Source organism: Metaclostridioides mangenotii (assembly GCF_018917235.1).
Taxonomy (GTDB): domain Bacteria; phylum Bacillota; class Clostridia; order Peptostreptococcales; family Peptostreptococcaceae; genus Metaclostridioides.
In genome coordinates this window covers 1-42,011 of record NZ_JAHLOF010000012.1, presented here as the reverse complement: position 1 = coordinate 42,011, position 42,011 = coordinate 1, and the positions used below count along the sequence as shown (strand labels likewise).

At 31.9% G+C, this 42,011-nt stretch carries 37 protein-coding genes, 1 rRNA gene and 1 other annotated feature; of the genes, 23 read left to right on the top strand and 15 right to left on the bottom strand.

Going from position 1 to position 42,011, the window contains the following annotated elements:
- The 13 genes from KQI18_RS13095 to dnaA all read right to left on the bottom strand — a co-directional run.
- Positions 1 to 124, bottom strand: a 16S ribosomal RNA gene (locus tag KQI18_RS13095); the annotation flags it as partial.
- A gap of 211 nt (positions 125 to 335) precedes the next feature.
- The gene (locus KQI18_RS13090) at positions 336 to 1,112 is read right to left on the bottom strand and encodes a SigB/SigF/SigG family RNA polymerase sigma factor (protein WP_216468383.1); all 777 of its coding nucleotides are present in this window, start codon (positions 1,110 to 1,112) and stop codon (positions 336 to 338) included.
- Positions 1,112 to 1,519 (bottom strand): ATP-binding protein, encoded by a 408-nt coding sequence (locus KQI18_RS13085; RefSeq protein WP_236887774.1) that lies wholly within the window; start codon positions 1,517 to 1,519, stop codon positions 1,112 to 1,114. The genes KQI18_RS13090 and KQI18_RS13085 overlap by 1 nt, the downstream gene beginning before the upstream one ends.
- Positions 1,520 to 1,522: 3 nt before the next feature.
- Positions 1,523 to 1,840: an STAS domain-containing protein gene (locus tag KQI18_RS13080; RefSeq protein WP_216468382.1), complete on the bottom strand. Its 318-nt coding sequence runs from the start codon at positions 1,838 to 1,840 to the stop codon at positions 1,523 to 1,525.
- A gap of 10 nt (positions 1,841 to 1,850) precedes the next feature.
- A complete protein-coding gene (locus KQI18_RS13075; protein WP_216468381.1) occupies positions 1,851 to 2,120 on the bottom strand; it encodes a DUF948 domain-containing protein in 270 nt (89 codons plus the stop codon).
- Positions 2,120 to 2,410, bottom strand: a complete 291-nt coding sequence (locus tag KQI18_RS13070) for a YtxH domain-containing protein (RefSeq protein WP_216468380.1) — start codon at positions 2,408 to 2,410, stop codon at positions 2,120 to 2,122. The genes KQI18_RS13075 and KQI18_RS13070 overlap by 1 nt, the downstream gene beginning before the upstream one ends.
- Positions 2,411 to 2,471: 61 nt before the next feature.
- Positions 2,472 to 4,898 carry a DNA gyrase subunit A gene (gene gyrA, locus KQI18_RS13065; RefSeq protein WP_216468379.1) on the bottom strand — a complete coding sequence of 809 codons (2,427 nt, stop codon included), beginning with the start codon at positions 4,896 to 4,898 and terminating at the stop codon, positions 2,472 to 2,474.
- 20 nt (positions 4,899 to 4,918) lie between these two features.
- Entirely contained in the window at positions 4,919 to 6,820 is a 1,902-nt protein-coding gene (gene gyrB / locus KQI18_RS13060) for a DNA topoisomerase (ATP-hydrolyzing) subunit B (protein ID WP_216468378.1), read from the bottom strand.
- Positions 6,821 to 7,936: a DNA replication/repair protein RecF gene (recF, locus tag KQI18_RS13055; protein ID WP_216468377.1), complete on the bottom strand. Its 1,116-nt coding sequence runs from the start codon at positions 7,934 to 7,936 to the stop codon at positions 6,821 to 6,823.
- Positions 7,937 to 7,947: 11 nt separating this feature from the next.
- Positions 7,948 to 8,154 (bottom strand): S4 domain-containing protein YaaA, encoded by a 207-nt coding sequence (gene yaaA / locus KQI18_RS13050; protein ID WP_216468376.1) that lies wholly within the window; start codon positions 8,152 to 8,154, stop codon positions 7,948 to 7,950.
- Positions 8,155 to 8,316: 162 nt separating this feature from the next.
- Positions 8,317 to 9,537, bottom strand: coding sequence for a homoserine dehydrogenase (locus tag KQI18_RS13045; protein WP_216468375.1), 1,221 nt, complete (start codon positions 9,535 to 9,537; stop codon positions 8,317 to 8,319).
- Between the two features lie 225 nt (positions 9,538 to 9,762).
- Positions 9,763 to 9,998: a binding site (T-box leader), on the bottom strand.
- 60 nt (positions 9,999 to 10,058) lie between these two features.
- Positions 10,059 to 11,156: a DNA polymerase III subunit beta gene (gene dnaN, locus KQI18_RS13040; RefSeq protein WP_216468374.1), complete on the bottom strand. Its 1,098-nt coding sequence runs from the start codon at positions 11,154 to 11,156 to the stop codon at positions 10,059 to 10,061.
- 241 nt (positions 11,157 to 11,397) lie between these two features.
- Positions 11,398 to 12,717, bottom strand: coding sequence for a chromosomal replication initiator protein DnaA (gene dnaA / locus KQI18_RS13035; RefSeq protein ID WP_216468373.1), 1,320 nt, complete (start codon positions 12,715 to 12,717; stop codon positions 11,398 to 11,400).
- Positions 12,718 to 13,298: 581 nt separating this feature from the next.
- Between dnaA and rpmH the strand changes: the two genes are divergently transcribed.
- The 12 genes from rpmH to KQI18_RS12975 all read left to right on the top strand — a co-directional run bounded on the left by rpmH (position 13,299) and on the right by KQI18_RS12975 (position 23,585).
- A complete protein-coding gene (rpmH, locus tag KQI18_RS13030) occupies positions 13,299 to 13,433 on the top strand; it encodes a 50S ribosomal protein L34 (RefSeq protein ID WP_029791683.1) in 135 nt (44 codons plus the stop codon).
- 75 nt (positions 13,434 to 13,508) lie between these two features.
- The gene (gene rnpA, locus KQI18_RS13025; protein WP_216468372.1) at positions 13,509 to 13,853 is read left to right on the top strand and encodes a ribonuclease P protein component; all 345 of its coding nucleotides are present in this window, start codon (positions 13,509 to 13,511) and stop codon (positions 13,851 to 13,853) included.
- Between the two features lie 38 nt (positions 13,854 to 13,891).
- Positions 13,892 to 14,143, top strand: a complete 252-nt coding sequence (gene yidD, locus KQI18_RS13020; RefSeq protein ID WP_216468371.1) for a membrane protein insertion efficiency factor YidD — start codon at positions 13,892 to 13,894, stop codon at positions 14,141 to 14,143.
- Between the two features lie 30 nt (positions 14,144 to 14,173).
- Positions 14,174 to 14,881 (top strand): YidC/Oxa1 family membrane protein insertase, encoded by a 708-nt coding sequence (locus KQI18_RS13015; protein WP_216468370.1) that lies wholly within the window; start codon positions 14,174 to 14,176, stop codon positions 14,879 to 14,881.
- On the top strand, positions 14,847 to 15,551 hold the full coding sequence (gene jag / locus KQI18_RS13010; RefSeq protein WP_216468369.1) for an RNA-binding cell elongation regulator Jag/EloR: 705 nt from the start codon (positions 14,847 to 14,849) through the stop codon (positions 15,549 to 15,551). Before KQI18_RS13015 ends, jag begins: the two co-directional genes overlap by 35 nt.
- A gap of 110 nt (positions 15,552 to 15,661) precedes the next feature.
- Positions 15,662 to 17,041 (top strand): tRNA uridine-5-carboxymethylaminomethyl(34) synthesis GTPase MnmE, encoded by a 1,380-nt coding sequence (gene mnmE / locus KQI18_RS13005; protein WP_216468368.1) that lies wholly within the window; start codon positions 15,662 to 15,664, stop codon positions 17,039 to 17,041.
- A 41-nt stretch (positions 17,042 to 17,082) separates the two neighbouring features.
- Positions 17,083 to 18,981, top strand: a complete 1,899-nt coding sequence (gene mnmG, locus KQI18_RS13000; protein ID WP_216468367.1) for a tRNA uridine-5-carboxymethylaminomethyl(34) synthesis enzyme MnmG — start codon at positions 17,083 to 17,085, stop codon at positions 18,979 to 18,981.
- On the top strand, positions 18,971 to 19,690 hold the full coding sequence (rsmG, locus tag KQI18_RS12995) for a 16S rRNA (guanine(527)-N(7))-methyltransferase RsmG (RefSeq protein ID WP_216468366.1): 720 nt from the start codon (positions 18,971 to 18,973) through the stop codon (positions 19,688 to 19,690). The genes mnmG and rsmG overlap by 11 nt, the downstream gene beginning before the upstream one ends.
- Positions 19,691 to 19,837: 147 nt before the next feature.
- Entirely contained in the window at positions 19,838 to 20,626 is a 789-nt protein-coding gene (noc, locus tag KQI18_RS12990; protein WP_216468365.1) for a nucleoid occlusion protein, read from the top strand.
- 138 nt (positions 20,627 to 20,764) lie between these two features.
- Positions 20,765 to 21,538, top strand: a complete 774-nt coding sequence (locus KQI18_RS12985; RefSeq protein WP_216468364.1) for a ParA family protein — start codon at positions 20,765 to 20,767, stop codon at positions 21,536 to 21,538.
- On the top strand, positions 21,539 to 22,408 hold the full coding sequence (locus KQI18_RS12980) for a ParB/RepB/Spo0J family partition protein (protein ID WP_216468363.1): 870 nt from the start codon (positions 21,539 to 21,541) through the stop codon (positions 22,406 to 22,408).
- Positions 22,409 to 22,439: 31 nt separating this feature from the next.
- A complete protein-coding gene (locus KQI18_RS12975; RefSeq protein ID WP_216468362.1) occupies positions 22,440 to 23,585 on the top strand; it encodes an aminotransferase class V-fold PLP-dependent enzyme in 1,146 nt (381 codons plus the stop codon).
- Between the two features lie 191 nt (positions 23,586 to 23,776).
- Here KQI18_RS12975 and KQI18_RS12970 read toward each other — a convergent pair whose 3' ends face one another.
- Positions 23,777 to 24,397 carry a GerMN domain-containing protein gene (locus KQI18_RS12970; RefSeq protein WP_216468361.1) on the bottom strand — a complete coding sequence of 207 codons (621 nt, stop codon included), beginning with the start codon at positions 24,395 to 24,397 and terminating at the stop codon, positions 23,777 to 23,779.
- A 271-nt stretch (positions 24,398 to 24,668) separates the two neighbouring features.
- Between KQI18_RS12970 and KQI18_RS12965 the strand changes: the two genes are divergently transcribed.
- The 5 genes from KQI18_RS12965 (at position 24,669) to KQI18_RS12945 (ending at position 28,648) form a co-directional block, all read left to right on the top strand.
- Positions 24,669 to 25,961, top strand: coding sequence for a helix-turn-helix domain-containing protein (locus tag KQI18_RS12965; RefSeq protein ID WP_216468360.1), 1,293 nt, complete (start codon positions 24,669 to 24,671; stop codon positions 25,959 to 25,961).
- A 116-nt stretch (positions 25,962 to 26,077) separates the two neighbouring features.
- Positions 26,078 to 26,680: a sulfurtransferase-like selenium metabolism protein YedF gene (yedF, locus tag KQI18_RS12960; RefSeq protein WP_216468359.1), complete on the top strand. Its 603-nt coding sequence runs from the start codon at positions 26,078 to 26,080 to the stop codon at positions 26,678 to 26,680.
- A 118-nt stretch (positions 26,681 to 26,798) separates the two neighbouring features.
- On the top strand, positions 26,799 to 27,062 hold the full coding sequence (locus KQI18_RS12955; protein ID WP_216468358.1) for a DUF3343 domain-containing protein: 264 nt from the start codon (positions 26,799 to 26,801) through the stop codon (positions 27,060 to 27,062).
- 73 nt (positions 27,063 to 27,135) lie between these two features.
- The gene (locus KQI18_RS12950; RefSeq protein WP_216468357.1) at positions 27,136 to 27,327 is read left to right on the top strand and encodes a DUF951 domain-containing protein; all 192 of its coding nucleotides are present in this window, start codon (positions 27,136 to 27,138) and stop codon (positions 27,325 to 27,327) included.
- A 115-nt stretch (positions 27,328 to 27,442) separates the two neighbouring features.
- Entirely contained in the window at positions 27,443 to 28,648 is a 1,206-nt protein-coding gene (locus KQI18_RS12945; RefSeq protein ID WP_216468356.1) for a PLP-dependent aminotransferase family protein, read from the top strand.
- A 277-nt stretch (positions 28,649 to 28,925) separates the two neighbouring features.
- On the opposite strand, the gene KQI18_RS12940 is transcribed toward KQI18_RS12945, so the two are convergent.
- Complete coding sequence (locus KQI18_RS12940; RefSeq protein ID WP_216468355.1) at positions 28,926 to 29,486, bottom strand: TIGR00730 family Rossman fold protein; 561 nt, start codon at positions 29,484 to 29,486, stop codon at positions 28,926 to 28,928.
- 885 nt (positions 29,487 to 30,371) lie between these two features.
- On the opposite strand from KQI18_RS12940, the gene rpoB reads away from it, so the two are divergent.
- The 6 genes from rpoB to KQI18_RS12910 all read left to right on the top strand — a co-directional run.
- Positions 30,372 to 34,109: a DNA-directed RNA polymerase subunit beta gene (gene rpoB / locus KQI18_RS12935; protein ID WP_216468354.1), complete on the top strand. Its 3,738-nt coding sequence runs from the start codon at positions 30,372 to 30,374 to the stop codon at positions 34,107 to 34,109.
- Positions 34,110 to 34,194: 85 nt separating this feature from the next.
- Complete coding sequence (rpoC, locus tag KQI18_RS12930; protein ID WP_216468353.1) at positions 34,195 to 37,680, top strand: DNA-directed RNA polymerase subunit beta'; 3,486 nt, start codon at positions 34,195 to 34,197, stop codon at positions 37,678 to 37,680.
- Between the two features lie 236 nt (positions 37,681 to 37,916).
- On the top strand, positions 37,917 to 38,339 hold the full coding sequence (gene rpsL / locus KQI18_RS12925) for a 30S ribosomal protein S12 (protein WP_216468352.1): 423 nt from the start codon (positions 37,917 to 37,919) through the stop codon (positions 38,337 to 38,339).
- Between the two features lie 126 nt (positions 38,340 to 38,465).
- The gene (gene rpsG / locus KQI18_RS12920) at positions 38,466 to 38,936 is read left to right on the top strand and encodes a 30S ribosomal protein S7 (protein ID WP_216468351.1); all 471 of its coding nucleotides are present in this window, start codon (positions 38,466 to 38,468) and stop codon (positions 38,934 to 38,936) included.
- 48 nt (positions 38,937 to 38,984) lie between these two features.
- Positions 38,985 to 41,051 (top strand): elongation factor G, encoded by a 2,067-nt coding sequence (gene fusA / locus KQI18_RS12915; protein ID WP_216468350.1) that lies wholly within the window; start codon positions 38,985 to 38,987, stop codon positions 41,049 to 41,051.
- Between the two features lie 112 nt (positions 41,052 to 41,163).
- Positions 41,164 to 42,011: elongation factor Tu (locus KQI18_RS12910; RefSeq protein ID WP_216468349.1), on the top strand; the 848-nt coding region annotated here is incomplete at its 3' end.

Below are 42,011 nucleotides of genomic sequence, written 5' to 3'. Positions count from 1 at the left end.
CAGGGTAGGTTACCCACGCGTTACTCACCCGTCCGCCGCTCTCCCCCGAAGGGGTTCGCTCGACTTGCATGTGTTAGGCACGCCGCCAGCGTTCATCCTGAGCCAGGATCAAACTCTCAAAAAAAATTTGATGGCTCAGATACTATTGTTATCAAAATATCTGGCTTTATATGGTTTGTTTCTTGTTTTCTTATAAATTAACCTACTGTTTAATTTTCAATGTTCTTTTAACAATCTTTTTTTATTATGTTGATTGTCCTTTTGTGCCGCGACCTCGTGGTCACTTGCTACAAGTAATACTATACTACGCACAAAAGAACATGTCAACACTTTTTTTAAAAATTATTTTTATTATAGTCTTTTTTTAGTTTTTCGATCACTTTTCTCTCTAGCCTTGATACCGACATTTGAGATATTTCAAGCTCTTTAGCTATACTTGATTGAGTTTTCTCATTAAAATATCTATCTTTAAATATTCTAAGTTCAAGTTCATTTAGAGTATCCATAAATTTATTAATATAATCATTATACTCTATATTGCTAAAGTCAATTTCCTCTTTCCCTATTCTGTCTATAAGAGTTATATCTTTATCGTCAGATTCATCTTTACTTGAAGAGTCAAGGGACATGGGCTGATACCCATACGAAGCCTCCATAGCTTCTAATACCTCTTCTTGGGTGCAACCAATATAATCAGCTATATCTTTTACTTTAGGATATTTTTTATTTTCTTGTTCGAGCTTAATTCTTGCTTCACTTATTTTTTTATTTAATTCTTGAATTCTTCTTGGTACTCTTAGAGTCCATACTTTATCTCTAAAATATTTTTTTATTTCACCAACAATTGTAGGAGTCGCGAAACTAGAAAATTCAAAACCTTTATCGATATCATATCTATCAATAGCATAAATCAAAGCCAATGAAGCAACTTGATATATATCTTCGTAATCTACGCCTTTATTAGCATACTTTTTAGACAATAACTTGGCTAAATATAGGTATCTTTCAACCAATATATTTCTAATTTCTCTATCACTGCTATCTTTATATAACTTAAAAAGCTCTTTCGTATCCATATTTAAGTAGTTTGTAGCATTAGCTACATTTTTCATTAAATATCAACTCCTAAATACTTAGTCATTTTTATAATTGTACCTTCTTTATCTTTAGATTCTATCTCAACCTTATCCATAAGTGTCTTGATTATATAAATACCTAGTCCACCCTCTTTCGGATTTTCTAAATCTATGGCTTCAATAGAATTAACATCATACCCCTTACCTTGATCTTTAATTTCTATGCATAACCCATTATGTAATATCTTAAACTCAATTAAAAAATTGTCAACTTCGCTGTGTCTAATTGCATTAGTACAAGCTTCAGAGACTGCTACTTTAATATCTTCTATATCATCAACTGAAAAACCTACTTTATTAGCCACACCAGACGTAGCCAATCTTATTATACCTACGTAGTCTGGATTTGTAGATATTTCCATTTTTATAGTATCACAAGTCAAGTTCTATCCCTCCATTTTAAATATTTTATCCAGACCTGTTATTGTGAAAATCTTTTTTACATTGCTTTTAGGATTGGATATATATATTTGTTTGTCGTTTAGTTTAAGTTTTTTCAATACACCAATCATAACGCCAAGACCCGTAGAGTCTATATAATCTAAATCTGTTAGATTAATTTTCATATCTAACATGTTTTTTTCTAATAAATTATGTAATCTTTCTTTTAATTTATCAGCACTCGATATATCTAACTCACCTTCAAGCGATATATCCCAAAAATTATTTGTAGAATCAAGTCTAGAATCAATTCCTATAGACATATAACTCCTCCTATTTTATTTTTTTCTTTTTAACTACCTTAAAAATATTTACAAGTCCTGTTAATCTAACTGCATAACTAGTAATTGTATCAATATTATCACTTATAGAAGATACATTTTTTATTATGTCTTCTATATTTCTTTCATTGTAATCAACTATCTTATACACTTTTTCGACAGATTTATTTAAGCTATTTAATAATTTAGCTATATATATAGCTATTATTAGAGCTGAAATTCCAACTAATACAGCGCCTATTTGCCATCCCCATGCACTCATTAATTATTCTCTCCCTCATCATCAAAAGTTCTACTTATCACTATATCTTCTTCAGATATTTTTATATCTTCATCATCGTCACAATCATCAACAAAACTAGTTATTCTTTCTTTTACATCATCATAAGTTTCTTTTATAGCATCCTTAGGATTTTCTTTTACTTCTTTTATTTTTTCTTTTGCATCTTTTCTAAGTTCTGCTCCTTTTTTAGGTGCAACAAATAGACCAAATAAAAAACCAAATATAGCTCCTAGAAATAAAATTCCGCCTTTTTTATTGTTTTTACTCATATTTCTACCTCCTAATGAATTTACTTAAATATATTATAACAAAAAGAATAGGATATTCATCCTATTCTTCATCAATATTTATTTTTGCGATAGAAACAACATTAACTTCTTCGTCTGTTCTTATTAATTTAACTCCACTTGTGACTCTTCCGAAAAGTGAGATTTCATTTACTTTTAACCTAATAAGAACTCCGTTAGAGTTGATAATCATAATTTCATCATCTTCATTTACCATTTCAGCTCCAACTATAGTACCTGTTTTTTCTGTAATGTTGTAAGTTTTTATACCTTTACCAGATCTTATTTGCGATCTATACTCGTCTATATCAGTTCTCTTACCGAAACCATATTGACTTACAACAAGTACATCTGTTCCTTCGCTACATATGTTCATAGAGACAACAATATCATTTTTAGATAAAGTAATACCTTTAACTCCCATAGCTGTTCTACCCATATGTCTTATATCATTTTCATTAAATCTAATAGACATGGCGTTTTCAGTAACTAGTAGTACATCTTGGTTTCCATCTGTAATTTTAACACCAATTAGCTCATCGCTATCTCTTAGACCTATAGCTATGAGACCTGATTTATTTATATTTTTAAATTCATCTCTCTTAGTCTTTTTAACTATACCATTTTTAGTAGTGAATAATAAGTATTTACTCTCATCATCACCTTCAATTGGTATAAGTGTAGCTATTTTTTCTCCAGGTCCTAGTTGTAGTAAATTAACTATTGCTGTTCCTTTAGCTTGTCTCTTACCTTCTGGTATTTCATAAGCATCAAGCTTAAATACCCTACCTCTATTAGTAAAGAATAAAAGCCTACTGTGAGTTGTAGTCGTCACAAGCTGTTTTACGAAATCTTCATCTCTTGTAGTTATCGCAGAAATTCCTCTTCCGCCTCTTTTTTGGCTTCTATAAGTATCAGCAGGAAGTCTCTTAATATATCCGAAATGTGTAAGAGTTATAGCTATTTCTTCATCGTCTATTAGATCTCTCATGTCTATTTCGCCTTCAGCATGAACTATTTCAGTTCTTCTCTCATCGCTGTATTTATTTTTTATTTCAGTCATTTCATCTTTGATTATTTGTAAAAGAAGTATCTCATTAGCAAGAATCTCTTTTAATCTATTTATAGTTTTTAGTAACTCTTCGTATTCAGCGTCTATTTTATCTCTCTCTAAACCAGTAAGTCTTTGAAGTCTCATATCTAATATAGCTTGGGCCTGAATTTCTGAAAGTTTAAATCTCTCCATTAAGCCTGCTTTAGCTTCTTGACCAGTTTTAGAAGATCTTATTAATTTTATTACCTCATCTATGTTATCTAAAGCTATGATCAATCCCTCTAATATATGTGCTCTCGCCTCAGCTTTATTGAGTTCAAACTTAGTCCTTCTAGTAACCACATCTCTTTGATGTTGTATATAGTGATAAAGAATCTGCTTTAAGTTTAATACCTTAGGCTCTCCATTGACTAGTGCAAGCATAATTATACTAAAAGTATCTTCCATTTGAGAGTGCTTGTATAGATTGTTTAGAACTATATTTGCATTTGCATCTCTCTTAAGCTCTATAACTATTCTCATACCATTTCTATTACTCTCATCTCTAAGATCAGATATACCTTCTAATTTCTTTTCTTTAACTAGCTCAGCAATTCTTTCAACAAGTTTAGCTTTATTTACCTGGTAAGGAATTTCAGTAACAACTATTTGTTGCCTATCATTAGCTCTCTCTTCTATAACAGCTCTAGCTCTTACTTTTACTTTACCTCTACCAGTTCTATAAGCTTCTGATATATTTTCTTTCCCCATTATAATGGCTGCTGTAGGGAAGTCTGGACCCTGAACATAAGGTATTAAATCCTCTACTGCACATTCTGGGTTATCTATTAAATGAACAGTAGCATCAATTACTTCTCCTAAATTATGCGGAGGAATTGATGTAGCCATACCAACTGCTATACCATTAGATCCATTAACTAATAAGTTTGGATATCTAGCAGGGAGTACTGCTGGTTCTTTTAGAGATTCATCAAAGTTGTTTACAAAATCTACCGTCTCTTTATCTATGTCTCTAAGAAGCTCTAATGAAAGCCTACTCATTCTAGCCTCAGTGTAACGCATTGCAGCTGGAGAATCACCATCCACGGATCCGAAGTTACCATGTCCATCGACTAATAACGCTCTTGTAGAGAAATCTTGTGCCATTCTAACCATCGCAAGGTAAACAGCACTATCCCCGTGTGGATGGTACTTTCCTAGTACGTCTCCGACGATACGTGCTGATTTTCTATGTGGTTTATCTGGTGTTAAATTTAATTCACTCATAGAATAAAGGATTCTTCTATGAACTGGCTTTAATCCATCTCTTACATCAGGAAGGGCACGACCAGCTATAACACTCATTGAATAATCAATATATGATTTTTTCATTTCCTCCGCAATCTCAATTGGGAGTACTCTATTTGTATTTTCCATGTAAACTCATCTCCTTCTTCCTATATGTCTAAGTTTCTTACATATTTAGCATTCTTTTCGATAAATTCTTTTCTAGGGCCTACCTTATCACCCATAAGCATAGAGAATACTTCATCAGCTATTACAGCATCTTCAATATCAACTTGAAGTAGTGTTCTCTTTTCTGGATCCATTGTAGTATCCCATAACTGCTCAGCGTTCATCTCTCCAAGACCTTTATATCTTTGTATATCTATACTATTTCTACCAATCTCTTCAAGTAATTCATTTAACTCTTCATCTGAATACACATAGTGTTCTTGTTTTTGTTTTTTTACTTTGTATAGTGGTGGTTGCGCAGCATAAACATAACCGTGTTCTATAAGAGGTCTCATGTATCTAAATAAGAATGTCAGAAGCAAGGTTCTTATATGAGCTCCATCAACATCGGCATCGGTCATTATTACTATTTTGTGGTATCTAGCTTTTTCTAAATCAAAATCATCAGCAATACCACAACCAAATGCTGTAATCATATTCTTTATTTCATCAGAAGAAAGAATTCTATCTAATCTAGATTTTTCAACGTTTAATATCTTACCTCTAAGTGGAAGTATTGCTTGAGTGTGTCTGTCTCTTCCTTGCTTAGCAGAACCACCGGCTGAATCCCCTTCGACTATAAATATTTCACTTTTAGCAGGATCTTTTTCAGCACAGTCAGCTAACTTACCTGGAAGTGATGTACTTTCAAGAACACTTTTCCTTCTAGTTAATTCTCTTGCTTTTTTAGCTGCTTCTCTTGCTCTTTGAGCTCTAAGTGCTTTATCTACCACTATTCTAGCTGTAGTTGGGTTTTCCTCAAAGAAGGATCCTAATTCTTCCATTGTAACACTATCAACTAAACCTCTCATAAATGTATTTCCTAGTTTAGTCTTAGTTTGTCCTTCAAATTGAGGATCAGTAAGTTTTACAGAAAGTACTACTGTAAGACCTTCTCTTACATCTTCTCCAGATAAACTTGCTTCTCCATCTTTTAAGTATTTATTTCTCTTTGCATAATCATTTATTGTCTTTGTCAGCGCAGATTTAAATCCACTTAAGTGTGATCCACCTTCATGTGTATTTATATTGTTAGCAAAAGAGTAAATGTTCTCTGTGTAACCATCAGTATATTGCATTGCTAACTCTATAAAACTGTCATTGACTTTTTTCTCTACATAAATTACATCTTCGTGAATTCCTGTTCTAGATTTATTTAAGTATTTTACATACTCAATAAGCCCTCCTGTATAGTGGAATTCTTTTATATTCTCATGCTCGGCTCTCTTATCTTCAAAGATTATTTTTACTCCTTTGTTAAGGAATGATAACTCTCTAAGTCTATACTCTAGAGTTTCATATTTAAAATCTATTTCATCAAATATTGTAGCATCAGGCATAAACTGTATTGTTGCACCTGTATGATCAGATTCTCCAGCTACCTCTAGTGGACCTTGAGCAATACCTTTTTTGTATGTTTGTTTATAGACTTTTCCATCTCTTCTAACTTCCGCAATCATCCATTCTGAAAGCGCATTAACAACAGAAACCCCTACACCGTGTAGGCCACCAGATACTTTGTATCCTCCACCACCAAATTTACCTCCAGCGTGTAGATTTGTTAAAACTGTCTCTAATGTAGACTTTCCAGTTTTAGGATGTAGCTCAACCGGTATACCTCTTCCATTATCAATTACGCTAACGCTACCATCTTCATTGATCGAAACGTATATTTCTGTACAATACCCTTGTAACGCCTCATCTATACTATTATCTACAACCTCATATACTAAGTGATGTAATCCTCTTGGCCCTGTAGAACCAATGTACATTCCTGGTCTTTTTCTTACAGCTTCTAATCCTTCAAGGACCTGAATCTGACTTGCACCATATTCTTGTTCCATCTAGTTACCTCCATTCTCTATGCTAACAACTTGACCTTTATCTATATTAAAAATAGTAGTATTATTTTTGTCAAAAATGTTTTTATGTGAAACTTCAGCTGTTGTAATAAACATCTGAATATTATTTAGTTTTTCAACCAACAATCTTTGCCTAACCTCATCTAATTCACTGAATACATCATCTAAAATTAGAACTGGATATTCACCGACTTCTTGCCTTATAAGTTCTATTTCAGATAATTTAAGTGATATAGACGCAGTTCTTTGCTGACCTTGGGATCCATATAATCTTACATCAAGATCATCTATATAAATATTTAAATCATCTCTATGGATTCCATATTTGGTTGTCCTCATTTCGATATCATTTGATCTATTTGAGGCAAGCTTTTCAATTATTTTATTGTACACATTCTCTGTATTGTCATCTTCTGCTAAGCTAATTTGATTTTTATACTCGATGGATAGTATTTCTTTATCATTTGTTAAATCTCTATGAAATGATTTAGATATGTTAGATAATTTTTTTATGAAATCTCTCCTCAAAATATAAATATAACTACCGTACTTAGCTAGGTTTGCATCGTAAACATCCAATAAATTTTCGTCTACATAGCGACTTTTTAAAAGCTTATTTCTTTGTAAAAGTGTTTTATTATAATTTGAAAGATAATTGTAATACTTAGGCATTATCTGGCTTATTTCTTTATCAATAAACGATCTTCTCTCTTTTGGCCCATCTTTTACTAGTTTAAGATCTTCAGGCGAAAATATAACAACATTTAGATTACCAAGTAATTCTTGAATCTTTTGTATTGGTATTTTATTGATCTTAATGCCTTTCTTATTTTTATCTATAAAAAGTTCAATCTTTCTCATGCCGCTAATTTTCTCAAAATTTCCGCCAATATATAAATTTTCACTATTAAATTTAATTAATTCTTTATCCTTGCTTGTTCTAAATGACTTTCCAATAGACAACATATAAATCGATTCTACTATATTTGTTTTGCCCTGACCATTTTTTCCAATGAGTAGATTTATATTTTTATTAAATTCGACGTACAACTTCTCATAATTTCTAAAGTTAACAAGTTGTAAATTTATAAGGTTCACTTAAACTCATCCTATAATACTCTTAATTTTTCGTCTTCAACTTCAACTACATCTCCAGGCTTTAATTTACGCCCTCTTCTTAGTTCTATTTCACCATTGACCTTCACTAAACCTTCTTGAATTAAAATTTTAGAATGTCCTCCAGTCGATGTTATTTCTGCAAGCTTAAGAAATTGATCTAATTTTATAAATTCTGAATCTATTGGTATATCAATCATAAGAAGTCCTCCTATTTTTATTAATTCAATATGAAAAATTATTCATCTAATTTTATATTATATCATAAAAAATCGATAAAAGCCTATATTTCATTAAGTTGAGCTTTTACCGATTTTATTATTATACTATACATTTTGTATTTTTTACATTAGTTTCTATTTTTAAACTATTTTTAATAATTTATTATATTTTTCGCAATATCCTTTATCTTGTATTAAGCATAGACTATTGTTTATCTCATATTCTGAGTTCGCATTTACTAAAATTACCAACTCTTTATCGTCATTGTTTAAAATTTCATAGTTAATAAAGCAACTATTAATAATATTGATTATTTCTGTTTTATTGTAGTTTATAAATCTCAAAAGAGCGCCACATCTTTCTTTAATAGTTTGTTTTATAATTATCTTTTCTTTTCCAAATGATTCTATATTTGAGATCCTATTGTCAATAATGTCTACAACATCAGAATATACTGCACTTCCTGTCGCTAAACTACCTGCACCTTTTCCGACAAAAGATACTTCTCCTACAGAATCTCCATTGACAACAACTATGTTGAATTCATTATCAATTCTAGCTAATATATTATCCTTTTCTACCAAAACCGGCCTTACAAAAGCACTTACTTTATCGTTTTCGTATTTACTATAACCAATTAATTTTATCTTGCAGCCTATTTGCTTTGCATATTCTATATCTTTTTCATCAATTGACGTTATACCTTCTAAATAAGTATCTTTCCAGTAAATTTGTTTGTCATAAGCTAAAGTCGATAAAATTGCCAGTTTTCTAGCTGCATCGTATCCTAGAACATCTGAATCGGGATTTGATTCTGCAAAACCTAATTCTTGAGCCTGTTTTAAAGCGACCTCGTAAGATAAATTTTCTTCATACATTTTAGAAAGAATGAAATTTGTTGTTCCGTTTAAAATAGCATTGATACTATTGATCCTGTTACCACCTAAAGATTCAATTATTGATTTTATTATAGGTATTCCTCCTGCAACAGAGGCTTCAAATTTTAAACTTACATTGTTTTTTATTGCTAAGCTTGTCAATTCATAACCTTTTTCTGCCATCAAATCTTTATTAGCTGTAACAACATGTATATTGTTATTTAATGCTCTTTTTATATATTCAAACGTTGGAGCTATATTTCCCATTACTTCTACAAGTATATCTATATTACTGTCAAATACTTCGTCTATACTCTCTGTAACTACATCGTAATATTCCTTATTCCTATGCTTTTCAATATTATTTACTAGTATTTTTGAAATCTCTATATCATTTTTACATTTATTTTTTTCGACTACATCTATAAATCCACTTCCTACGACACCATATCCAAGTAATCCTATTCTTATTTTTTTATTCATAACTACCTCCATAATTTTTTGTATTTTTTATAAATTAATGGAGTAGCTGGTCAGTGCTCTCACCTTATTACTGAATTCAAACATTAAAAATACATATTTGAAAAATATATATTCGATTTTTAAATTATTTATATGCATTTTTAACTCTCCTCTCCAATAATAGTTTTATATAAAAATAGATTTATTACTAAGATTTTAAAATAAAAAAACTCCCATCCTTATAAAAATAAGGACGAGAGTGTATTTCCCGTGGTTCCACCTAATTTAATCTCGATTGTCTCGAAGATTCACTTAATCAACTATAACGTAGTTAACGACTTTTCTTACTAAAATCAAAGGATAACTTCAGAAAGTAGCTCGTAGGTAGTTTTCAATCCCTCTAATTTAAAAGGTCTTTCAGCCGATGAACCTTTCTCTCTAAAAATCGAATTAGATTTACTCTTCCTAGTCATTGCTTTTTTTTATATTGTATTCAATTATAGTTTGCTAAATCATTGTTGTCAATATATATTTTATTTTTTTTATGATACCCTAACTGGTAATAATAAATATGTATAGTCAGTTCCATCAGATGGTTTGATTATACAAGGATTTACATTTGTTGTAAGTTCTATATAAATTTCTTCACTTTCTATGTTCTTAAGACCCTCTATAAAATATCTAGAGTTGAAGGCTATATCTAAATAATCACCGTCTAGTTCAAGTGAAACTTCTTCGTATACATTACCTTTTTCAGTATTTGAAGTGATTGCCATTATTTCATCTCTTATTGATAACTTTATAAGATTATTTTTTTCCGTTTGAGATAAAAGTGATGCTCTTTCTATACTATCTAGAAGATCTCTCGTATTTAATTTTATTTTAGTATTGTATTCCTTAGGAAGAAGTTTTTTGTAATCTATAAAATCTCCTTCTAAAAGCCTAGTTATAATTTTTGTCTCTTTTATCATAAATACTGCATTTTTTTCATTAAAACCAAGTCCTATGCTCTCTTCACTAGTAAGTAAACTATTCACATCAATCAATGTCTTACCAGGTATAATAACTTTTGCATTTTGCATAGTATTTTCAAAATTTGAAGTTCTAACAGCTAGTCTATAACCATCTATAGCAACTAAACTGATATTTCCATCTTGAATTTCTAGTAATTCACCCATTAATATAGGCTTCGTTTGATCTTGAGATATAGCAAAAACTGTTTGTTTGATCATGTTTTTAAGAAGTTCCTGTGGTATGTCACATAAAGCTCCGTCTTCTACATCAGGAAGCTTTGGGAATTCTTTAGCTGGATACCCTTTTATTTTAAATTTAGAATTTACACAATTTATATATATGTTATTTTCATTGTCTGTTTCTAGTTCTACAAGTGAATCAGGTAATTTTCTTATAATATCCCCAAATAATCTTGCATCAACTACAATCTCACCTTCTTCTTGTACTTCTGCCTGTGTATAAGTTTCTATTCCGATCTCTGCATCATAACCAGTTATTTTCAATTGATCATTCTTTGCAATTAATAATATGCCTTTTAGTAGTTCTATAGTGGTCTTACTATTAATAGCTTTTTGAGCAATTCCGATTTTATTAGCTAAAGTTTTTTGATTTATGATTATCTTCATTGTGGATAACCTCCTTTTTCTATAAATATAAAGAATTAAAGTAATAAGATAGTAGTAATAGTAGTAGGCCTTGTTGATTATGTGTATAAGTGTATCGATCATAATAAACGTAAAGATATTAACCTGTGTACTACATGTTAATATCTTTGTTATTTAAAAGTTAGTATTTTGTGTATAATTTTGCGTTAAAAAATTATACACAACTTATCAAGAGGTTGTAAACAATCCGATGTGTATAACCCTACCCCTTTAAATCCGATATTATTTTGTTTATTTTATACTTGATGTCTTCATCTGCCTCTATATCTTTAGACACTTTGTCATATGCGTGTATTACGGTTGTATGATCTCTACCTCCAAATTCCTCTCCAATTTTTGGTAGAGAAAGGTCTGTAAGTTCTCTAGATAGATACATTGCTATCTGTCTTGGATATGCAATAGATCTAGTTCTCTTTTTAGAATTAAAATCTTCCATCTTTATATTGAAAATAGAAGATACTTTTTCTTTAATTCTTGGTATATTTACTTCTTCACTATGGGAATTAGATATAATATCTTTAAGTGCTTCAGTGGCTAGATCCTGAGTAATAAGCCTATTGCTAAGAGATGAGTAGGCTACTACTCTAGTAAGAGCTCCTTCAAGCTCTCTTATATTTGATTTTATATTTTGTGCAATATAAGACATTACTTCATTAGGAACTTCAATTCTTTCCATTTGGGCTTTTTTTCTAAGTATAGCTATACGAGTTTCATAATCTGGAGCTTGTATATCAGTTATAAGCCCCATTTCAAATCTAGATCTCAGTCTATCTTCTAAAGTAGGGATATCTTTTGGAGGTCTATCACTTGAAATTATTATCTGTTTATTTGCCTCATGTAGAGTATTAAATGTATGGAAAAACTCTTCCTGAGTTCTCTCTTTACCAGCTATAAACTGGATATCGTCTATCAATAGAACATCTACATTTCTGTACTTATTTCTAAAATTTTCATTTTTATCATCTTTTATAGAGTTAATAAGTTCATTTGTGAACTTTTCTGATGATACGTATACTACTTTTGAGTCTTTTTTCTGCCCAGCTATATGATGACCTATTGCTTGCATTAAGTGAGTTTTACCTAATCCAACTCCACCGTACAAAAAAAGCGGGTTATAGGCTTTAGCTGGAGATTCTGCAACGGCTACACATGCTGCATGAGCAAATCTATTACTGTTACCAATTACAAATGTATCAAAAGTATACTTGGGATTTAAGTTCGTATAGATTCTTTTAAATTCAGTGTAGTTTTCTTCTGAATTTATATCTTCTATTTCTTTTTCGCTAAGTACAAACTTAATGTTGTATTCTTTTAGAGATACTTGTTTTAGAGTGTCCTGTAATATACTAAGGTACCTATCTTCTAGCATACCTTTATTAAATTCATTTGGAACAAGAAGATATAGATCATTCATTTGTATTTTTAGCGGAACAATGCTTTTAAATAGTGATATATAGCTTGTTGTGCCAATATCACCTTTTATTAATTGCAAAGTTTTATCCCATAAAGAAACTACCTCCATAATATAAACCTCCGTACCGATTTAGTTTTTTCCACAATATATTAACAAAAACAAAGAATATTTTTATATAACGACAATTAATTAAAAATATATGGATAGCTATGTTGATAAATAAATATTATTGTAAAATTTTAAATAATTATAAACAGTTTGTAGATAAAATTATTAACGTTATAAATGTTAGTATAACTATGATATAAATGATAATAATAAAAGTTATTAACAAGTTTATCCACAAATTGTGCATAACTCTGGATAAGTTAGTAAAGTTATCAACTTATCAACAAGTATATTAATAATATCAAAATATATATCAAACTTCAAGAATTTATCCAGAATATTCACAGCCTGTTGATAAATTTATCAACTATTATATTTTCTTCAATATATATATACATTAAAGTAGATATTCCTCTATTCAATTCTATTTAGATGTTTTTTTGTAAATCTTCCAAACTGCTATAAAAACTCGTTGACAAGTAGTTAAAAAGTATTTATAATTGTATGTGTTATATTTACTCTGACGGTAAAGTTATTTTTTTAATAAACGGAAAACAGAATGAGAAAGGCGGTGCTATATAATGAAGAGAACTTATCAACCTAAAAAGAGACAAAGAAAGAAAGAGCATGGTTTCAGAAAAAGAATGAAAACATCTAACGGAAGAAATGTGTTAAAGAGAAGAAGAACTAGAGGTAGAAATAGATTAACTCATTAGTTACAGGAGGCCGCTTATTATAGTGGCCTTTTTGTGTAATTTTACGAGATTTATTTGTGTTTATGGAGGTAAATTATGTATTTTAATTTTACAAACGGTATAAAGAAGGATTCTGATTTTAGAAAGGTATATAAACACGGTAAATCTTTTGCAAATAAATATTTAGTAATATATATACTTGAAAAAAGAACAGAAGAAAGTAGAATTGGAATATCTGTGTCTAAAAAAGTTGGAAATGCCGTTACAAGAAATAAGGTTAGAAGATTAATAAAAGAAGCTTACAGAATAAATATTGACGATAAAATAAAGCCAGGATATGATATAGTATTTATAGCTAGAGTTTCTAGCTCAAATGCTAGTTTTGAAGATATAGATAAATCTGTGAAGTACTTGGTAAAAAAATCAGGAGTATCTAATTAATATACTTTATTTATAGGTATATAAAAGGAGGTAATATTTTGAATAAATTAGTTTACTTTTTAAAGGGGATTGGCGCTTACTTAGCGAAATTCTGTATATATATAGTAAGGTTTTATCAAAAATATATTTCTCCGCTTAAAGGTCCAACTTGTAGATTTTATCCAACGTGTTCACAATATTCGATAGATGCATTTAAGAAGTATGGGTTATTAAAAGGTATGTATTTGTCAATAAGGAGAATCTTAAAATGTCATCCATTTCATCCAGGAGGATACGATCCTGTGAAGTAAAATAGGCATTATAATTTGGGAGGTTTAATTTTGAATTTTATAGGAGAATTATTAGGGCAAATTTTAAGAGTAATATTTGAATTTGTTCAGCATTACGGATTATCTATAATTATATTTACTGTAATTATAAAGTTAATTCTATTACCACTAACAGTTAAACAAACAAAATCAACGCAGGCTATGCAAGAAATACAGCCTCGCATTAAGGAAATACAAGAAAAGTATAAGAATAAACCAGAAAAACAAAATCAAGAAATTCAAAAGCTATACTCTGAATCTAAAATAAACCCACTTGCAGGATGTTTACCTCTTTTGGTGCAAATGCCTATAATCATAGGGCTGTTTTGGGTACTAAAAGATCCAGTTAAGTACGGTGTTTTTGATACGCAAGCAGCTTTTAAATTAGCTGATACAGGGATTTTATGGATAAAAACTTTAACAAAGCCGGACTATATAATGGCTATTTTTTCTGGGGTTAGTGCATATATAATGCAAAAAATCACAACTCCTACTGATCAATTAGAAGGTTCTATGAAATACATGACTTATGTAATGACTGGGTTCTCATTTTATTGGGGATTTATTTTTCCAGCAGGACTTACACTTTATTGGACAGTAAGTAACTTATTCTCAGCAGCACAACACTTGTTGATAGTTGGTCCATTAAAAAGAAGACTTGCTAATGCTAAGGAGGATACAATCAATGATACAAAGCCTAGAAATAAAAAGCAAAAGTAAAGAAGATGCTATATCTAAAGCTTTAACAAAATTTAATGCGAAAAGAGAAGATATAGAAGTAGAAGTTATTGAAAATCCAAGTAAAGGCTTCTTAGGTTTAATTGGAGCTAAAGATGGAGTTTTTAAGATTACTTTAGTAGAAAAATCTGAACAAGCAAAAGTAAAATCAGTTGCTGATACAGAGGGAGAAGTAGCTGTATCGGGAGTTGAAAAGAAATCTGAAATTGAAATTTCAAAGAATTTTGTTGAAGGAATTTTAAAAAATTCTAATATCGACGCAGAAGTTAAAGTAGTTCAGGAAGGTAATCTTATAAAGATTGATATTGTTGGGAAAGAAGCTTCTAGCTTAATAGGTAGAAGAGGAGAAACGTTGGATTCTATCCAGCTTTTAACTGGACTAGCTTTAAATAAGATAAATAAAGACTCTAAGATGAGAGTTCTTATAGACATTGGCAACTATAGAAAGAAGAGAAAAGAGTCTCTAGTAAGATATGCTAATAAAGTTGCTAGAGAAGTAGCTAAAACTAAAAAAACAAAGAAATTGGATTATATGAATCCTTATGAGAGAAGAATAATACACTCAGCTTTGCAAAATGATAAGTATGTTATAACTTATAGCGAGGGAACAGATCCATATAGAAGATTAGTTATAGAGTGTAAAGAGCAATAGTTTAAGGTAGCCTCCTATGTGATAGGGGGTTTTATTTTTTAAATTTATTATATATAATATTTAGGGTTATAATAAGAAATAACAAGTTGAATAAATGAGAGGTGATATCCTTGTATATAGATGATACAATAGTTGCGATAGCAACGGCACCAGGTGAAGGTGGTATAGGAATACTAAGAATTAGTGGAGAAAAATCCCTAGTAATTGCAGAGAGTATTTTCAAATCTGTTTCAGGAAAGGAAATTAGCGAGTATAATAATAGATCTTTGATTTACGGAAATATTGTAGACGATGGAAAGATTATAGATGAAGTCCTTTTAGCATATATGAAAGGTCCTAAATCATATACAGCAGAGGATGTTATTGAGATAAATTGCCATGGTGGCTTTATATCAGTAAAGAAAATTTTAGAGCTTATACTGTCTAAAGATGTAAGACTTGCAGAGCCGGGAGAATTTACTAAAAGAGCCTTTTTAAACGGAAGAATAGATTTATCTCAAGCTGAAGCAGTAATAGACGTAATAAATGCCAAGACGAGTAAATCTCATGAGGTAGCTCAGGAGCAATTGGAAGGTACTCTATCGATTAAAATAAGAAGTTTAAGAGATAAGGTGACTGAATTATTAGCTCATGTTACAGTGGCAATAGATTACCCAGAGGAAGATATTGAGTTTATTACTTACAATACTCTTAAAGAAAAGACAGAAGAACTAGAAAAAGAAATTAAAAAGCTTTATGATTCTTCAGAAAGTGGAAAGATATTTAGAGAAGGACTTAAAACTGTAATAGTAGGTAAACCAAATGTCGGAAAATCTTCTTTATTAAACTTAATTTTAGGAGAAAAAAGAGCAATTGTAACAGATATACCAGGAACAACAAGAGATGTTATAGAGGAGTTTGTAAATATAAGAGGGATTCCAATAAAAATAGTTGATACTGCTGGAATTAGAGAAACTGAAGATGTAGTTGAAAAAATTGGTGTAGAAAAATCTAGAGAATCTCTTATAAACGCAGATCTAGTTATTATGGTTTTAGATTATTCTGAAAAACTTACTGATGAAGATTTAGAAATCCTTGAAAGCATTGATAAGAACAAGACAATTGTTTTATTAAACAAAACAGATCTTAAAAAACAAATTGAAGAAGAAAAAATAAGTAATTATGTAGAAAATAATAGTATAATAGAGATAAGTGCATTAAAACAAGAAGGCATAGAAAAATTAGAAAATAAAATAGAAAATTTAGTGTATAAAGGAGATGTCAAAAATTCTTCAGAGATTGTCATAAGTAACACTAGACATAGAGACGCTTTGGCCAAAGCTCATAAATCTGTTATGGATGCGCTAGATGCAATTTATCAAAAGATGCCACTTGATTTTATAGAGGTAGATCTTAAAAATATATGGGATTACCTTGGCTATATAAATGGAGATACGGTCACAGAAGATTTACTAGATAATATATTCAATAATTTCTGCATTGGGAAATAAATTTGTTTTTCATGGAACTAGTATAATGAAAGGAGCCATAAATGAAAAGATATAGAGCAGGAGAATACGACTTTGTAGTAGTTGGAGCTGGACATGCTGGCTGTGAAGCAGCACTAGCTACAGCAAGAATGGGTTACAAAACTTTATTGGTAACAATGTCTTTAGACTCGATTGCATTACTTGCCTGTAATCCATCAATAGGAGGAACGGGTAAGGGTCAGTTAGTAAAAGAGATAGATGCACTCGGTGGAGAAATGGGTGTAAATATAGATAAGACTTTTATACAAAGCAGAATGTTAAATACAGCTAAAGGTCCAGCTGTTCATTCACTTAGAACACAGGCAGATAAGTTTAAGTATCACGAGGAAATGAAAAAGACACTTGAAAATGAGCCTAATATAGATTTAGTTATGGATGAAGTTATAGATATTATATCTGAAGGCAATATCGTAAAAGGTGTGGTTACAAAACTAGGTTGCGAATATTATGCAAAAGCAGTAATACTTGCGACAGGTGTTTATTTAAATTCAATGATACACATTGGAGAAGTTTCATATAATGAAGGACCACATGCTTTAGGTTATGCTAAGAGTTTAACTGAAAGTCTGGATAAGCTTGGTCTTAGAATGAGAAGATTTAAAACTGGAACTCCAGCAAGGGTACACAGAGACAGCATAGATTTCTCTGTTATGCAAATGCAAGAAGGAGACGAAAAGATAACTCCTTTTTCTTTTATGAATGATAACTTAGAAATTAAGCAAGAGCCATGTTTTTTAACTAGAACTACAGAAGATACTAAAGAAGTAATAATGAACAATTTAAATAGATCAGCTATGTATAGTGGCGAAATTGATAGTACAGGAGCTAGATATTGCCCTTCGATAGAGGATAAAGTAGTTAGATTTAATGATAAATCATCCCACCAGTTATTTATAGAACCAGAAGGTATAAATACTAAGGAGATGTATGTTCAAGGAATATCGACAAGTTTACCTTACGAAGTACAAGTAGAGATGTATAGAACTATAAAAGGCTTCGAAAATTGCAAGATAATGAGGCCTGCATATGCTATAGAATATGACTGTGTAGATCCTACTCAACTTAAAATTAATCTAGAGATAAAAGGTGTAGAAAATCTGTTTAGTGCCGGACAATTTAACGGTACATCAGGTTACGAAGAAGCTGCATCACAAGGGTTAATGGCCGGTATTAATGCAGTTAGAAAAATAGAAGGTAAAGAACCTTTTATTCTTGATAGATCAGAAGCCTATATAGGGGTTTTATTAGATGATCTAGTTACTAAAGGAACAAATGAGCCTTATAGAATTATGACGTCTAGAGCTGAGTATAGGTTGTACTTAAGACAAGACAATGCTGATATGAGACTAACAGAAAAAGGATATGAAGCTGGACTAGTGACTGATGAGAGATATCAAAGATTTTTAAATAAAAAAGAACAAGTAAAACAAGAATTTGATAGATTAAAGACAGATAGAGTTACTCCAAAAGAAGTAAACGATCAATTGGAAAAATTAAACGCTTCTCCTATTAAAGTTGGAATATCTTTGTATGAGTTCTTAAAAAGACCAGAAGTAAATTATGAGCTTATTGAAAGAATAGGTAAAGGTCCAAGTTACGATGTTTCCAATGAAGTAAAAAATCAATGTGAAGTAATGACTAAATACGAAGGATATATTGATAAGCAACTTAAACAGATAGATCAATTTAAAAAACTAGAAAATAAAAAATTAAATGAAGACTTAGACTATTCTTCTATTGATGGATTAAAAATAGAAGCTAGACAAAAACTAGATGAGATAAAACCTATATCAATAGGACAAGCATCTCGTATATCAGGAGTTTCTCCTGCAGATATATCTGTACTTCTAATATATTTAGAGCAGATGAAAAAGTCTAAAGGAGGAAATAATGAACAATAGAGATTTATTGAAATCTGGTCTTAAAGAGTTTGGAATAAATACTGATGATAGCATGTTAGATAAGTTTAGCAACTATAGAGAAATACTAGTTGAGTGGAATCAAAAAATGAATTTAACTGGGATAGAAGAAGAAAAAGAAGTGTATATAAAACACTTCTTGGATTCTATTTCTGCTGTAAAAAATGGGTATATAAAAGATGGTATATCTATTATTGATGTTGGAACTGGTGCTGGATTTCCTGGTTTACCTTTAAAGATCTGTTTAAATGATATTGAGTTGACGTTGCTTGACTCTCTAAATAAAAGAATAAACTTTCTTCAAACAGTTGGGGAAGAGCTAGAACTGAAATATATAAAGTATATACATGGAAGAGCAGAAGACTTTGGTAAAAATGTCGATTACAGAGAACAATACGATGTTGCAACAGCAAGGGCAGTTGCAGGACTACCTGTTTTATTAGAGCTTTGTGTACCATTCATAAAGGTTGGAGGATATTTTATATGTTTAAAAGGTCCAAATGCGGACCTAGAATTAGAAGAATCAAAAAATGCTATGAGGGTGTTAGGGGTAGAATTTGTAGAAAAAATAGACATAATTTTACCAGAAATTGATTTAAGTCATAATATATTAGTTTTTGAAAAAAAGAAAAATACACCATCTAAATACCCAAGAAAAGCTGGAAAACCATCAAAAAATCCTATATTATAGTATATAATGAGCAATATTACTCTGATATTTCCTAGGAAATATTTTAATTTATTATAAATAGATAAAAAATAGAGGTTTTATTAAAGTTGATGAAGAAATTAACTTTATATACTAAATTATATTTATATCTAATAAGAGAGGTATGTTATGGAAGAAAAAAGAGTTATAGAGATAGCTGTAGTTAATATAGTACCAAATCCATATCAGCCGAGAAAGGTTTTTTCACAAGTTTCATTGGAGGAATTGAGTAATTCTATAAAGGCGTATGGAATACTTCAACCAATAACAGTTCGAGCAAAAGATGATAAATATGAATTGATTGCAGGTGAAAGAAGATACAGAGCTGCAAAGCTTGCGGGCTTAGAAACTATTCCGGCTATTGTCAACAACATGGATGATGAATCATCTGCAGTTTTAGCTTTATTAGAAAATCTGCAGAGGGAAGACCTAAATTTTATTGAGGAATCTATAGGTTATGATAATTTAATAAGGGAGCATCAGTTTACTCAACAACAGTTAGCTGAAAAGTTGGGTAAAAACCAATCGACCATAGCCAACAAGCTAAGAATATTAAAATTGCCGAATGAAATAAAATCCAGCTTGATAGAAAATAACCTGACTGAAAGACATGCAAGAGCGTTTCTAAAGTTACCTAACGAAGAACTGATGTTACAGGTATTAGATAAAGTAATAAAAAACGAACTAACAGTTAAGAAAACAGAGAAGTTAATTAAAGACATCCTAGAAGATCTAAACAATAATGGTAAAGAGCAAGATAAAAAACAGAATATAAAGGGTGCGATGAGTATAAGAATATACCTAAATACTTTAAAGCAAGCCTTTGATGCTATAACTAATACAGGTATTGAAGCTAAATATAATGAGATAGATAAGGGAGATTATATGGAGGTCGTTGTTAAGATCCCTAAAAAATAGAGATTACTGTGTTCAGTAGTCTTTTTTTATTATAAATTATCATCATATGTATTTATGGTAAAGTATTTATAATGAAAAATATAGTTTATACTATTAAGCATTAATGGATAATCAAAAGCAAATAGAGAGGTGAATCCCATGGGAAAAGTTATTGCTGTTTTTAACCAAAAAGGCGGCGTTGGAAAAACCACTACAAATGTAAATTTAAGCGCAAGTATTGCACAAATGGGCAAAAAAGTACTTGTTCTCGACTTAGATCCGCAAGGTAATACTACTAGTGGATATGGAATTGATAAAAATGAAGTCGAAAATACAATATACGAAGTAATGTTAGATGGTGTCGACTTAAAAGAGGCTATAATAACAACAGAATTTGAAAATGTAGATGTAGTAGCATCAGCAACGGAATTAGCAGGTGCGGAAATAGAGCTTTCAAAAATTGATGAAAGAGAATTTATACTAAAAAAAGCTTTATCTGGTGTTAAAGATAATTATGATTACATATTTATAGATTGTCCTCCTTCACTTGGGATGTTAACTATTAACTCACTTACTGCAGTAAATAGTGTACTTATACCGATACAGTGTGAGTATTATGCACTTGAAGGGGTAAGTCAACTTATGGAGACAATAAAACTAGTAAAATCAAGATTAAATCCTAATTTAGAAATACAAGGCGTTGTACTTAGTATGTTTGATGGTAGAGCAAATCTATCAATACAAGTAGTAGAAGAGGTTAAAAAATACTTTAAAGGTAGCGTATATACTAGCTTAATTCCTAGAAATGTAAGACTAGCCGAAGCACCAAGTCACGGAAAGCCAGCTATTTATTATGATAGCAGATGTAAAGGTTCTTTAGCTTATCAAGAACTTGCTGAAGAGTTTATATTTTTAGAGGAGGATGAGATATAGATGGAGAAGAAGACAAAGAGAACAAATAGACTCGGTAGAGGTCTTAGTGCTCTAATACCTGAAATAAATGAGGAAATAAATCAAAAAGATATAGTTAATATTGACATAGATAAGATATATCCTAATAGTTCTCAGCCAAGAAAGGTTTTTGATCAAGATAAAATAGAAATTCTAAGTGAATCTATAAAAAATCATGGAGTATTACAACCTATAGTATTAAAGCCTGATAATGATAATAAATATATGATAATAGCAGGAGAAAGAAGATATAGAGCTTCAAAACTTGCAAAAAAGAAAGATATACCAGCAGTAGTAAAAGATATACCTATGAAAAGCGTAATGGAAATAGCGTTAATCGAAAACCTTCAAAGAGAAAATTTAAACTCTATTGAAGAGGCAGTAGCTTATAAAGGTTTAATTGATAATTACAATGTTACTCAAGAGGAGATATCAGAAGCAGTCGGTAAAAGTAGACCTCATATTACAAATACACTAAGATTACTAAATCTTTGTGAAGAAGTAAGGGATATGATAGATGTTGGAAAAATCACAGCGGGGCATGGTAAGGCCCTTCTAAAAATCACAGATAAAGAAGTGCAAATCAAATTAGCGCAGAGAATAGTTGATGAAGAATTATCTGTAAGAGAAATTGAAGCTATAGCAAAAAAAATATGTGAAGGTAAAGAAGTTGAAGCTCCCCAAAAATCAAAAGAAGAAAAAGATATGTTTATCGTAGATGTAGAAGATAAACTTATGAATGTATTTGGAACAAAAGTAAATATATCTAGAGGTAAAAGAAAAGGTAAAATAGAGATAGAGTACTACAATGACGAGGATTTAAATAATATAATTTCAATGATTATAGAGTAGTAATAAATTCATATAACTGGAGGAATTAGAGATGATTTATTTTGACAATGCAGCAACTACATATCCAAAACCTGAAGAGGTATACGATGCAGTTTATGATTGTATGAAAAATTACTGTGCAAATCCAGGCAGAGCAGGCCACAAATTAGCTATGAAATCTGCTAGAAAAATTTACGATGCTAGAGAAAATCTTGCAAAACTTTTCAATGTAGATAATCCGATGACAATAGTATTTACTCATAATGCTACAGATTCACTAAATTTAGCAATAAAAGGAGTCTTAAAAAAGGGAGATCATGTAATTACTACTAGTATGGAACACAACTCTGTAATAAGACCTATAAAAGCGCTTGAAAGCAAAGGAGTAGAAAATACAGTAGTTGATTGTGATAAAGATGGTTTTTTAAATCCAGAAGACGTAGAAAAAGCAATTAAAGAAAATACTAAGCTAATAGTAACTACTCACGCTTCAAATGTGTGTGGAACATTGGTAGATATAAAATCTGTAGGTGGTATAGCTAAAAAACATGGTATTTTGTATTTAGTAGATGCATCTCAAACGGCTGGTGTTTATAATATAGATGTAAAAGATATGAACATAGATATGTTGGCAATGCCAGGGCATAAATGTCTTTTTGGACCACAGGGGACAGGGGTTCTTTATGTAAGAGAAGATCTTAAGTTAGATATATTAAAAGAGGGTGGTACAGGAAGTAAATCAGAAGAGCTAACTCAGCCAGAATTATTTCCCGATAAATATGAATCAGGAACACATAATACACCAGGCATAGTAGGATTAAATGAAGGTGTTAAATTTGTTCTAGATAAAGGTATAGAAAAAATAAGAGTGCATGAAGAAGAGTTGTGTCAATACATGCTAGATAAATTAAAAGAAATTGAAAATATAGAAATATACGGTCCTGAAGACAGTAAAAAAAGAGCAGCGGTTATAGCAATAAATATTGGAAACATGGATTCAGGAGAAGTAACTTTTATACTAGATGATGAGTTTGATATAGCCACAAGATCTGGAATTCACTGTTCACCACTAGCTCATACTACGCTTGGAACACTAGGACAAGGTGCTGTTAGATTTAGTATAGGTTATTTTAATACAACATATGATATAGATAAAGCAATAAAAGCTTTGAAAAAGATATCTGAGAATAGAGAGTAAGTTCTTTAAATAATTTTAGATTTCTTGTATCTCAATTATTTTGTAGTAATGATAAAATCGGAAAAGTTAACTGAAATGATAAAAAGGCGATAGGAAATGGTTGCGTAAATCTAGCCCAAGTTGATTGCGATCTCACGACCAAATTCCATCGCCTTTATTTCTTTCCAACTGTTTAATGTATAGTCAATATATTATAAATAGTCATTTTCCTCTAGTGCTATATGGCCACTTTCGTAGTTTTTACCATCTACTGTAAGTTTTATTTTGCTAACACCAAGATTTTCTTTAAATGTTTTAGCTACTGCATCTAATGTAAGTGTCTCTGCATCACTGCCAAGATTACTGTTCATAAAGCTTGAACTTACGTCTAAGAAACCTACTGTTGACCCTTCAACATCTTTCTTTTCAAATGAATTAAGGCTTGAACTAGGGATTACCTTTTGATTTATTAGCTCCTTGTATAGAGAGCTCGCATCCACAGAAGATAATTTTACATCATTTTTAACTAGAGAGCCATTGTCTAGATCAATAGAGAATACCGATGCGTTAGTTTCCTCTTTTTTATTGTTTGTAGTCTTGTCTCCACTGTCTTTTGAGACTGTAGTATCTTTACTAGTATCTTTATCTTTAGAATCATCATTAGTTGCATCATTATCTTCAGAATCTTTATCGTCTGAAGCAGGTTCTTCTACACTTTTATTATTGTTGTTATCTGTTTGATTGCTTTCAGATTTGTTATTATTGCTACATCCGAATGCGAATACTGCAACTGATAGTATACTTAATATTAATAGAATTTTCTTTTTTAACATATCTAAACACCTCTTTCTTTTTATCTATTATACCATAAACTTATAATTTGTATAATATAATACAAAAATGGAACTAAAGTGTAATTTGTATATATGTATACAAATTATCATATTAAGAAAATGTAACTATTGGAATCAGATTTATTTGTAAAAAATTTTTTATAATGATAAAAATATGTAAAAATTACAATATTATCAAATTAAGTAGTGTTTTAAAATAATATAAGTTATAATTATATTATAAATGACGTCTTCAAGAGGTGATAATAATATGGAAATATTGAGTCTTGGTGAAAAAATAAAAAAACTTAGAAAAGAAAAAAATATGACATTAAAGGAACTTGCAGGTGATAGAATAACTGCTGCTCAAATAAGTCATATAGAAAGAGACAAATCTCACACAAGTTATGATTTACTTGAATATCTGAGTGAAAAGTTAGGCGTTAGTGTTGAATACTTACTTGAAAACAAAGAAATACAATCCAAAAAACTAACAGATAACTTGATTCTAAAAATCGAAATTTACATAAACACAGATAAACTATATGAAGCAGAAGAAACGATAAATAAAACTTTAGAAATATGCAAAAAGTATGATTTAGTTGAAAATTACGGTAGATGTAGCTTTTTGTTAGCCAATATAAGATTAAAACAAGGTCAGTTTGATTCATCAGTTGTAAACTTTGAGAAAGCTTTATATTTCTTTATAAGAAAAAATGACACGATTAGTATATTTAACTGTTATTTGAATATAGGTAAGGTATACATGAAACAAAAGCTGTACAGCGTTGCAATTACGCATTTTAAATTTGCTGAAGAAATTATAGGTGAGAATGAATTTGAGGATTTTAATGCATATAAGGATTTATACAGCAACATGGCTTTATGTTTTATAAAAATAAATAAGCCTGATAAATCTTTATATTATGTAGAAAAAGTAAACGAGTTAGATTGCAAAAATGGTGTAGAAAGTGAAGTTGAAATTTTAGTTTTAAAGGCCAATAACTTATTTAAGTTAGGCAAGTTAGAAGAATCTATGGTATTATTTAGAAAGGCATTGAAATTATTAGATAGTGATAACAATAAGAATATACTTGCAGATGTTTATCTAAATATTTCTGATGTGTACTCATATACAGGAAACGTGGATAAAGTAATTGAGTATTCCAAAAAGGCATACGATATAAAAACAGATTCTTGTGATGATCATATGATGGAAGGTCTGTTTAAAATTATTGATGCATATATACAAAAAGGTGATTTTTCAATCGCTAAAAAATATTGTAAGCTAGCTTTAGCTTCTTCTATTAAAAATAAGGATAAAATAAGTGAATATAAAGTACTTAAAAAATATTCTGATATTTGTAGAGAACAAGGAGAATCAAATTTATCTGTAGAATACTTAACTAAGAGCATAGAAATAGTGTCTATTTTGGGAGATAAAAAGGTTCTGGCGGGAATGTATATAGATTTAGGTAGAATATACTCAGATATATCAAAAGATAAAGAGCTAGAATATTATCAAAAAGGATTAGATATGTATAAAGATCTCGAAATTATATAGTAAAGATACATCTATATATGTATAGATACAATCTATAACACTAAAGTTATATATATGATACTATTATTATGTATAGATATAATGAAATTTAACTTTAATATAGAGGAGATTTTAATATGAGAGTAGAAGTAGACGCTAGAGGTTTAGCATGCCCTAAACCAGTTATACATACAAAAAAAGAGCTAGAAAAAATAAGCGATGGAGTTGTAGTTACGACTGTTGATAATAAGATGGCGAAGGAAAACTTACTAAAATTAGCTAAATCTTTAAACTTAGAGTCAAATATAGTTAAAGATGAAGAAGAGCTTATAACTATAGAAATTGTTAAAAATGGAGAAATATGTGAAATAGCAGATGCTATAGTAGAAGAAAAGGATGATCTAGAAAATAGATGTATCTTTATCACAAAAGATAAAATGGGTTCAGGAAATGATGAATTAGGTGAAGTACTTATAAAAGGGTTTGTTTATACCCTAACTGAGACAAAACCTTATCCAAAGAGCATACTATTAGTGAATGGTGGAATCAAGCTAAGTACAGTAAATGAAGATACAGTAGGAAACCTTAAGATTCTCGAGGAAGCAGGAGTAGAAGTTTTATCATGCGGAACTTGTCTTGATTACTATGATTTAAAGGACGAGCTCAAGGTAGGAACAGTCACAAATATGTATAGTATAGTTGAATCTCTAAAGAATTCTTCAAACACTATAACAATATAATTTTAGAAAAGTTAGTTTATAATAGGCAGTATTTCGCCTTTAGTATATAGTTATAAAAAAGTTGAATAAATTATAATAAAAATACAAGAACAATATAGATATCAGAAAGGAATTCGATATGAAGGAAATGTATATCGTGTCCTTTAATTCAACTCATCATGCTATAAGATCAGAAAAATTATTAAAAGAGCACGAAGTTGCTATTACAATGTTGCCCACACCAAGAGAAATTTCCGCTAGTTGTGGGCTTTCCGTTAGATTTTCAAAAGATGATCTAGAAAAGATTACAAAGATACTTAAAGACAATGAGATTGATTTTAAAGGTGTTTATCATATAGATAAAAATAAAGAAGGAAATAAAGAAGTTAATCAAATAGTATAGGTTAAGGTTAGCGTAATATGATAGTAACTTGTCAAATTACTTAAAACTATTATGGGTAGGGGGTATAATATCTATGCCGATGGATTTGAAAATAGGAGACATCGTTGAATTAAAAAAACAGCATGCTTGTGGATGCAAGGAGTTTGAAATAACCAGAATAGGCATGGATATAAAGATTAAATGTATGAAATGCTCTAGACTCATAATGCTTGATAGAGAGACATTAGAAAAAAGAGTAAGGAAGTTATCTAGAAAAGAGGATTAATCTAGCATACAATTATAACTTAATATATAAATCAAAATGATTTTGTCAGCTGTGTTCTATTGTATGAAAAAAAGTTTCTTCAATCTGAAGAACATTTTCATGGGGGTGCTTTAATATGGCAGTAAATTTCGCAAGAAGAATGCAAGGATTAAAAGGATCAGAAATTCGTGAACTTTTGAAGCTTACACAACAGCCTCAAATCATATCTTTCGCTGGAGGAATGCCTGCTCCAGAGATGTTTCCTGTAGAGGAAATGAAAAAGGTATCTGTTGCAGTGTTAGAAGAAAATGGTAGAGTAGCAATGCAGTACACTACTACAGAAGGATATGAGCCCTTAAGGGAGAAAATTGCTCAAAGAATGAATGATAAATATCAATCTAATGTGAACAAAGACGACATATTAATCACAAGTGGTTCACAACAAGGACTGGATTTTGCAGGTAAAGTATTTATCGATGAAGGTGATGTTATACTTTGTGAAAGTCCATCATACCTAGGAGCTATAAACGCTTTTAAATCTTATCAACCAAAGTTTATAGATGTTCCAACAGATGATGGTGGAATGGTAATGGAGGAATTAGACAAGATACTAGCAACTACTGATAAAGTCAAAATGATTTATGTAATACCAGATTTCCAAAACCCAACAGGAAGAACTTGGTCTCTTGATAGACGTAATAAGTTTATGGAAATAGTAAACAAATATGAAATACCTGTAATTGAGGACAATCCATATGGAGAGTTGAGATTTGAAGGAGATTATCTTCCATCACTGAAATCTCTGGATACTAAGGGATTAGTAATATTTTTAGGAACTTTTTCTAAGATATTCTGCCCAGGCTACAGAATAGGATGGACTTGTGCTTCTCCAGAAATATTAACTAAATTTAATTTCGCTAAACAAGGTTCAGATTTACAATCATCTACTATATCTCAAATGGAACTTAGCAAATTTATGGATATGTACAGCTTAGATGATCATATTAACAATATTAAAAATGTTTATGTTAAGCGTAGAGATGTTATGCTTAAGACAATGAAAGAGGAATTCCCAGAAGGAGTTAAATTTACTCATCCTGAGGGAGGTCTATTTACGTGGGTTGAAATACCTGATCACTTAAATACTAGAGATTTACTTCATAAGTGCTTAGAGAAAAATGTTGCTTATGTTGCAGGCGGAGGATTCTTCCCAAATGGTGGTGTAAGCAATGCGTTTAGACTTAATTATTCAAATATGCCAGAAGAGAAGATTATTAAAGGAATAAAAAGTATAGCTGAAGTTTTGAAGGAAGCTTTACAATTAGAAGGCGCTTCTAAATAGTTGGATTTTTAATTAAATATTTTTTAAATATAAATGAGGCATCGTTTGTTAATAAAAAAACAAATGATGCCTATTTTAATGTTGTATAGAGCTATTCAGTAAATACACAACAGATTCTATTTTAGAATACAGAACAGATACTTCTAATAGTTTAACGGTAAACAGTATAGATATTAGATTTAAAAGTACTATACTGTTTATAAAGTCATATAATTTAATAAATATAACTGGTAATAAAAAGATATAAACTTCTATTAATTAATGAAAAATTAATGACTTAATAAGTTCTTATTTTAGGAGCTTTATAACCCCTTATGAAAACTTCAATTTCATTAAACGAATCAGTAAATAGTATCTTATCTCTGTCTTCTTTAGATAAAAAACCTTCATCAACCATTAACTCATACTGAGATTTAAGTAAATCGTAGTAACCATTGGTATTAAATAGTATGCATGGGTTTACATGTTGTCCAATTCTTCCCCAGGATATAACTTCTGTTATTTCTTCTAAAGTGCCAGGACCTCCAGGCAAAGCTATAAAACAATCAGATAGAGAGATCATTTTTGCTTTTCTTTCATGCATAGTTTCTACGGTATGTAACTCTGTTAACCCCTGATGTGCTATTTCTTTATCTACTAGAAATGTTGGAATAACACCAATTGCAGAACCTCCATTTTCTAAAACTGTATCTGCAATCAGGCCCATAAGTCCTACGTTTCCACCTCCGTAAACTAGTGTATTGTTATTAGAAGCTATCCACTTAGATAATTCTACTGCTTTTTCAGTATATATATAATTTTTTCCAGAACTTGCACCACAATAAACAGCTATGTTCATATTTATCAATCCTTTCAATTTACATATTAACATTTTTTTATACCGTTGCAAACATATGCTTAGAACAATTAAAGTTAAGTATGATATATAAAAGTTCTAAATTTGAAAAGTTAAATAGGCTGAATAAACCTTGTTAAGAGTGATACATAACAAGGTTTATTATTTATTATAGCACATATTTTAATCTTACTTTACATCGGTTAATTGTATATTTTACTGCATAAAATTTTTACAACATTTTTGATAAAATTAAATAAAGTTTATGGTATGATTTAAACATATATTTAGGTAAAAGCTATTTTTAATATTTAAGTAGGGTTAAATAGGGTATCTACATCTTATGGGGATAGGAAGTTATACCAGGGGAATGAAGAATCGGGTTGGTTATTAAATTTGTCTGAATTATTCATTACAATTAATTTACCAACAAAGAAGTATTCGAAATAAATCGAATACTTCTTTTGTGTAATAATTTAATAAATATAACCAACTAAAAAACCAAATATAATAAATAATAGATTATAATTTTGTGATATTTTAATATCATCCAAAAGTTTCCTATATATAATGAAGGAAAAAATATAATTATTATATGTATAATATTATTAAAACATTGGAATTAGGGATAATTAGAATGTAGAAAAAGGTAAAATTAGCTAGGAATTTGAAAGTCATTTATATTTTGTAAAAAATGGGGTTTAAATTCTAAAATTTGTAAATAATACTTAATATACGTGTAAAATACTGTAAAAATGAAATTTAAGTATATACTTTGCACATAAAATAAAATATTTATTGTAAAGTACTTGACAATATGATAAAATTATTAGATGTGTTAGAATGAACTTTTGTTTTATTTTTAATTATATGAGAGGTGAAAAGTGAATGCCACATCCTGTCACAATAGGTAAAAGAACGCGAATGAGCTTTTCCAAAATAAAGGAAATAGCTGATGTGCCAAATCTTATAGAGATTCAAGTGGATTCCTATAAGTGGTTTTTAAAAGAAGGTCTAAAAGAAGTATTTGAAGATATATCACCAATAGAAGATTACACTGGTAATCTTATATTGGAATTTGTTGACTATTCTTTAGATGAAAAACCAAAGTACGATATAGAAGAATGTAAAGAGAGAGATGCTACATATTGTGCGCCTCTAAAAGTTAAGGTAAGACTTATTAATAAGGAAACCGGGGAAATAAAAGAACAAGAAGTCTTTATGGGAGATTTCCCTCTTATGACTAATAAAGGGACTTTCATTATTAATGGTGCTGAAAGGGTTATTGTAAGTCAGCTTGTAAGATCACCAGGAGTGTATTATGCAGATGAGAGAGATAAAAACGGTAAGAGACTTATATCTTCTACTGTAATACCTAATAGAGGTGCATGGTTAGAGTATGAAACAGATTCTAATGATGTAATATCTGTAAGAGTTGACAGAACAAGAAAGCAACCTGTTACTGTACTACTTAGAGCTCTTGGAATAGGTTCGGACTCCGAAATAATTGATTTACTAGGAGAAGATGAGAGACTTATCGCAACTCTTGAGAAAGATAGTACAAGTACTGTTGAAGAAGGATTAGTTGAAATCTACAAAAAATTAAGACCAGGTGAACCACCAACTGTTGAAAGTGCATCATCATTACTTAAATCACTTTTCTTTGATCCAAAGAGATATGATTTAGCAAAAGTAGGTAGATACAAATTTAACAAAAAATTATCTTTATGCCATAGAATAATGAATAGAATATCAGCTGATGATGTAATACATCAAGAAACAGGTGAAGTTTATGTTAAAGCTGGAGAAAAAATCCCTTATGAAGTTGCCAAAGACATACAAAATTCAGGTATTAACGTGGTAACTATTTTACTTGATGGGGATAAAAGGGTAAAGGTTACTGGTAATAATTTCGTGGATATCAAATCACATATTAAATTTGACATAGATGAATTAAACATTAAAGAGATGGTACATTATCCAACTCTTAAAGAAATAATAGACAGCTACACAGATGAAGAAGAAATAAAAGAAGCTTTAAAACTAAGATCAAAAGAATTAGTTCCTAAACACATACTGTTAGACGATATAATAGCTTCTATAGATTACGAATTCAACTTATTCTACGACATAGGTAATATAGATGATATTGACCACCTTGGTAACAGAAGAATAAGATCTGTTGGCGAATTATTACAAAACCAAGTTAGAATTGGTTTCTCTAGAATGGAAAGAGTTATAAAAGAAAGAATGACTGTACAGGATATGGAAGCTATAACGCCACAAGCGCTTGTTAACATAAGACCTGTATCAGCTGCAATAAAAGAGTTCTTTGGTAGTTCTCAGTTATCTCAGTTCATGGATCAAACAAATCCACTATCTGAGCTTACTCATAAGAGAAGATTATCAGCCCTAGGGCCTGGTGGTCTTTCAAGAGAGAGAGCTGGGTTTGAGGTGCGTGACGTTCACCACTCTCACTATGGAAGAATGTGTCCGATTGAGACTCCTGAGGGGCCGAATATAGGACTTATAAACTCTCTTGGAACTTATGCTAAAATCAATGAATTTGGTTTTATTGAGTCTCCGTACAGAAAGTTTGATAAAGAGACAATGACAGTTACTGATGAAATACACTACTTAACTGCTGATGAAGAAGATTTATTCGTTAGAGCCCAAGCAAATGAGGCATTAACTGACGACAACAAATTTGTAAATAGCAGAGTTGTTTGTAGAACTATAAACGGTGCTGTTGAACTTGTTACTCAAGATAAAATTGATTATATGGATATATCGCCTAAGCAAGTTGTATCTGTTGCGACAGCAATGATACCTTTCTTAGAAAATGATGACGCCAACCGTGCCCTAATGGGATCAAACATGCAGCGTCAAGCCGTGCCACTAGTTAGAAGAGAGGCACCAATTATAGGTACTGGTATAGAGTACAGAGCAGCTAAAGACTCAGGAGCCGTTGTTGTTGCTAAAAACACAGGAATTGCAGAGAGAGTAACTGCTGATGAAATAATTATAAAGAGAGAAGATGGAAACAGAGATAGATACAATCTTCTTAAGTTTAAACGTTCAAACTCTGGTACTTGTGTAAACCAAACTCCGATCATTTGTAAAGGTGATCAAATCCTTGCAGGAGATGTTATAGCTGATGGACCGGCTACAGATCTTGGCGAAGTTGCCCTTGGAAGAAACTGCTTTATAGCGTTTATGACATGGGAAGGTTATAACTACGAGGATGCCATATTAATAAATGAAAAATTAGTTAAAGAAGATAGATTGTCTACAATTCATATAGAAGAATATGAGTGCGAGGCTAGAGATACAAAACTTGGGCCTGAGGAGATCACTAGAGATATACCAAATGTAGGGGATAGTGCTATTAAGAACCTAGATGAAAGAGGTATAATCAGAATAGGTGCTGAAGTTGATTCAGGAGACATACTAGTTGGTAAAGTTACACCAAAGGGTGAAACAGAACTTACTGCTGAAGAAAGATTACTTAGAGCTATCTTCGGTGAAAAAGCTAGAGAAGTTAGAGATACATCTTTAACTGTACCTCATGGTGAGTCAGGAATTATAGTAGATATAAAACTGTTTACTAGAGAAAATGGGGATGATTTATCTCCAGGAGTAAATGAACTTGTTAGATGTTATATAGCTAAGAAGAGAAAGATAAAAGTAGGAGACAAGATGGCTGGTCGTCATGGTAATAAGGGTGTTATCTCTAGAGTATTACCTGAAGAAGACATGCCATTTATGGAAGACGGAACTCCTATGGACATAGTTCTTAATCCACAAGGTATACCATCTCGTATGAATATCGGTCAGGTACTTGAAATGCACTTAGGTCTTGCTGCTAAGAAACTTGGTTGGTACGTTGCAACATCAGTATTTGATGGAGCAAATGAGTTTGATATAATGGATGCTCTTGAAGAAGCTGGATATCCAAGAAACGGTAAACTTGATTTATATGATGGTAGAACAGGTATTCCGTTTGACAACAAGATAACTGTAGGTTATATGTACATGCTTAAACTTCACCACTTGGTTGACGATAAGCTACATGCAAGAAGTACAGGACCTTACTCTTTAGTAACTCAACAACCTCTTGGTGGTAAAGCACAATTTGGTGGTCAGAGATTCGGAGAGATGGAGGTTTGGGCGCTTGAGGCTTATGGAGCTGCTCATATACTTCAAGAGATACTTACTGTTAAGTCAGATGACGTTGCTGGACGTGTTAGAACTTACGAAGCGATAGTTAAAGGTGAAAATATACCTGAGCCAGGAATACCAGAATCATTCAAGGTTCTAATAAAAGAGCTTCAAAGTTTATGCTTGGATGTAAAAGTATTAACTGATGAAGATCAAGAAATAGAAGTTAAAGAGTCTTTAGATGATGAAGATGTTAATATAGAAGAATTTGAGTTAGATATGATCGATAATATGGGAGAAATAGAAGAGTCTCATATTATAGAAGAAACTGATGGTGAGACTGAAGAAGAGCCAGAAGTAGATCCAGATGAAGAAATGATAGATGATGAAGATTTAAAAGACTTTGCTGAAGATGATGAATATGATAAGGTCATAGACTATGACAATGAGGACTTTGATGTATAAGTTTTTATAACATATAGGAAATTGCAGTATAATGCAATTTCCGCATATGTGCTTTGAAAAAATCAAATAGAAGGGAGAGAACTCCTTGTTTGAATTAAACAATTTTGAGTCGATAAAAATAGCTTTAGCTTCTCCGGAGAAGATAAGACAATGGTCTAGAGGGGAAGTAAAAAAACCAGAAACTATAAACTACCGTACTTTAAAACCAGAAAAAGATGGTCTATTCTGTGAAAGAATATTTGGACCACAAAAGGACTGGGAGTGTCACTGTGGTAAATACAGAAGAGTAAGATACAAAGGTGTGGTATGTGATAGATGTGGTGTTGAAGTAACAAAATCTAAAGTAAGAAGAGAGAGAATGGGACATATAGAGCTAGCCGCTCCAATGTCACATATATGGTATTTTAAAGGTATACCAAGTAGAATGGGACTTTTACTTGATATGTCTCCAAGATTTTTGGAAAAAATACTTTATTTCGCATCATATGTAGTTATAAATCCAGGTGAGACTGGACTTAACGCTAAGCAGTTATTAACTGAAAAAGAATATAGAGATGCCCTTGAAAAATACGGTAATACATTCGAAGTTGGAATGGGTGCTGAAGCTGTAAAAGCACTGCTTAAGAACATAGACTTAGAACAACAAAGTAAAGAACTTAGAGCAGAATTAAAAGATAGTACAGGGCAAAAAAGAATAAGAACTATCAGAAGACTGGAAGTTGTAGAAGCATTCAAGAAGTCTGGTAACAAACCAGAATGGATGATACTTGATGCAATACCTGTAATACCACCAGATTTAAGACCTATGGTTCAGCTAGATGGTGGAAGATTTGCGACTTCAGATTTAAATGACCTGTATAGAAGAGTTATAAACAGAAACAATAGATTGAAGAGATTACTTGAACTTGGAGCTCCAGACATCATCGTAAGAAATGAAAAAAGAATGCTTCAAGAAGCAGTAGATGCTCTTATAGATAATGGTAGAAGAGGTAGACCAGTAACTGGACCTGGTAACAGACCACTTAAGTCTTTATCAGATATGCTTAAAGGTAAACAAGGACGTTTCCGTCAGAACTTACTTGGAAAGCGTGTTGATTACTCAGGACGTTCTGTTATCGTTGTTGGACCAGAACTTAAATTCTACCAATGTGGTCTTCCTAAGAAAATGGCATTAGAATTATTTAAACCATTTGTAATGGATAAATTAGTTAAAGAAGGTTATGCACACAACATAAAAAGTGCTAAATCAATAGTAGAAAAAGTCAAGCCTGAAGTTTGGGATGTACTTGAAGACGTAATAAAGAGTCATCCTGTACTACTAAACCGTGCGCCGACTCTACACAGACTAGGTATACAAGCATTTGAGCCAATTCTAGTAGAAGGTAAGGCTATAAAACTACATCCACTAGTATGTACAGCTTACAATGCCGACTTTGACGGTGACCAAATGGCTGTTCACGTTCCTTTATCAGTGGAGGCTCAAGCAGAAGCTAGATTCTTAATGCTTTCTGTAAACAATATACTTGCTCCAAAAGACGGTACACCTATAACTACTCCGTCTCAGGATATGGTTCTTGGAAGTTACTATTTAACAATAGAAGCTCAAGATGGTGTTAAAGGAACAGGAATGGTATTTAAAGACTTCAATGAGTTATTACTTGCTTACTACAATAAAGCTGTAGACCTTCATGCTCTTGTTAAGATGAGAAAAGTATATGAAGATGGAACAAGTGCTATTATTGAGAGTACAGTTGGTAGATTTATATTCAATGAAGGTGTTCCTCAGGATTTAGGGTTTGTCGATAGACAAGAAGATCCTAATGGACTTGAAGTAGACTTCCTAGTTGATAAAAAATCTCTAGGTAAAATAATAAATAAATGCTTTATAAGACACGGAAACACTATAACTGCTGAACTACTAGACTACATTAAATCTCTTGGATTTAAATTCTCTACAATCGCAGGTATAACAGTTGCCGTAGCTGATATGGACGTTCCAAAAGAGAAGGAAATATATATATCAGAAGCAGAGCAAAAAGTAGATAAATACGAAAAGGCGTACAGAAGAGGTCTTATATCTGATGAAGAAAGGTATGAAAGAGTTATAGAAACTTGGACAGAAACTACTGAAAAAGTAACAGATGCTCTTATGGACGGTCTTGATAGATTAAATAACCTGTATATAATGGCCCATTCAGGAGCCAGAGGATCTAAAAACCAGATAAGACAGCTTGCTGGTATGCGTGGACTTATGGCCAATGCATCAGGTAAGACAATGGAGATCCCTGTTAAGTCAAACTTCCGTGAAGGTCTATCAGTACTTGAGTACTTTACATCTTCTCACGGTGCCAGAAAAGGACTTTCAGATACAGCGCTTCGTACAGCGGAGTCAGGATACTTGACAAGAAGACTTGTTGATGTCAGCCAGGACGTTATAGTTAGAGAGATAGACTGTGGTACAAAAGATACAACAGAAATATTAGCTATAAAAGATGGTAATGAAGTTATTGAAGAACTTTACGATAGAATGGTTGGAAGATATGTTGTTGATGCTATAAAACATCCAGAAACTGGAGAAGTAATAGTAGAAGCAGATTCCAGAATAACTGAAGATCAAGCAGATATGATTGTAGAAGCAGGAATTGAGATGGTACACATCAGAACTGTTCTTAACTGTAAGACTAATCACGGTGTTTGTTCTAAATGTTATGGTAAAAACCTTGCTACAGGTAAAGAAGTTCACATTGGTGAAGCGGTTGGTATCATTGCTGCCCAGTCAATAGGTGAGCCGGGTACTCAGCTTACAATGCGTACTTTCCATACAGGTGGAGTTGCCGGTGGAGATATAACTCAAGGTCTTCCAAGGGTCGAAGAGTTATTTGAAGCCAGAAAACCAAAGAGCCTTGCTATAATATCAGAAATATCAGGTAGAGTTGAAATAAATGAATCTGATAAGAAGAAAGAAGTAACAATAATACCTAGTGAAGGCGAAAAAGAAGTATATGCTATACCTTATGGTTCAAGACTAAGAGTTAAACAAGGTCAAATGGTTAAAGCAGGAGATCCATTAATTCAAGGTTCAATTAACCCTCACGATATAGTAAGAGTTAATGGGATTATAGGTGTTCAAGAATATATAGTTAAAGAAGTGCAGAGAGTTTATAGACTTCAAGGGGTTGATATAAACGACAAGCACATCGAAGTTATAGTTAGACAGATGTTATCAAAAGTTAAAGTTGAAGATCCTGGGGATACAGATTTACTACCAGGTGGATATGAAGATGTTCTAGTATTCAACAAGTGCAATGAAGAAGCTGAAGCACAAGATTTAAGACCTGCTCAAGCTACAAGAGTACTTCTTGGAATAACTAAGGCATCACTTGCTACAGACTCATTCTTATCAGCAGCATCATTCCAAGAGACAACTAGAGTATTAACAGAAGCTGCTATAAAGGGTAAAGAAGATAACTTAATCGGCCTTAAAGAGAATGTTATATTAGGTAAACTTATACCAGCTGGTACAGGTATGAAAAAATACAAAAATATAGCAGTTGAAAAGGTTGAAGCCTAAGAAGGGCCTGAGTTAAAAGATATCTTGACAATCATTTATCCTGATGATAAAATGTTTAAGTGTGTAATTATGAGTACACTAAGGATCCTACGGGGTTCTTAGTGGCTTTTAAATGCTACAATATTAATTTAAAGCTAAAAGCATCAAACTATGTTAGACGCAGTCAATGTGTCTAAGCTTTGAATCGGTTGGTGATCTGTTTAAGATCTAAAATTAAAAGAAGGAGGTGCAGATTAATGCCAACTATTAACCAGTTAATCCGTAAGAGTAGAAAAGCTATTGAGAAAAAATCAGACTCTCCAGCACTACAAAGAGGATATAACTCACTTGACAAGAGAGCAACAGAAATAAGTGCTCCACAAAAAAGAGGAGTATGTACATCAGTAAAAACAGTTACTCCTAAAAAACCTAACTCAGCGTTAAGAAAAGTTGCCAGAGTTAGACTTACTAATGGTATAGAGGTTTCAGCTTATATACCAGGAGAAGGACACAACCTACAAGAACATAGTGTTGTTCTTATTAGAGGGGGAAGAGTTAAAGACCTTCCAGGAGTTAGATACCATATATTAAGAGGAACTCTTGATACTGCAGGTGTTGAAAAGAGAATGCAATCAAGATCTAAATACGGTGCTAAAAAACCAAAAGACGCAAAAAAATAATAACCGTTTAAATTAATTATAGTTTAGGTGCTTTAAATATAGAGAAATATATTTATGGCATCACGATATGTAAGTGCATATCGAGTACCTATGATTTAATATTTAATATTTAAGGAGGGAAGCAGAATGCCAAGAAAAGGTAATGTTCCAAAGAGAGACGTTTTACCAGATCCAATGTATGGAAGTACGGTAGTTACTAAGTTGATTAATAACTTAATGATAGATGGAAAAAGAGGAAAAGCTCAAAAGATCGTTTATGATGCTTTTGCAATAGTAGCAGATAATACAGGAGAGGATGCTCTTGAAGTATTTGAAGCAGCTATGGAGAACATAATGCCAGTTCTAGAAGTTAAAGCTAGAAGAGTTGGTGGAGCTAACTATCAAGTGCCAATCGAGGTTAGACCTGAGAGAAGACAAACTTTAGGTTTAAGATGGTTAGTAAAATATACGAGAGATCGTGGAGAAAGAGGAATGGTTGATAAGCTTGCTAAAGAAATAATGGACGCAGCTAACAATACAGGAGCCTCAGTTAAGAAGAAAGAAGATACTCATAAAATGGCAGATGCTAACAGAGCGTTTGCACATTACAGATGGTAGTATATACAGATATCTTATAAATTTAGGATATCATAAGGAGGAAGGACCATGGATAGAAAGTTTCCTTTGGAAAGAACAAGGAATATAGGAATCATGGCTCATATAGATGCAGGTAAAACAACTACTACAGAAAGAATCCTGTTTTATACTGGGCAAACACATAAAATAGGGGAGACTCATGAAGGAGCTTCTCAAATGGACTGGATGGAGCAAGAGAAGGAAAGAGGTATAACAATTACTTCTGCCGCTACTACTGCTACATGGAAAGACCATAGAATAAACGTTATAGATACTCCAGGGCACGTGGACTTTACAGTTGAGGTTGAAAGATCTCTTAGAGTACTTGATGGTTCTGTTGCAGTATTCTGTGCTAAGAGTGGGGTTGAACCTCAATCTGAGAACGTATGGAGACAAGCAGAAACTTACGGAGTACCAAGAATAGCGTTTGTAAACAAAATGGACAGAACTGGAGCAGACTTCTTAAACGTTGTTGGAATGATGAAGGACAGACTAGCATCAAATGCTGTGCCACTACAACTACCAATAGGTAAAGAAGATTATTTCTCAGGTATTGTTGATTTAATAGAAATGAATGCTGTTATATACAAAGATGATTTAGGTATTGATATGGAAATAACTGAAATACCTGAAGATTTAAAAGATATAGCTGCTGAGTATAGAGAAAAATTAGTTGAAGCAACTGCTGAGACTGATGAAGAATTAATGCTTAAGTACCTTGAAGGTGAAGAAATAACTAAAGAAGAGTTAAAAATAGCTATAAGAAAAGCTACTATAGCTTGTGAAATGAACCCAGTATTCTGTGGTACTGCTTACAGAAACAAAGGTGTTCAGTTACTTATAGATGCTGTTATAGATTATTTACCAGCTCCAACTGATATAGCTTCTATAAAAGGAGTTTTACCAGATGGAGAAGAGTCAGAAAGACATGCTTCTGATGAAGAGCCATTTTCAGCTCTTGCATTCAAGATAATGACTGACCCATTTGTTGGTAAATTAGCATTCTTCAGAGTTTATTCTGGAACACTAGAATCTGGATCTTATGTTCTTAACTCAACTAAGGGCAAAAGAGAAAGAATTGGTCGTATACTACAAATGCATGCGAACACTAGAGAAGAAATAACTAAAGTATTTGCCGGAGATATCGCAGCGGCAGTTGGTCTTAAAGATACAACTACAGGAGACTCTTTATGTGACGCTTCTGCACCAATAATACTTGAATCAATGGAATTCCCTGAGCCAGTTATAGATGTTGCTATTGAACCTAAATCAAAAGCCGCTCAAGAAAAGATGGGTGTTGCTCTTCAAAAGCTTGCTGAAGAAGATCCAACTTTCAGAGTTAGAAGTGATCAGGAAACAGGACAAACTATAATCGGTGGTATGGGTGAGCTTCACCTAGAAGTTATCGTTGATAGACTTCTTAGAGAGTTTAAAGTTGAAGCAAATGTTGGTGACCCACAAGTTGCTTACAGAGAAACTATCACACAACCTGTTGATGTTGAGTACAAATACTCTAAACAATCAGGTGGTAGAGGTCAATACGGTCACGTTAAGATCAGAGTTAATCCACTTGAGCCAGGTGAAGGATACAAATTCGAAAACAAAACTGTTGGAGGATCTGTACCTAAAGAGTATGTTGGACCAGTTGATCAAGGTATCCAAGGAGCTATGCATGCAGGTGTTATAGCTGGGTATCCAGTTGTTGATGTTGGTGTTCAACTATACGATGGATCTTACCATGAGGTTGACTCTTCAGAGATGGCCTTCAAAATGGCAGGTTCTATGGCATTCAAAGACGCTCTTAAGAAAGGTAATTCAGTACTTCTTGAGCCTTACTTCAAGGTTGAAGTTGTTACTCCAGAGGATTACATGGGAGACGTAATGGGTGACTTAAACTCTAGAAGAGGATTAATCCAAGGTATGGAAGCTAGAAGCGGTGCTCAAGTTATAAATGCATTCGTTCCACTTTCAGAAATGTTTGGATACTCTACAGATCTTAGATCTGCTACTCAAGGTCGTGCAACATACACTATGATATTCGACCACTACGAGCAAGTTCCAGCTTCTGTAGCTAAGAAAATAGCTGAAGGAAGATAAATACAACAAGTTATTAAATTTTTTAATATAAAAAATATAAAAATAAAAATCTAAAAACAATGGCTAGGTGGTCAATTCCACCTAGCATGTAAATAAAGGGAGGAAAGTAAAAATGGCTAAATCTAAATACGAAAGAACTAAGCCCCATGTTAATATAGGAACTATAGGTCACGTTGACCATGGTAAAACTACTTTAACAGCAGCTATAACAAAAACATTACATGCAAGATATCAATTAGGAGAAGCAGTAGACTTCGCTAATATAGATAAAGCTCCAGAAGAAAGAGAAAGAGGAATCACAATATCTACAACTCACGTTGAGTATGAGACTCCTAACAGACACTACGCTCACGTTGACTGCCCAGGACATGCTGACTACGTTAAAAACATGATCACAGGAGCAGCACAAATGGACGGTGCTATACTAGTTGTTTCTGCAACTGATGGACCAATGCCTCAAACAAGAGAGCATATAGTACTATCTAGACAAGTTGGTGTACCATACATCGTTGTATTCTTAAACAAATGCGACATGGTAGACGACGAAGAGTTATTAGAGTTAGTTGAAATGGAAGTTAGAGACTTATTATCAGAGTACGATTTCCCAGGAGATGACACTCCAATAGTTAAAGGATCAGCTTTAATGGCTCTTGAAGATCCAGCAAGCGAGTGGGGAGACAAAATAGTTGACCTATTTGAGCAAATAGATGAGTATATACCATCTCCAGAGAGAGATATAGATAAAGACTTCTTAATGCCAGTTGAGGACGTATTCTCAATAACTGGTAGAGGAACAGTTGCTACAGGTAGAGTTGAGAGAGGTATACTAAAAGTTCAAGATGAAGTAGATCTAGTAGGTCTTGCTGAAGCTCCAAGAAAGTTAATAGTAACAGGAGTAGAGATGTTCAGAAAATTACTAGACCAAGCACAAGCTGGAGATAACATAGGAGCTCTTTTAAG

Bases quoted from the DNA above. Each gene is read 5' to 3' on its own strand.
- KQI18_RS12955 (WP_216468358.1), top strand. From the start codon at position 26,799: ATGAAGGAAATGTATATCGTGTCCTTTAATTCAACTCATCATGCTATA.
- gyrA (WP_216468379.1), bottom strand. From the start codon at position 4,898: ATGGAAAATACAAATAGAGTACTCCCAATTGAGATTGCGGAGGAAATG.
- KQI18_RS13070 (WP_216468380.1), bottom strand. From the start codon at position 2,410: ATGAGTAAAAACAATAAAAAAGGCGGAATTTTATTTCTAGGAGCTATA.
- rnpA (WP_216468372.1), top strand. From the start codon at position 13,509: ATGTATTTTAATTTTACAAACGGTATAAAGAAGGATTCTGATTTTAGA.
- KQI18_RS12945 (WP_216468356.1), top strand. From the start codon at position 27,443: ATGGCAGTAAATTTCGCAAGAAGAATGCAAGGATTAAAAGGATCAGAA.
- KQI18_RS13075 (WP_216468381.1), bottom strand. From the start codon at position 2,120: ATGAGTGCATGGGGATGGCAAATAGGCGCTGTATTAGTTGGAATTTCA.
- KQI18_RS13045 (WP_216468375.1), bottom strand. From the start codon at position 9,537: ATGAATAAAAAAATAAGAATAGGATTACTTGGATATGGTGTCGTAGGA.
- KQI18_RS12950 (WP_216468357.1), top strand. From the start codon at position 27,136: ATGCCGATGGATTTGAAAATAGGAGACATCGTTGAATTAAAAAAACAG.
- dnaA (WP_216468373.1), bottom strand. From the start codon at position 12,717: ATGGAGGTAGTTTCTTTATGGGATAAAACTTTGCAATTAATAAAAGGT.
- yedF (WP_216468359.1), top strand. From the start codon at position 26,078: ATGAGAGTAGAAGTAGACGCTAGAGGTTTAGCATGCCCTAAACCAGTT.
- noc (WP_216468365.1), top strand. From the start codon at position 19,838: ATGGAAGAAAAAAGAGTTATAGAGATAGCTGTAGTTAATATAGTACCA.
- KQI18_RS12980 (WP_216468363.1), top strand. From the start codon at position 21,539: ATGGAGAAGAAGACAAAGAGAACAAATAGACTCGGTAGAGGTCTTAGT.
- KQI18_RS13080 (WP_216468382.1), bottom strand. From the start codon at position 1,840: ATGTCTATAGGAATTGATTCTAGACTTGATTCTACAAATAATTTTTGG.
- gyrB (WP_216468378.1), bottom strand. From the start codon at position 6,820: ATGGAACAAGAATATGGTGCAAGTCAGATTCAGGTCCTTGAAGGATTA.
- mnmG (WP_216468367.1), top strand. From the start codon at position 17,083: ATGAAAAGATATAGAGCAGGAGAATACGACTTTGTAGTAGTTGGAGCT.
- rpmH (WP_029791683.1), top strand. From the start codon at position 13,299: ATGAAGAGAACTTATCAACCTAAAAAGAGACAAAGAAAGAAAGAGCAT.
- KQI18_RS12975 (WP_216468362.1), top strand. From the start codon at position 22,440: ATGATTTATTTTGACAATGCAGCAACTACATATCCAAAACCTGAAGAG.
- yaaA (WP_216468376.1), bottom strand. From the start codon at position 8,154: ATGATTGATATACCAATAGATTCAGAATTTATAAAATTAGATCAATTT.
- rpsL (WP_216468352.1), top strand. From the start codon at position 37,917: ATGCCAACTATTAACCAGTTAATCCGTAAGAGTAGAAAAGCTATTGAG.
- rsmG (WP_216468366.1), top strand. From the start codon at position 18,971: ATGAACAATAGAGATTTATTGAAATCTGGTCTTAAAGAGTTTGGAATA.
- dnaN (WP_216468374.1), bottom strand. From the start codon at position 11,156: ATGAAGATAATCATAAATCAAAAAACTTTAGCTAATAAAATCGGAATT.
- rpoB (WP_216468354.1), top strand. From the start codon at position 30,372: ATGCCACATCCTGTCACAATAGGTAAAAGAACGCGAATGAGCTTTTCC.
- KQI18_RS12965 (WP_216468360.1), top strand. From the start codon at position 24,669: ATGGAAATATTGAGTCTTGGTGAAAAAATAAAAAAACTTAGAAAAGAA.
- rpsG (WP_216468351.1), top strand. From the start codon at position 38,466: ATGCCAAGAAAAGGTAATGTTCCAAAGAGAGACGTTTTACCAGATCCA.
- fusA (WP_216468350.1), top strand. From the start codon at position 38,985: ATGGATAGAAAGTTTCCTTTGGAAAGAACAAGGAATATAGGAATCATG.
- KQI18_RS12970 (WP_216468361.1), bottom strand. From the start codon at position 24,397: ATGTTAAAAAAGAAAATTCTATTAATATTAAGTATACTATCAGTTGCA.
- jag (WP_216468369.1), top strand. From the start codon at position 14,847: ATGATACAAAGCCTAGAAATAAAAAGCAAAAGTAAAGAAGATGCTATA.
- KQI18_RS12985 (WP_216468364.1), top strand. From the start codon at position 20,765: ATGGGAAAAGTTATTGCTGTTTTTAACCAAAAAGGCGGCGTTGGAAAA.
- KQI18_RS13090 (WP_216468383.1), bottom strand. From the start codon at position 1,112: ATGAAAAATGTAGCTAATGCTACAAACTACTTAAATATGGATACGAAA.
- KQI18_RS12940 (WP_216468355.1), bottom strand. From the start codon at position 29,486: ATGAACATAGCTGTTTATTGTGGTGCAAGTTCTGGAAAAAATTATATA.